The 44,208-nt window shown below is 63.6% G+C and carries 33 protein-coding genes and 2 pseudogenes; 13 read left to right on the top strand and 22 right to left on the bottom strand.

The annotated features are described in order from the left end of the window. A pseudogene (locus ACR3FF_RS14685) lies at nucleotides 1-368 on the top strand (transposase); the annotation flags it as partial. Nucleotides 369-760: 392 nt separating this feature from the next. Continuing rightward, the gene (locus ACR3FF_RS14680) at nucleotides 761-2,704 is read left to right on the top strand and encodes an archaea-specific SMC-related protein (protein ID WP_458188837.1); all 1,944 of its coding nucleotides are present in this window, start codon (nucleotides 761-763) and stop codon (nucleotides 2,702-2,704) included. Nucleotides 2,705-3,070: 366 nt separating this feature from the next. Here the strand turns inward: ACR3FF_RS14680 and rdfA are convergent, their stop codons facing one another. The 5 genes from rdfA to ACR3FF_RS14655 all read right to left on the bottom strand — a co-directional run bounded on the left by rdfA (nucleotide 3,071) and on the right by ACR3FF_RS14655 (nucleotide 9,920). Further along, on the bottom strand, nucleotides 3,071-3,700 hold the full coding sequence (gene rdfA, locus ACR3FF_RS14675) for a rod-determining factor RdfA (protein ID WP_458188836.1): 630 nt from the start codon (nucleotides 3,698-3,700) through the stop codon (nucleotides 3,071-3,073). Nucleotides 3,701-3,872: 172 nt separating this feature from the next. Beyond that, on the bottom strand, nucleotides 3,873-6,179 hold the full coding sequence (locus ACR3FF_RS14670; protein ID WP_458188834.1) for an aminotransferase class III-fold pyridoxal phosphate-dependent enzyme: 2,307 nt from the start codon (nucleotides 6,177-6,179) through the stop codon (nucleotides 3,873-3,875). A gap of 41 nt (nucleotides 6,180-6,220) precedes the next feature. Then, on the bottom strand, nucleotides 6,221-7,378 hold the full coding sequence (locus ACR3FF_RS14665; protein WP_458188833.1) for an NAD(P)/FAD-dependent oxidoreductase: 1,158 nt from the start codon (nucleotides 7,376-7,378) through the stop codon (nucleotides 6,221-6,223). A gap of 124 nt (nucleotides 7,379-7,502) precedes the next feature. Beyond that, nucleotides 7,503-9,401 (bottom strand): zinc-binding dehydrogenase, encoded by a 1,899-nt coding sequence (locus ACR3FF_RS14660; RefSeq protein ID WP_458188832.1) that lies wholly within the window; start codon nucleotides 9,399-9,401, stop codon nucleotides 7,503-7,505. Between the two features lie 186 nt (nucleotides 9,402-9,587). After that, nucleotides 9,588-9,920, bottom strand: coding sequence for a cupin domain-containing protein (locus ACR3FF_RS14655; RefSeq protein ID WP_458188831.1), 333 nt, complete (start codon nucleotides 9,918-9,920; stop codon nucleotides 9,588-9,590). A gap of 151 nt (nucleotides 9,921-10,071) precedes the next feature. Between ACR3FF_RS14655 and ACR3FF_RS14650 the strand changes: the two genes are divergently transcribed. Further along, nucleotides 10,072-10,872 carry an enoyl-CoA hydratase/isomerase family protein gene (locus ACR3FF_RS14650; protein WP_458188830.1) on the top strand — a complete coding sequence of 267 codons (801 nt, stop codon included), beginning with the start codon at nucleotides 10,072-10,074 and terminating at the stop codon, nucleotides 10,870-10,872. Between the two features lie 275 nt (nucleotides 10,873-11,147). Here ACR3FF_RS14650 and ACR3FF_RS14645 read toward each other — a convergent pair whose 3' ends face one another. From ACR3FF_RS14645 to ACR3FF_RS14635, 3 genes and pseudogenes are all read right to left on the bottom strand, one after another. Then, entirely contained in the window at nucleotides 11,148-12,323 is a 1,176-nt protein-coding gene (locus ACR3FF_RS14645; RefSeq protein WP_458188829.1) for an NAD(P)/FAD-dependent oxidoreductase, read from the bottom strand. Between the two features lie 1,297 nt (nucleotides 12,324-13,620). Further along, a pseudogene (locus tag ACR3FF_RS14640) lies at nucleotides 13,621-14,242 on the bottom strand (FAD-binding protein). 180 nt (nucleotides 14,243-14,422) lie between these two features. Then, nucleotides 14,423-15,601, bottom strand: coding sequence for an NAD(P)/FAD-dependent oxidoreductase (locus ACR3FF_RS14635; RefSeq protein ID WP_458188828.1), 1,179 nt, complete (start codon nucleotides 15,599-15,601; stop codon nucleotides 14,423-14,425). A 22-nt stretch (nucleotides 15,602-15,623) separates the two neighbouring features. Between ACR3FF_RS14635 and ACR3FF_RS14630 the strand changes: the two genes are divergently transcribed. After that, the gene (locus ACR3FF_RS14630) at nucleotides 15,624-15,785 is read left to right on the top strand and encodes a hypothetical protein (protein ID WP_458188827.1); all 162 of its coding nucleotides are present in this window, start codon (nucleotides 15,624-15,626) and stop codon (nucleotides 15,783-15,785) included. 96 nt (nucleotides 15,786-15,881) lie between these two features. Here ACR3FF_RS14630 and ACR3FF_RS14625 read toward each other — a convergent pair whose 3' ends face one another. The 3 genes from ACR3FF_RS14625 to ACR3FF_RS14615 form a co-directional block, all read right to left on the bottom strand. Continuing rightward, entirely contained in the window at nucleotides 15,882-18,005 is a 2,124-nt protein-coding gene (locus ACR3FF_RS14625) for an acetate--CoA ligase family protein (protein WP_458188826.1), read from the bottom strand. A gap of 89 nt (nucleotides 18,006-18,094) precedes the next feature. After that, a complete protein-coding gene (locus tag ACR3FF_RS14620; protein ID WP_458188825.1) occupies nucleotides 18,095-19,270 on the bottom strand; it encodes an NAD(P)/FAD-dependent oxidoreductase in 1,176 nt (391 codons plus the stop codon). 62 nt (nucleotides 19,271-19,332) lie between these two features. Further along, on the bottom strand, nucleotides 19,333-20,466 hold the full coding sequence (locus tag ACR3FF_RS14615) for an arginase family protein (protein ID WP_458188824.1): 1,134 nt from the start codon (nucleotides 20,464-20,466) through the stop codon (nucleotides 19,333-19,335). Between the two features lie 112 nt (nucleotides 20,467-20,578). Here ACR3FF_RS14615 and ACR3FF_RS14610 point away from each other — a divergent pair, with 112 nt between their 5' ends. The 3 genes from ACR3FF_RS14610 to ACR3FF_RS14600 all read left to right on the top strand — a co-directional run bounded on the left by ACR3FF_RS14610 (nucleotide 20,579) and on the right by ACR3FF_RS14600 (nucleotide 24,449). Beyond that, on the top strand, nucleotides 20,579-21,937 hold the full coding sequence (locus ACR3FF_RS14610) for an aspartate aminotransferase family protein (protein WP_458188822.1): 1,359 nt from the start codon (nucleotides 20,579-20,581) through the stop codon (nucleotides 21,935-21,937). Between the two features lie 119 nt (nucleotides 21,938-22,056). Beyond that, nucleotides 22,057-23,409, top strand: coding sequence for an aspartate aminotransferase family protein (locus ACR3FF_RS14605; RefSeq protein WP_458188821.1), 1,353 nt, complete (start codon nucleotides 22,057-22,059; stop codon nucleotides 23,407-23,409). A 50-nt stretch (nucleotides 23,410-23,459) separates the two neighbouring features. Beyond that, entirely contained in the window at nucleotides 23,460-24,449 is a 990-nt protein-coding gene (locus ACR3FF_RS14600; protein ID WP_458188820.1) for an ornithine cyclodeaminase family protein, read from the top strand. Between the two features lie 47 nt (nucleotides 24,450-24,496). Here ACR3FF_RS14600 and ACR3FF_RS14595 read toward each other — a convergent pair whose 3' ends face one another. The 3 genes from ACR3FF_RS14595 to ACR3FF_RS14585 all read right to left on the bottom strand — a co-directional run bounded on the left by ACR3FF_RS14595 (nucleotide 24,497) and on the right by ACR3FF_RS14585 (nucleotide 28,211). Continuing rightward, nucleotides 24,497-25,825 carry an aminotransferase family protein gene (locus tag ACR3FF_RS14595; RefSeq protein ID WP_458188819.1) on the bottom strand — a complete coding sequence of 443 codons (1,329 nt, stop codon included), beginning with the start codon at nucleotides 25,823-25,825 and terminating at the stop codon, nucleotides 24,497-24,499. A gap of 174 nt (nucleotides 25,826-25,999) precedes the next feature. After that, nucleotides 26,000-26,692: an AMP-binding enzyme gene (locus ACR3FF_RS14590; protein ID WP_458188818.1), complete on the bottom strand. Its 693-nt coding sequence runs from the start codon at nucleotides 26,690-26,692 to the stop codon at nucleotides 26,000-26,002. 370 nt (nucleotides 26,693-27,062) lie between these two features. Continuing rightward, on the bottom strand, nucleotides 27,063-28,211 hold the full coding sequence (locus ACR3FF_RS14585; RefSeq protein WP_458188817.1) for an NAD(P)/FAD-dependent oxidoreductase: 1,149 nt from the start codon (nucleotides 28,209-28,211) through the stop codon (nucleotides 27,063-27,065). Nucleotides 28,212-28,485: 274 nt separating this feature from the next. On the opposite strand from ACR3FF_RS14585, the gene ACR3FF_RS14580 reads away from it, so the two are divergent. Then, entirely contained in the window at nucleotides 28,486-29,958 is a 1,473-nt protein-coding gene (locus ACR3FF_RS14580) for a CoA-acylating methylmalonate-semialdehyde dehydrogenase (RefSeq protein WP_458188816.1), read from the top strand. A 69-nt stretch (nucleotides 29,959-30,027) separates the two neighbouring features. Here ACR3FF_RS14580 and ACR3FF_RS14575 read toward each other — a convergent pair whose 3' ends face one another. From ACR3FF_RS14575 to ACR3FF_RS14565, 3 genes are all read right to left on the bottom strand, one after another. Further along, nucleotides 30,028-30,609, bottom strand: a complete 582-nt coding sequence (locus ACR3FF_RS14575) for a pyridoxamine 5'-phosphate oxidase family protein (protein ID WP_458188815.1) — start codon at nucleotides 30,607-30,609, stop codon at nucleotides 30,028-30,030. Nucleotides 30,610-30,713: 104 nt separating this feature from the next. Then, entirely contained in the window at nucleotides 30,714-31,847 is a 1,134-nt protein-coding gene (locus ACR3FF_RS14570) for an ABC transporter ATP-binding protein (protein ID WP_458188814.1), read from the bottom strand. 14 nt (nucleotides 31,848-31,861) lie between these two features. Continuing rightward, a complete protein-coding gene (locus tag ACR3FF_RS14565) occupies nucleotides 31,862-33,124 on the bottom strand; it encodes an ABC transporter substrate-binding protein (RefSeq protein ID WP_458188813.1) in 1,263 nt (420 codons plus the stop codon). A gap of 152 nt (nucleotides 33,125-33,276) precedes the next feature. Here ACR3FF_RS14565 and ACR3FF_RS14560 point away from each other — a divergent pair, with 152 nt between their 5' ends. Together ACR3FF_RS14560 and ACR3FF_RS14555 are read left to right on the top strand one after the other, a co-directional pair. Next, the gene (locus ACR3FF_RS14560) at nucleotides 33,277-34,290 is read left to right on the top strand and encodes an ABC transporter permease (protein ID WP_458188812.1); all 1,014 of its coding nucleotides are present in this window, start codon (nucleotides 33,277-33,279) and stop codon (nucleotides 34,288-34,290) included. Continuing rightward, entirely contained in the window at nucleotides 34,287-35,162 is an 876-nt protein-coding gene (locus tag ACR3FF_RS14555; RefSeq protein ID WP_458188811.1) for an ABC transporter permease, read from the top strand. Before ACR3FF_RS14560 ends, ACR3FF_RS14555 begins: the two co-directional genes overlap by 4 nt. A gap of 91 nt (nucleotides 35,163-35,253) precedes the next feature. Here the strand turns inward: ACR3FF_RS14555 and ACR3FF_RS14550 are convergent, their stop codons facing one another. After that, nucleotides 35,254-36,621, bottom strand: a complete 1,368-nt coding sequence (locus ACR3FF_RS14550) for a flavin monoamine oxidase family protein (RefSeq protein ID WP_458188810.1) — start codon at nucleotides 36,619-36,621, stop codon at nucleotides 35,254-35,256. A gap of 199 nt (nucleotides 36,622-36,820) precedes the next feature. On the opposite strand from ACR3FF_RS14550, the gene ACR3FF_RS14545 reads away from it, so the two are divergent. Beyond that, nucleotides 36,821-37,606, top strand: a complete 786-nt coding sequence (locus tag ACR3FF_RS14545; RefSeq protein WP_458188809.1) for an IclR family transcriptional regulator — start codon at nucleotides 36,821-36,823, stop codon at nucleotides 37,604-37,606. A 3-nt stretch (nucleotides 37,607-37,609) separates the two neighbouring features. Here the strand turns inward: ACR3FF_RS14545 and ACR3FF_RS14540 are convergent, their stop codons facing one another. Then, entirely contained in the window at nucleotides 37,610-38,266 is a 657-nt protein-coding gene (locus ACR3FF_RS14540) for a hypothetical protein (protein ID WP_458188808.1), read from the bottom strand. Nucleotides 38,267-38,400: 134 nt separating this feature from the next. On the opposite strand from ACR3FF_RS14540, the gene ACR3FF_RS14535 reads away from it, so the two are divergent. Next, complete coding sequence (locus ACR3FF_RS14535) at nucleotides 38,401-39,039, top strand: type 1 glutamine amidotransferase (RefSeq protein ID WP_458188807.1); 639 nt, start codon at nucleotides 38,401-38,403, stop codon at nucleotides 39,037-39,039. 40 nt (nucleotides 39,040-39,079) lie between these two features. Here the strand turns inward: ACR3FF_RS14535 and ACR3FF_RS14530 are convergent, their stop codons facing one another. Next, nucleotides 39,080-40,381: a glutamine synthetase family protein gene (locus ACR3FF_RS14530; protein ID WP_458188805.1), complete on the bottom strand. Its 1,302-nt coding sequence runs from the start codon at nucleotides 40,379-40,381 to the stop codon at nucleotides 39,080-39,082. A gap of 48 nt (nucleotides 40,382-40,429) precedes the next feature. After that, nucleotides 40,430-41,164: an NAD(P)/FAD-dependent oxidoreductase gene (locus ACR3FF_RS14525; RefSeq protein ID WP_458188804.1), complete on the bottom strand. Its 735-nt coding sequence runs from the start codon at nucleotides 41,162-41,164 to the stop codon at nucleotides 40,430-40,432. 257 nt (nucleotides 41,165-41,421) lie between these two features. On the opposite strand from ACR3FF_RS14525, the gene ACR3FF_RS14520 reads away from it, so the two are divergent. Then, complete coding sequence (locus tag ACR3FF_RS14520; RefSeq protein WP_458188803.1) at nucleotides 41,422-43,287, top strand: aldehyde ferredoxin oxidoreductase family protein; 1,866 nt, start codon at nucleotides 41,422-41,424, stop codon at nucleotides 43,285-43,287. 691 nt (nucleotides 43,288-43,978) lie between these two features. Here the strand turns inward: ACR3FF_RS14520 and ACR3FF_RS14515 are convergent. Continuing rightward, on the bottom strand, nucleotides 43,979-44,208 hold a 230-nt coding region (locus ACR3FF_RS14515), incomplete at its 5' end, for a transposase (RefSeq protein ID WP_458188802.1).

The raw sequence follows: 44,208 nt of genomic DNA, 5'->3' as shown, positions 1-44,208 counted from the left end.
TCCTCGGGATCGAACCTGTTCGGGAGGCGTCGGCCTGGGAAGGCGACGCCTCCCAGATCGAGAGTCACTCGAAAGCCGACCTCGTCCGGCGGTTGCTGGCGCAGGCTGAACAACACGTCGAGATCCACAAACTGTTCGCCGACCGTGAGTTCGACTCCCTGGAAGTCCGGGACGTGATCGACCGCCACGACATCACTTATCTCATTCCGAAGCAGGTCTTCGCCGCCGATCTCGAGCAGATCGAGAAGCTAGAAGCCCACCCGCTCGCCGACGTTGCCGTCGAGCGAGCGGTGACACTCTCCGTGGACGGTCGCTCACACGAGCTCAGTTTCATGTACGTCCCGTCGACGGAAGACGACGGGACGTAGCCGTCTTCACGACAAATCGCGACGTAACGCCCGACTGACCGGTGAAAGACGCCCAGACCGCGGGACTCGGGAGTGACAACTCCCTCCCGAGTCCCGCTTTGGTACTCCATCTCTTCGGATACCACGACTATCCAATCAATCCATGCACCGATTCTGTCGAATCAACACTCGCCTCAGCCACGAAACACTGGTTTGCACCTCTATCTCGCTTGTATTTTCGGCATCCTCCGAACCTGTGGGAAGTTGCGACTCCGAGTCAGACTCTCCGCTTCTCTCTGGCGCTCATCTGTCTGTTTACGCCTTAGAAACGGTCACGTACCGCGAGTGACAAGCGATGGTAGCCGGATAGCACATTTGAAAGGCTTATGTGTCTCTCACTCGGGTTCGCTTATATGGAATTAGAACAGTCAGGGGGCGGAAACGGTACTGTCGCTGTGGCGAACATCGGTGGAATCTCAGAGACTACCGTCACGTTCTCGCCCGGCGTGACGCTGCTCGTCGGCCGGAACGCGACGAACAGAACTTCGTTCCTCCAGGCCATGATGGCCGCCCTCGGTAGCGAGAACGTCGCCATGAAAGGCGATGCCGACGAGGCGACGGTCGAGTTCACGCTCGGCGATACGACGTATACTCGGCAGTTGAGCCGGCGCGCCGGTAGCATAACCACAAGTGGCGACCCGTACCTTGAGGACCCTGTACTGGCGGACCTGTTTGCGTTTCTCCTCGAGTCCAATGAAGCGCGTCGCGGGGTCGCGACGAACGCCGACCTCCGGGAGCTCATAATGCGTCCGGTGGATACCGAGGACATCGAAACCGAAATCGACCGACTCGTTAAGAAGCGTGAGTCACTCAAGCGGGAACTCGACAAGATCACGGAACTGAAAGGCGATCTACCCGAGCTCGAAGCGGAGCGAACGCAACTCCAGAATCAGATCGACGAGAAGAGAGCGGAACTCGAGGCGAAGGAAGCAGAGCTCGAAGCGGCGGACGTCGGCGTCAAGGAAACTCGGGAAGAGAAATCCGAGCTTGAGAGCAAACTCGAAGTACTCCGCTCGAAGCGATCTCAGCTCGACGACGTTCGCTACGACCTCGATACGGAACGCGAAAGCCTCGAAGCGCTTCGGCAGGAACGGCAGGAACTCGACGCGGAGTACAACGGCCTACCGGAGGCACCTATCGGCGAGATTAACGAGCTCGAGTCGGAGATCGATCGGCTCCGTCAACAAAAACAGCGGTTCGACTCCGAAGTGAACGAACTTCAGAACGTCATCGGGTTCAACGAGGAGATGCTCGCCGACGCTGGCTCGGAGGCGTTCGCGGACCTCACTACAGATGCTGACAAGTCGGTGACGGACCAGCTGCTCGACGACGAAGTGATCTGCTGGACCTGTGGGAGCGAGGTGGCAGAGGAGCAGATCGATGCAACGCTCGACCAACTTCATGAGCTCAGCAAGTCGAAAGTCAGCGAGATCAACGCTCTCGAGAGCCAAATCGACGAGCTGAAGACGGAGAAGCAGGAGTTCGAACAGGCGCAACGCGACCGAAACCGCATCGAACGACAGCTAGACGAACTCGAGGGCGATATCGAACAGACGGAAACGAAAATCGAGACGTTACAGGAGCGTCGCGACGAGTTGACTGACGAGATCGAGAGGGCCGAGGCCGATAATATCGAGGAGCTGGAGGACGAAGATTTCAGTGCCGTGCTCGACCTACACAAGGAGGCGAACCAGCTCGAATACGAACTCGGCAGACTCGAGACTGACCACGATCAGGCCGAGGCCGACATCGCCAGACTCGAGGATCGGATCGCAGAGCAGGACGACGTCAGAGAGCGACTTGAGGAAGTCACCGCCGAAATCAAATTTCTGCGGATGAAGATCGAGCGAATCGAGGACGGCGCCGTCGAACAGTTCAACGAGCACATGGAGACCGTTCTGGAGCTACTCGATTACGCCAACCTCGACCGGATCTGGATCGAGAAGAAAGAGCGAGAGGTTCGAGAAGGGCGGCGCAAGGTGACAAAGAGCGTCTTCGAACTCCACGTCATCCGTACCTCTGACTCCGGTACGGCGTACGAGGACACCGTCGACCACCTCTCTGAGAGTGAACGTGAGGTGACGGGGGTGGTGTTCGCTCTCGCTGGGTATCTCGCTCACGAGGTGTACGAACAACTTCCGTTCATGCTACTGGATTCGCTGGAAGCCATCGACGCCGAACGCATCGCGACGCTCGTCGACTACCTCACCAACTACACCGGGTACCTCCTCGTCGCGTTGCTCCCCGAGGACGCGGCGGAGTTGCCGGAGTCGTACGATCGCATCACTGAAGTCTAACGGACATACTCCGTTTCAGTCCCTGATTTTCATCGCCTCGCTCCCAATTTGCTGGCGTTCAGGCACCTCAATGCCCATCCCCTACGCCCATCGGTGTTCGGCCGAGGCGTGCGTCGAACTCTCCCCTTCCTCCGGTAGTAGTAGTAATATAGTGCCTCTAGACCCCGTCTCAAACACATCGACGGGGTGTTTCTCAGTTGATGAGCCAGTTCGACGAGATGCAGGCCCGACCGTGTTACCGACGGTATCCATCGGCACGGCCGAAACGACGGAGTTCGGTCGACACGGCCCGCTGGCGGCCACAGCTCACCGATGGACACGCGCTGATCCACGACTTAATCACTCGTTCAGAATCGGCACGAAGTGCTAGGTGCCTGTGTCGCCACAGCTACAGCCGCCGCGCTCGAGCAATTCGTCGACGCCGTACTGTCTACCACAGTTCTCACAGAGCACATTGACCTCGACAAAGGTGCGGTACTCACTAGGCTCGATGTCATTGCTTCGTTGCAGCTGGTCGAGCTTGCTGTCTGTCACCCTCAGGATGCGGCCGCGTAGACGCTGGATGTTCCCCTGTTCCACCTCGGTCCGGTCGCGATCGTCGGAAGCGTACGATGCGTCACGGTACTCTTTGAGATAGGTTCGGATCGCCTGGTAGGTCACGAAATCAGTCCGGAGCCGTTCGACATCAAGCCCTTCGCGTTGGAGGCGGCGTTGGGTTCGAGTGCGGTCGGCCTGCGTCACGTCGTCGTCGGTCAAGAGTCGGTACGTGTTCTCGATTTCACCGTCGAGCGGCTGGACGCCAGTCTCGGCCATCGCTGCCCTTAGGAGTTCTCGATTGAAGTAGTCGGCGAGGTCGCGTAGACTCGTTCGCTCTTCGCCCGCGGCTGTCCACCGGCGCAGCATCTGATCCCCGACTCTGTCGAAGCCGTACTCGTCGAGCAGTCGCACGACTTTGATCCGGCGGCCGGACGTGTTCGCTGGCTCGAAATCGCTCATATCTCAGCGAACGGGCCCATAGTAATAGGTGTACAGGGTAGACGATACGCTGGACGGAAGACGACTGGTTGAATGCGTGTCACGTAAATTATCGCGGCGAACGCGGGGATCAAACATATCTCCATTGAAGTATTTCGCGACGACACTCGGTGGGGCCCGGAACGCTTTCCTGTCAGTATCGGGCCAGGACGGTCTCGACTGCCCCGACTAGCCGGTCGGCTTGGTCTCGGTCGAACACGAGCGGTGGCCGAATCTTGAGCGTGTCGTCCGCCGGGCCAGTCGTGCCGACTAGGACCCGCTCACGTCGCAGAGCATCGACGACCGCCCCGGCCTCACCGCGCAGTGTTGGCGATTCGTGCAGATCGACGCCGAGCATCAATCCGCGGCTTCGGACGTTGCCACCGTGAGCCGCGAGCACGCGTCGAATTTCCTGGTCGAGGTACTCGCCGACGGTCGTCGTCTGATCGAGAAGATTCTGCTCCTCGATGACGTCGAGGACCGCGAGTGCGGCCACGCTCGAGACGGGGTTCCCACCGAACGTGCTGAACACGCCCGAACTACTCATCGAAGTTTCTGCGACATCTGATCGCGTCACGACGGCTGCAACCGGATGGCCGTTGCCCATCGGCTTCCCGAGCGTGACCACGTCGGGGACCACGCCGGCCGTTTCGAATCCCCAGAGATGTGAACCACAGCGACCAAACCCGGCTTGCACCTCGTCGGCGACGACTAGGCCGCCAGCCTCCCGGACGACCTCCGCGGCGTCCTGAAGGGAATCACCCTGCGGCGGGAGGATGCCGTCGCTGGTGAACAGCGAGTCGAACACGAACGCGGCGATACCACTACCCCGGGCGTCGAGCGTGGCCACAGCGTCGGTCATCGCGGCGGCCGGGTCTGCAGCGGTCAACCGGGTCCCACCAGATGTCGTGACCGGTGGGTCGATTGTCACGACATGATCGGGGGTGAAACTATCGTCCCACACTTCCGGTGAGAGTGCAGTCGTGGCGTCGGTAATGCCGTGGTACGCCCGATCGGTGACGACAGCACCGTCACGCCCAGTCGACGCCTGCGCGAGCCGCCAAGCGAGGTCCGTCGCTTCGCTGCCCGAGTTGACCGGAATGACGGTATCGAGGCCGTCCGGGAGCGTCGCCACGAGTCGTTCGCCGAGTTCCACGACAGACTCGTGCAGGTAGCGGGTGTTGGTCGCCAGTTTCCGAGCCTGTCCGCCGATGGCCGCTGCGACCTCGGGGTTGCCGTGGCCGACGACTTGGACGTTGTTGTACGCGTCCAGATAGGGGTTCCCGTTCGGGTCGAACAGCCACGCGCCCTCACCGTCGACGAAGTGGACGGGCTCGTCGTACGACGACGGTGATGGTCCGAGGACGCGCTGTCGTCGCGACAGGAGTTCCTCGCGGTCCATCGGCTCGTACGGGACGTTACCAGACTGTGCGGCCATCCGAAGCTGGCGGGCGACCGCGTCGAACCCGCGTTCGTCGAGTTCGCGAAGCGTCTCCCAGCTCTCATCTGCCCCTCCGGTGATGTACGCTGCGTTCTCGGGGTGGTCCTCGGCGCGCCAGGCGGCGATGACACCCCGGGCGACGAGCCGCGCGGCCACGAGGTCACATAGCAGTCGGGCCTCCGCTTCGTCGAGTCGACGGACGCTCACGTAGCCTTCGACCATACGCTGGGCGGCCGCTACTGGGTCCGATCGGCCGATCATCACCCGTGCGGCGGGGATAGCTAGGTCACAGACGAGCGCCGTGTGGGTGAGATCACCGAAGTCGACAATGCCGCTGACACGGTCGTCCGAACCGAACAATACGTTTGCCAGTGTGAGGTCGTTGTGGACGACCTGCGCACGCAGCGAGTCGAACTCCGGGGCGACGCGGGCCGCGAACCGGTCGAGGGCACGATCTGCGAGGGCACGGCGCTCAGGGTTCGCGACTGACGTGAGCCGCTCGCGCAGGTCGAGCGTGTTCCGGAGGTCCCACAGGATGTCGTACCGTGCCTCGGAGTGGAAGAACCCCTGGAGCGCCTCACCCGTGCGTGCGATGGTCGCGCCGTACGCGCGCAGCGCGTCGGCGTCGAAGTCGGCCGCTTCGGCCCGCCGCCCGGTGATGAACGTGAACAGCCGGACGAGATGGGTCCGTTCCGCGTCGCTCTCGACGGTCGTCCACGGCTCGTCGTCGGTCGTCAGTACGAGTTCCATCACCGGGAGGTCAGGCGCGGTCCGCCGAACGTGCCGGAGCGCCCGCGTTTGCAGGTCCAGTGCCGCCGGCTCCTCCGCAGGGTTCGAGATCTTGAGGACATACGACGGACCGTCGGGCACGTCGACACGGATGTTCTGGTCGCGCTCGCCGCCGAGTTTCGACAGCGATCCCCTCACGTCGTACGCGCGGTTGAGCAGTGCTGCGACCGACTCGTCGTCGAACGAGGGTTTCGGCGCGGTCAGCAGGCCGTCGTCGGTAGGATCGCTCACGCCGTCTCACCCGGTTGTGTGGTCGGAGACATGCGCAGCGGTCAGACCCCGGTCTCCTTGGCGGACGCCGAAATGTACGGGAACTCCCACGACGCGTCCGGGTCGAACCGGTCGAGGCGAAACGCGTCCGTCGGGAACGGTGGCTCGTCACCGGTCACCTGCGCCCGGATGGCGCGGCCTATGGCGGGCCCGGCCATGATGCCGAACCCGTGCAGCCCAGTGGCGACGACGAGGCCCTTGGGGCCGTCGGCCGGGCAGTCGATGATCGGTAGATGGTCCGGTGTCGCGGAGTCACCCGTTGGGCACGTGTCGTCGGTGCCGAATCGGGCGTCCCGAAGCGACGGGAGCAGGTCTGGAACCGTCGCTGCGACGAGCCGGCGGAACCCTTCTGTCGTCGTCGACCGCACCGACCCAGGCGTCGTGACGTAGTACGCACCGCCACCGACGTGGAGTTCGCCGTTGCGCTCCGGCCGCCAGTAGAGTCGAGAGTGTTGGTCCCAGGCGATGGGGTAGTCGGTGACGGCCGCGTCCGTTTCGAGGTTCGCCGTCTGGTAGCGAAACGGCCGGACCGGCATCTCGACGCCCGCGATGTCGGGGGTGCGCCAACCCGCGGCGACGACGACCGTTTCGGCGGTGACGGTCTTCTCCTCGGTGTCGACGCCGGTGACACTTCCGCCCTCCGTGCGGACGTCCGTCACCTTGATATCCTTCTGGATGTCGACGCCGGCGTCGGCCGCCTCGTCGGCCAGCGTCGTCGCGTACGTGTACGGATCGACCCAGCCCGCGTCCGCGATCTCCATCGCGCCGGTGTGGTCGTTCAGGTCGTATACGTCGGGATACGCTTCGTCGAGCGAGTCTGCGTCGTGGGCGGTGACGTCGAATCCACGGTCGCGGAACCCAGCGGCCTCCTCGCCGAGCTCCTCGATGCCCGGGTCGGTCCTGAGCTGCACGAACGGTGTCTCGTAGAAAGAGAACTGACCGGTGCCGTCGTACTCGCGGAAGAACTCCAGCGAGTAGTGGGCGGCCCCTGGCTGACCTGCCCAGTCGGCGGCGACGGTCACCAGCCCGGAAGCGTGGCCCGTCGCGCCGCCGGCGATCTGGCCGGCTTCGAACAGTATCACGTCGTGGTCGGGAGCGAGTCGCTCGGCAGCACTGACACCTGCGACTCCGCCACCGACGATGGCTACCTCACAGTCCATGCACGCGGGTGTTGTTCCAGGCTATTGATTCTTGTGGTGTGCGAGCATGTGCCGTGGTGCTGCTGGTTCGATCACGTATATCCGCCATCGAGCAGAGTGGAAAATAGATAGGGGAGCGCGTGGCTCAGTCGTCGCCCCAGGCGTCGAATAGCGCCTCCTTGCTCTCGAGGTCTGCGTCGGGGAGTGCATGGTTGATGACGTACGAACCTTCCTCGTGGGCGTTGTCCCACATGTCTTGGTGAGCCTGCGGCGTCTCCGACCAGGGCGTGAGGTGAGCCTCGGGGACCTCAAACACGCCGAGTTCGATCTCCTCGTTCATCTGTAGCACCTCGTAGGTGTTCTTCATGTGCGTGCCGAACACCTCGGTAGTCGGCATGTAGATGCGGCGCTGGCGCATCCACACCTGCGGCGCGTAAAACGAGTAGCGCCGTCCCGACATCTCCTCCGATAAGACGACCTTCCCCTGGAAGGAAGCACACAGCATCGTCGAGAGGCCGAGCGTGTTCTGTCCGGCGCGCTCGAACACGACTTCGGGGTTACCTCGCGGGTTATTGGGCGTCGCCAGCAACTCGCCGATAGCCATCCCGACCGGCTTGAACATCTTCCCCATGTACTCCCCGACAGTCGCCGCTAACGCGTCCGGCTCGGAGGGGTTCGGGAGGTGCGGCAGCGACTCCACGAACTCGAAGTCGTCGCTCTCCTCTTCGAGCGTCTCGACGCTCACCGCGCCCTCGACGTCGTACTGGTCTTCGACGTGGTCGGCCTGGGCGGCCGTCTCCGCGACGACGGCGACGCGGGCGTTGCGGTCGAGCGCTACCTCGATAGCCGCTGCACCGACGGAGTCGTCGGTCCCGTCGACGTCGTCGGGCGTCCCGTACCAGACGAGCGCCGGGTCGCCGGCGCGGAGTCCTGCGCGGTCGTACATCTCGTCGGGAGTCGTCTCGCCGGACTTGCCCATGAACGCCATCTCGTAGCCGGTCGATGCGCCGAAGAACGTCAGCCGGCCCCCCTGGTCGAGCAGCTGGTACGACCGCGAGAACGCGTGCGCGCCTGCGTGCGAGACGACGTAGTCGGCGAGGTCGCCGTCGTTCTTCTCACGGTACTCCGCTAACAGCGGCTCGCCGGCTGCCTCCCAGTCGGCCCACTTGTCGGGGTCGTTCGGGACCATCCGCATCGCGTCCGCCAGCGCTGGTTGCTTCCGGTCGATGTACGCGTCTGCCCCGTTCTCGAGGGCGCGTTCACCCCGGTCGTCGCTGGAGACAAGCCCCGTGATGTTCATGTTCCGGCTCTCGGCCATCTGGACGGCGTCGCGCCCGGTCCCCGTAGACGCCCCTTCGACGAACAGGTTCGTCCCGGGATCGACGTCGAGCGTGGTGAAGAGCGAGCGATAGATGGTGCCCATCGTCAGGATGTAACTACCCGCCGCGCCCAGAGAGAGGTTCGACGGCGGTTCGAACAGCTGCGTTCCCTGCGCGATCATAAACTGCTGGTGGGAACCGTCGGGCGTCTGGTACCCCTGGATAGTGAAGTCCGCGAACATCGGATCCCGGCCCGCCTTCGGTGAGAGCGCGTCGAACTGGCCGGCGTACACGTGGACCATATCGCCGACCTCAATTCGGCCCTGTTCGTCGAGCCCATCGCCGACGTCTGCGACGAGCGCGAGCCCGCCCGATCCCGTGACGTGCCAGTCACAGTCGTGCTGTTGGAATGTGGACACCGGGATGCCGGTGATCGCCCACGAGTCGTTGTAGTTCACCTCCGACGTGAGCATGTAGAGGAGCGCCTCGTTAGGACCGGGTTCCTCGACGGGGATGACGACCTCCTTCTCTGCGCCGTCGTTCAGCGGCTCGCCGTGGTCCGGGTTCCCCTTCCCGTCGCCGGTGATAGCCCACGCCAGCTGGTAGTCGGGGATGGGCGTCTCGCCGGGACGGAACGCCGCATCGTGGGGCAGAATGTCACCGTCTTCCAGTAGTTGGTACTTCTGTTCGGTGGTCACGTCGATGGGTGGATCCTCGTCGGTCATGGTGGTCTCTGGACGTGGCGACGAACGCGGCTGTGACAGACAGGTGGCTCTGCGAGTCACCGCCCCGCGTCCGAAACCACGGATACTAGCCACGAGTCGGTGAACGATAATAAAACTACGTACGCCGCCCACAAACGTCGATAGCCTGTGGACGGGGCGCCGTGAACGACCACGCCGTCGCCTTCGCTACGCGGACTTCAGTGAGCCGTAGGCGGGGGCGAAGAACACCAGCGTCGTCAGCTCCGACTCGATGTCGAAGAACTCGTGATCGACCTCGCGCTCTACGTATACCAGGTCTCCCGGTTCGAGGTCGTGGACGGTCTCGCCGACCCGAATCTTCGCCCGGCCGGAGAGTACGTAGTACGCCTCGTCCGCGGCGTGTGGCTCCTGTGGGTCGGTCACGCCGGCTGCCAGCCGGTAGACCCCGACGCTCATCGACCCTTCGCTCAGCGGTTCGGCGAACAGTTCGTCCACGCCGTCGAGGCGTGCGGCCACGGCATCGATGCTGACCGGCTCCATGCCGGTTCTATCTTAGCCGGCCATATAGCTCTTGCCGAGGTCGTAGCCCGATTACGGTACGGCGACGTGCCGGGGCGCCGGTACGCCGGGGTAGGCTATCGAATTTCGGACCACCGGCACCTATAAGAGCGTCGTTCGGGAATACGAGACCGTGTCGGACTACAAATTCGTCGATGTGGAGACGGACGACCGCGTCCAGACCATCACGCTCGACAACGAGGACGCACTGAACGCACTGAACAACACGCTCCGCTCGGAGCTAGAGGACGCACTGTTGACGGCCGAGGCGGAAGACGAGGTCCGCGCGGTCGTGCTCACGGGGAAGGGGCGGGCGTTCTCCTCGGGGTACGACTTCGGCGCCGAGGGGATCGACACGATGGACGACATGATCAAGTTCACCTACCCGCACCTCGATACGATCTACAACCTGAACCTGCCCGTCATCGCGGCCGTCGACGGCTATGCGCTCGCGGGGGGGTGCAACCTCGCGCTCGTCTGCGACCTCACTATCGCGACCGAGCGGTCCGAATTCGGCTACCCGGACGTCCACATGGGCGAGCTCCCGCCGCGGCTCGTACTGCCGTTCGTGACCGACTCGCTCAAACACGCCCGCGAACTGCTGTACACGGGAAAGCACATCGACGCCCACACCGCCAAGGAGATGGGCCTCATCAACGAGGTCGTCGAGGACGCCGAGGCGCTGGAGGAGGCTGTCGCGACGGAGATCGACCACATCAAGAAGACGCCGAGTTCCGTTCTGAAGCTTATCAAGGACTCGCTCAACGACATCCAAGAGACGCAGGGCTACCGTTCGACCTCCGCGGCGAAGATCGACGAGTACCTGTTCGCCGTCACCTCGGAGACGGAGACGGCCCACGAGTTCCACGACATCGTCGAGGAAGAGGGCGTGAACGCGGCTATCGAGTGGATGAACACCGCCGAGAAGGACTGAAGTGGGGGGCCACCACCTCGAGGCGCATTCTCGGAAGGAAACCCGCGAGCGACTGCCACGGTTCGATACGAACGCGACTCTGGTGAGGTACAGAGAAGCCCGGATCTCGACTTAGCGACCGATCTGTTTCGGTGACTCCTCGATGAACGCCGTATCGAAGTCCCGGAGGTTGCTCGTCGAAGCGGTCGAGAGCGTACTTCCACATCGGGAACGGAGCGTCCTCACCCTTGACGTCCCGGAATCGCTCCGTAACCCTTGGCATCACGGACGGTCGATCACCGGCCGGCCCCCTCCATCTCGAACGTCCCCCGCAGCTCGAAGTCTGCGGAGCCGTTAGGGAAGCGATCGACGGCGAACTGGTCGATCGAGAACGGGGCCTTCTCTCCCGTGACGTAGGATCGAACTGTCGCCGCCGCCACGGGGGAGTTCACCATTCCGAGGCCGTTGAACCCCGTCGCGACCAGAATCTCGTCCGGGAGAGCCGAGGAAGACCCGAGAAGCGGAAGCGTGTCGGGCGTCGCCGCGTCGACGCCCGACCACCCATCAACGAACTTCGCTCGCTCAAATCCGTCGAGGAAGGTGGGGACGGTCGTTACCACGTGCTGGCGGAACTTGTCGTCGATGCCCGACCCTGTCGCGATGACCTCAGGGGTGTCCTCGAAGTACTCGCCGCCGCCGACGAGGAAGTCGCCGTTGAGCTCTCCCCGGAAGTAGAGGTGTTCTCTTGCGACGCGGCCGAGCGGGAACGTATCGTCGAGGGGCTCGTCGAACCGCAACATCGCACACTGCAGACGAAAGGGGCGGACGGGGAGCTCGACGTAGTCGGCGAGGAACTCTCGCGTCCGCCAGCCCGTGGCCATTACGACGTAGCCGGCAGATAGCGTTCGCTCGGAGAGTTCGACCGTTGCCACGCCGTCCTCGGCGTGGTAGTCACGCACCGGAGTGTTCGCGAACACGTCGACGCCCCGTTCCTCGGCGGCTTTCTGGAGGGAAACGGTGTACTCGTAGGGGTCGACCCAGCCGGTGTCCGCGTACTCGACGACGCCTGCGAATCGCGATGCGTCGAACCACGGGTACTCTCGCTCCACCTCCGCCGACTCGAGGAACGAGACCGGGAACCCCTCCGCAGAGAGGTCGGCGGCCCGTTCGCGCGCGACTGCTTCGCTGTCTGGCTGGATGAACTCGATCCGGGGACGCTGGTGATAGGAGAAGTTGTGGGTGCCGTCGAACTCCCGAAACCACTCGTTGGCGTACCGCACGATATCCGGGTGGTCGCCGTAGAACAGCGTCGGTGCGACGAGCCCGGCCGCGAGCCCGGACGCCTCGCCCGCGATCTGACCGCGTTCGACGATGGCCACGTCACAGTCGGTCCCGAGATGGTACGCTGACGCACAGCCTGCCACGCCGCCGCCGACGATAACGACGTCGTAGTCAGTGTCGGAATCAGTCATCACTGTATGGATGGAACCTCGGTGGTATAAAGACAGACTGTGGGTAGCGATGGCAGTGGTAATTTAACGAAACGGTCAGAAGGCTTCGTAGGCATCAACTTCAAACGGATCCAAACTTTCTGGACCTAGCCGAAGTGCTTTTTGAGATTGATTTTTCGAGCGAAAGCAGACGGACCGCTACCTCGCCGAGTTGCTCCGCCCGGGGGATGACCACCTCGATTAGATCCGCCTCAGGGACGCGTGGTTTGTCGACAGCGGAAGTGACTGCTTCGTCCACTGTCCCCGTCAATGTACGCCGGCGGGGGAGAAATTCACTATGTGTGAAATAGGTCGATTAGGACGCCATCTCAGTGATGTCTCGCTTCCTACAGAAATCGTAACGTGGGGCTTGACAAAGATAGTACTGTAATAGGCGTGCTAGCGAGCATCGTGTGTGTGGATATCACGATGTGTGAGATAATGAGCGAAACAAACAGTCTCGACGCACACAGCCATTACATTACTCGACGGTGTTAGACGGTTCGATGTGGTCGGACTCGGCACCGATGCCAGATGAATTTCACACATGGTGAAGCTCCACGTCAACTCGGTCACGTGCCCTTCTCTCTCCCCTCCGAGCCACTCGATTCTGGAGTCGGTTCGACCTCGAATCCGAGTTGTCCCTGTGACACTACCGCTCGTCTCTCCCGAGATGGAGCCCGGACTGGGCCAGAGAACAACGGAACGGTCCCGAGACGGCGGTCGTGGACGGGCGTCACTCGATCCGAGTGGTAATCGTCTCGACGGACGGTCAAACCGGCAGGCTTCGACCCATCGAGCGAGAAATCGATGCGACGACCAAACGCGAATCGAGACGCATTCGATGGTCCGGTGAGTGTGGAGGACTCACCGCTTTCCATGTCGAGTACTGTCCCGAAAATAGGCCGAACATCTGAAGTGGCCGCCCACACAAGCCCAACTATCTCGAAACGCGGTGTGGATGTTCTTCAGCGTGAAATCCGGCGACTAGTCCGTGAACCGGGAGAGGCGGGACGGCTCGACCGCGACTTTTCACGATACGACCGCATTCTCGCTATAATAGAACTGTTTGCTTGATAACGCAGCGAGCGTCACTCGAGATTGCTCGATGGGCCAGCGACGAGACGGAGTTTCGGCCCTCTCGGGTGCACTCCGCTTCGATCGGTCTCCGAAAAGCGTCCTGGCAGTCGAAGACTGCTGTCGACCGGTCTTTCCACGCCCGTGCGATTCGACGTCGACGTCGATCTCCCGTCCCTCGGAGCACGCGTCCGGGTCACGTCTAGAACCGCGCTATCAACTCCGGCACAACGTCGAAGAGGTCGTCGACGATGCCGTAGTCGGCGATGTCGAAGATGGGCGCGTTCGGATCGGTGTTGATCGCCACGATCGTCTCCGCCCCTTTCATGCCGGCGACGTGCTGGACGGTCCCGGAGATGCCGATCGCGATGTAGACGTCGGGGGTGACCACCGCCGCCCACTGGAATTCCAGACCCTCCGCGAGCGTCACGCCGGTCGCGGCGTTCGTCTCGTCGTCCGACTGAACGCCAGTCAGCACGAGGTCGGGGTTCTCCCCAGTGGACACGGCCGCAAGTAAGTCTGCTTTCGTCTCGACGTCGAGGTACTGGGCCTCCGGCGAGGGCTTCGTCCCAGACGCGGACTGCGCGGTGGGCACCCTTCGCCAGCGCCATCCGAATCGTCTCCTCTGCAGGCCCCGGGCCGACCGTCACCGTCACGACTTCGACATCGTCCTCGGCTTCGCTCACCTGTACGGCTTCCTCAACCGCGTAATCGTCCCACTCGTTCAGGTCGTACTCCAGGTACTGTTCCGGAATCGAGAGTCCGTCGATCTCGAACTCGTCGGTAACGTCGGCAATCTCACTAACCGCTACGAGGATCTGCATACTCACCCTTAGTGGTTGCAAATCCCTGTCAAATGTTTTTACTGCCCGCAATCGGGGGCCACGGGCTGTCGTCAGCGCGCTCGCTCCCAAACGCGGAAGTGTCCCCCGAGGAGACGTCGTGACTGGCACACTCCACCGTCGGTCGACACTGCGCCCGACGCAAGGAGCGGTGCGACGTGATCAGGTACCGATGTCGTCCGGAGACTCGTTGATGAAGGTCGCGCTCCAGTCGAGGGGGTCGTCGTCGAAGCGGTCGAGGGCGTACTTCGACATCGGGAACGGGGCGTCTTCCCCCGTCACGAGCGAGCGCACGGCCGCGCCCGTGACAGGCGAGCCCATGATGCCGAACCCGTGCATCCCCGTCGAGATGACGAGGCCGTCGGGACACTCGTCGGGCGCGTCGTGGATGGGGCGCTCGTCAGGGGTGGCGGTGTCGCCGACGTGGCAGGTGTCCTCGCTGGAGATCTGTGCATCCCCGACCTCGCTCATCTGTTCGGGAATCGTCAGGGCGACGTGGCGTCTGAAGCTCTCGGTGGTCGTCGTGCGGACCGACCCGGGTTCATCGACGAAGTAGGTGCCGCCGCCGACGTGGAGGTCGCCGTTGTGTTCCGGCCGCCAGTAGAGCTGGCTGCGGCTGTCCCAGGCGACGGGGGAGTAGTCGGGGAATTCGCGTTCGACCTCGAGGTTGACCCACTGGTAGCGGAACGGTCGAATCGGGAGGTCGACGAACTCCGAGACGAATTCCTTCGTGTGCCAGCCCATCGCCACGACGACTGTCTCGGCGGCGACCGGGCCGGCGTCGGTCTCCACGCCCGTGACGGCACCGTCTTCCGTCGTGACTCCCGTGACCTCGACGCCGGTCTCGAAGTTGGCGCCGACGTCCTCGGCGTCCTCCTTGTACGTGATCGTTAGCGTGTACGGGTCGACCCAGCCGCCTTGTTCGATTTCGACCGCGCCGACGAAAGGGTCGAGTTTGAAGACGCCCGGGTAGCGTTCTTCGATCTCCTCGGTCGTCTCGTAATAGGTTGTGTCGAAGTGCTCCGCCATCCGGTCGGCCTCTGATCGGGCGCGTTCCTCGGTATCAGGTGGGACGAGACGGACGTTGGTCCGCTTCGTGTACTCGAAGTTACCCGTCCCGTCGTAGTCGTCGAAGAAGTCGGCAGCGTATCGGGCAGCCTCGAGGTGGTCGACGTAGTCGTGAGCGACAGAGATCAGGCCGGACGCCTTCGCGGTGGTCGCGGCCGCGATCTGATCTCGCTCGAAGACGACGACGTCGTGGTCGTCGGCGAGATATTTCGCCGCCACGCACCCGTTGATACCTGCTCCGATGATCGCAACGTCGTAGCTATCGTTCCCCATAGCATCTATGTCAGGGTGTCACGTGATACTAATTCTTCGGGTCGCACGGGTTCGGGGAGCGGCGGACACGGTCCCCACCGGCGCACCGAACGAGCTATTCTTGCCGAGGCGCGCGTTCCCGACCTCCCGGAACCGGCGCGACGAGTTGCTGGGGACGGGTAGTGCCGTCACGTCGGAGGCGTGAACGCGGCCCTCGAACGGACGAACTCTGCAGAGGAGGGCTGGACGGGTGATCGACGTCTTCGATGGCGAACGGTCGGCCAGCGACGGCAGCGGCGGCTCACTCCACCGCGAGTTCGATGCTCGCGTCCAGCACCGAGAGGCCGTCGGCGGTGGCGACGATCGGGTTGACGTCCAAGCCGGTGATCGGCGGGTTCTCCGCTACGAGATCGGAGACCGCTAGTAGCACCTCGACGAGTTCGTCCCGGTCGACCGGCGGGAGATCGCGGGGGCGATCAAGGAGTGTCTGGGCCTCGATGTCGTCGAGCATCGACCGCGCGTCGTACTCAGTCAGCGGAAGCGCCCGGAAGGCCACGTCGTCGATGGCCTCGACGAGCGTGCCGCCGATGCCACAGGTGACAACCGGTCCGATCTCCGGGTCGTCGACCGTCCCGACGAGCAGTTCGACGCCGTCGTCGACCATCGGTGAGACGAGCACGCCCTCGATGCGTGCCTCGGCGTCGTAAGCGGCGGCGTTGTCGGTCAGTCGTTCGAAGGCGTCCCGAACGTCTTCGTCGCTCGCGACGCCGAGTTCGACGCCGTCCGCCTCCGTCTTGTGGACGATGTCGGGCGACGCGATCTTCATCGCGACGGGGCCGTCGAAGGAATCGGCGGCGGCGACGGCCTCGTCGGCTGTCCCCGCGAGCTCGAATGCCGCGACCGGGGCACCGTACGCCTCGAGCAGCCGTTTCGTCTCGAACTCCGAGAGGGTCGTCCGACCGGCAGTGACCGCGTCGTCGACGGCGGCCGCGCTTGGATCGTCGGCGTCGAGTGTGAAGTCGGACTTCTCGTTCGCGTGGGCGAGATGGTCGCCGTACGCCGCGAGCGCTCGGAGCGCCTCGACAGCGGTGTCCACGTCCGCGTACACGGGGATGCCGTTCTCGGCGAGGTAGTCGAGCGATTTCGCCTCCCCCAGTTCATCCCACATGCTGTTGAACACGACGGACGTGTCCAGCTCGTCGACGAGGTCGGTGAGCTTCCGCGCGATGCCGATGTCGCGGTCCGGTTCCCGGCCGTCCCAGCACTCCTCATAGCCGAGCGCGGCACCCGCTATCAGGAGCGCGTCGATGTTTGGGTCCTCCATGAGGTGTCGGGCCGTGTCATACCACATCGTCTCGTGGTCGGACGCGCCCATCACGTCGACCGGGTTGGTGAGATTCGGTGACAGCTCGTATAGCTCGCCGAGCGTCTCCTGTGTCGTCGCGGCTAGCTCTGGCGTCTCCAGACCCGCCCGCTCCAGGGCGTCAGCCGTCACGGTGGCGTGTCCGCCGCCGTCGGTGAGGACGGCGACGTTCGGCCCGTCGGGGATGGGACAGGTCGTCAGCGCCTCGGCGACGGGGACCAGCAGGTCGACCTCGTCGACGGTTTGGATCCCGGCCTGCCGGTAGGCCGACTCGAGGACATCCACGTCGCCCGCCAGCGACGCAGTGTGTGACTTCGCAGACGCCTTCCCCTCGGCGGTTCGGCCCGACTTGTAGAGGACGATGGGTTTCTCGCGGGAGACGCGCCGGGCCTCCTGCAGAAACGCCCGTCCGTCGTTCATCCCCTCGACATAGCCGACGACGCCGTTCGTGTTCTCCTCGCGACCGAGGAACTCGAGATACTCGTAGAACTCCAGGTCCGTCTCGTTGCCGATACCGATATTGTAACTGAAGCCGACGGTGCCGCTGTACTCGGCGTCGACCGAGAGCGCCACGCCCATGTTTCCCGATTGGGTCAACAGCCCCAGATGACCGGGGGTAGTGCGGACGCCGCCGAGGAGGTACACATTCTGGTGGACGAAGTCCGCCCCTTGGATGTTCGGGCCGATGAGTCGGACGCCTGACTCCTCGGCGGCGGCCGCCAGTTCCGCCTCTAGCTCCTCCTCGCCGATCTCGCCGAACCCCGCCGTGTTGATGACGGCCCCAGCGACGCCCGCTTCGCCGCACTCGCGGATCGTCTGAGGGACGTACGCCGCGGGAATCGCGATGAACGCCAAGTCCACCCGGCCGGGGATGTCCAGGACAGAGGGATACGTTTTCAGTCCGAGAACCTTGTCCGCATTTGGGTTCACGGGGTAGAGCTCGCCCTCGTATCCCCACCGTTGCAGGTCGTGCAGCGAGACGTGGCCGCGCTTCTCAGGGCTTGTCGACGCCCCGACGACAGCGATGGCTTCCGGGTCGAACAGCCTGTCCAGTTTCTCCATTACCGTATCCGAACGGGAGCGGTGTAAAATAGATTGTGGTGAATGTTCACAGGGGGCAGACAAGTCCTATACGCGCGGCTGCGGCGCAGCTATGGTGCTTGCCAGCCCGTCACGTACTCGCAGTCAAACTCCGACGAGCGGTCATCGAACCGGTCGAGCGCGTGGGGTGCGACCGGAAACGGGGAATCTTCGCCGGTGACGAGCGACCGAACCGCTATGGCGACGAACGGCGAGCACATGACACCGCCGACGGGACCAGTGATAGCGACGGCGAGTCCGTCTGGGCCGTCGGTCGGCGCGTCGATGATGGGATGGTCGTCGGGCGTCGCGGCGTCGCCGGTCGGACAGCATTCACCGGCCTTGATTCGGGCGTCCGCGACGTCCTGCACCCGGTTACCGATCGTGGTTGCGACCGCTCGCTGGAAGCTCTTGGTGACGGTCGAGCGTACGTCGCCGAGGTCGTCGACGAAGTAGGAACCCCCGCCGACGTGGAGGTCGCCGTTGTGCTCCGACCGCCAGTACATTCGGGACTTGCGGTCCCACGCCATCGGGAACGTCTCGTCGAACTCGCGGTCCACTTCGAGATTCACCGCCTGCCAACGGAACGGTCGCACCGGCACTTCGACGACACCGGCCAGCAACTGACGCGTCCGCCAGCCAGTCGCGCAGACGACCCGGTCAGCCCGGACCGACTCGTCGTCGACGCAAACACCCGTCACCGCGCCATCGGCGGTCTCGACCGCCGACACGCATGCGTCCGTCTCGTAGCGCGCACCCGCGTCCTCGGCGGCCCCCTTCAGCTCCATCGTGTACGTCCACGGGTCCGTCCACCCGCAGTCGGCGAACTCGACGCCACCGACGAACTCGTCGAGCACGAGCGCGCCGGGGTAGCGGTCGTTCAGCTCTTCGGCCGTCCGGTACGTCACATCGAACCCGTGGCCGGCCATCGTCGCAGCGTTCTCGCGCCAGAACGATTCCCGGTCGGCGGGGACGAGCTGGATACCAGGGCGCTCGGTGAGCTTGAACTGTCCGGTGCCGTCGAATTCGTGGAAGAACTCCATCGCGTGGCCCGCGGCCTCGGGGTACGCCGGGATGTCCGGAATCGGAGTGATGAGCCCCGAGGCCTTCGGCGTCGTTTCACCGGCTGCCGAGCCCGCCTCGAGGACGAGCACGTCGTGGTCCGGGGCCAGTTCCCGCGCGGTCGCACAGCCGATGACTCCACCCCCGACGATAATAACGTCGTACGGGTCGTCAAAGCTACTCATGTCTCGGCTGTGACCTGGACCCGAGGGTACATAAAACTGGCACGGAACGACGGCGGGGACCGTCAGGTGCTCTCGGACAGCACCCACCAGTGGTCCGCATGAGCGGCGGCGGCCTCGTCGATAGCACGTCGAGCCGAGTCTAGATCCTCGTCCATCCACGCCATCGGGTCGTCGATACCCGTTTCTATGTCCAGCACTCCTTCGAGCGCGCCGAGAGTTGCGTACGCGAGGTGCGTGAGCTGGTAGCCTCCTTCCTGGACGAGTAGCAGGTGTCCGTCGGCAGCCGTCGCGGCCAACTCGCGAACCCGTCGACCCAGATCCGCGAACCCGTCTTTGGTGACGACATTTCGACCGAGAGGGTCGACGATACCTGGGTCCTGGCCCGCGCTCACCACGAGCAGGTCGGGGTCGAACGACGTCACCACGGGGTCGACGATGCGCTCGAACGCGTAGGCGTACCCCTGGTCGCCCGTTCCTGGTGGCAGCGGGACATTCACGTTGTACCCCTTCCCGTCACCGACTCCGCGTTCCGTGACGTCACCCGTCTGCGGGTGCGCGTCTTCGTCCCACGACCAGTGGTCGTTGTGGAGGCCGACCACCAGCACGTCCTCGCGGTCGTAGAAGCACTCCTGAGTGCCGTTACCGTGGTGGACGTCCCAGTCGAGTATCGCCACACGGTCGACGTCGGCCGTCGCGAGTGCGTGCTCGGCCGCGACGGCGGCGTTGTTGAAAAAGCAGAACCCGTCGACTTGCGCGGGTTGAGCGTGGTGGCCGCTTGGCCTGACGAGTGCGTACGGGACGTCGGTCAGCCCGTAATCGAGAGTGTGCTCGACGGCCGCGACGGCGCCGCCGGCGGCGTGGCGGGCGGCGTCGTAACTCGCCTCGTTCGCGCCGGTGTCGGCGGTCAGTTGGCCACCGCCCGCCTCGCAGAACGCCGCGAACTCGTCGACGTACGCCGGGTCGTGGACGCGCTCAATTTGCTCACGGCTCGCTTGTGGTGCCTCCCTCCATGTAACGTGGTCTGGAATGGTGTGCTCGATGATATGATAGATGTTACGGAGGCGCTCTGGTCGGTCAGGATGCGGTTCTTTCACCGCGAGGCGGCCTGTCCACTCGGCCTCGAACTCGCCCGGTGGCGCGTCGTGGTCGAGACAGCGGTCCGACCAGAAAACCGAGAGTGTGTCGGGGTCGGTCATAGTTAGCTCCAGACGGGAGTTGGTGAAACGATGGCATAACTGTGCCGACGGTCGCGGGGTGTTCTCCTCTACCACGGGGTATATTACCAATGGGTCCAAAAGTGAAGCTGTAATGGAGCTCTGGGACGACATAGCGGCGGAGTATCACGAGCGCACACCGACGAGCCGGGAACTGTTCCACGATACCCACGAACACGTCCCGGCGGGTGTCGCCAGCACGTATCGCGCGTGGGACCCGTACCCCCTGTACATCGAGAAGGCAGTGAGTGCACACCTACACGACGTCGACGGTAACGCGTACATCGACTTCGACATGAACAACGGGGCCGGGATGAGCGGGCACGCCCACCCGGCCGTGACGGAGGCGGTCAGCGAGCAGATGCAGGAGGGGACATTGTTCACCCACCCACATCGCCTGCTCGGCGAGGCCGCCCAGGAATTGAAGAAACGGTGGGACGCGGTCGACCGTGTCCGGTTCACTAACTCGGGCACCGAGAGCACGATGTACGCCATGCGACTCGCCCGGGCGTACACGGGGAACGACAAGATTCTCAAAATCGAGGGAGCGTACCACGGCTGTCACGACTACGCGATGGTCACGAAGGCGGCGCCACGGCGCATGCTCGGGCCGGCCGACCGACCCGCCCGAATCGTCGAAAGCGAGGGGGTCCCCCAGTCGGTCGCCGAGACTGTCGAGGTCGCACCGTGGAACGACCTCGACGCGGTCGAAGCGATCATGCGTAAGCACTGCAACGAGATCGGCGGGCTCATCGTCGAACCCATCGTGATGAACGTCGCGATGACCCAGCCGTACGGCGAGTTCCTCCAGGGGCTGCGGGAACTGTGCGACGAGTACGGCGTCGCCTACATCTTCGACGAGGTGAAGACGGGGGTGAAAGTCGCCCCCGGTGGCGCCGCAGAGCACTACGGCGTCGAGCCGGATATCGTGACGATGGCGAAGTCCATCGGCGGTAACTTCCCCGTCGGCGCCATCGGCGGCAAGAAGGAGGTGATGCAGCTCATCGAGGACGGCACCGCCCATTTCGGCACGTACAACGGCAACCCACTCGTGCTCACGGCGCTCGTCACCCAGCTACGGGAGGTGCTGACCGAAGACGCGTACGACCACGTCGACCGCCTAGGCGAGCGGATGGCGTCGGGGTACGAAGACATCATGGAAGACGAGGGCATCGTCGGCCACGTTGAGCACGTCAACTCGCTGGGCAGCATCCTGTTTACCGACAAGGTGCTCGAGAACTATCGTGACTACCTCCAGCACGTCGACGAGGAGTTCCACGAGAACTACTGGTTCGCCATGCTCAACCAGGGCGTCATGCCACACCCGCACAGCGCCTCTCAGCAGTGGACCATCAGTGTCCAGCACACCGAAGACCACATCGACGAGACGCTGGAGGCGTTCAAGAACATTGCCCCACGGCTCGCCGATGAACAAGAACGCTACCGCCACTGACCGCCGCCGCATCCGTCCGACGTTGGGTGTCCTGTGACGCGACGCGGGGGCATCCGCCGCGGCCTGTGTCGTGTGCCCCCGACCCACACATTTAACTCGTCTATATCCGTTGTCCGGATATGAGCTACTGGGACAGCCTCATCTCGGAGTACCGTGAGCGGACCCCCACCAGCGAGAAACTGCACCGCGAAACCAGCGAGCACATCCCGGCCGGTGTGGCGAGCACCTCGCGGACGTTCGACCCGTACCCGTTCTACATCGACCACAGCGACGGCGTCTACCTCGAAGACGTCGACGGCAACCGCTACCTCGATTACGATATGAACAACGGCGCGGGGATGTGCGGCCACACGCACCCGAAGATCCGGAAGGCGCTCCACGATCAGATTGACGAAGGGACCCTCTACACGATGCCGCACGAACTGCTGGCGGAGGCCGCAGGCGAACTGAAAAAACGCTGGGACGCCCTCGAGAAAGTACGGTTCACCAACAGCGGTACCGAGGCGACCATGCACGCGATGCGGATGGCGCGGGCCTACAGTGGCCGGGACAAGATCCTCAAGATCGAAGGGACGTACCACGGCTGTCACGACTACGTGCTGGTGAGCGGGACACCGCCGGTCCCGAAGGCGGGCCACCCCAAGCGCCCCCGGAAGGTCAAGGACGGACATGGTATCCCGGATGCCATCCTCGAGACGATCGAGGTGGCGCCGTTCAACGACCTCGAGGCGGCCGAGGATATCATGCGCGAGCACGGCAACGAGATCGGCGGGCTGATGGTCGAGCCGGTGATGCTGAACAAGTCCGTGACGCCGCCGCGGGACGACTACCTCGCCGGGCTGCGGGAGCTATGTGATGAGTACGGCGTCGTCCTCATCTTCGACGAGGTGAAGACGGGCGTGAAGCTCGCACCCGGCGGTGCGACAGAGCTCTACGGCGTCCAGCCGGACCTGGTGACGATGGCGAAGTCCATCGGCGGGGAGACGTCCGTCGGCGCGTTCGGTGGGAAAGACGCCATCATGGAACAGATCTCGGGCAACTACGCGTGGCACTTCGGGACGTACAACGGCAACCCGCTGGTGCTTCGGGCGCTCGTGACGACGCTGCGGGACGTGCTGACCGAGGACGCGTACGACCACGTCAACCGGCTTGGCGAGCGCCTGAAAGCCGGCTACGAGGACGTGATGGCCGACGAGGGAATCGTCGGACGTGTCGAGAACGTCAACTCCCAGGGCATCATCCAGTTCACGGAGGATGACATCCACAATTATCGGGATTTCGTGGCGAACGTCGACGACGACTTCCACACCCTGTTCTGGATGGGGATGGTCAACCATGGTATCGTCCCACACCCGTACGGGGCCCGCCAGCAGTGGACTATCAGCGTCCAGCACACCGAGGACCACATCGACGAGACCATCGAGGCGTTCAAACACGTCGCGCCGCGCCTCGCCGAGGAGCAGGCCGACTAACGCGGCGTCGAGTCGGGGAAGGCTATTTTACGGCGTGGGGCGGGGTTGCTATGCAGACGGTCGTACTCACCAGTACAGATATTGAAGCGTGCGCGTCGATGGACGACGTCATCGGCGCGGTGGAAGCGGCGTTCGGAGCGTACGCCCGCGGCGACGCGCAGATGCCGGCGAAGTCTTACATCGACCTCCCGCAGTACAACGGTGACTTCCGGTCGATGCCCACCTACATGGACGCGGGCGAGTGGGACGCCGCGGGCATCAAGTGGGTCAACGTCCACCCCGACAATCCCGACGCAAACGAATTACCGACGGTGATGGGCACGATGGTGTACTCGGACCGCGAGACGGCGTTCACGCTGGCCATTATGGACGGTACCACGCTCACGATGAAACGGACCGGCGTGGCCGCCGCCGTCGCCATGGACCACCTCGCCGTCGCGGACGCGACCAGCCTGGGTATAGTCGGCGCAGGCGTCCAGTCGTACACGCAACTGGAGGCGATTTCCGAGGTGCGCGACATCGAGACGGTCGTCGCCGACCGGGAGGAGGCGGCCGTCACGGCGGTCGTCGACGAGTTCGACGACCGGTTTGACGTCTGCGCCGGGGGTCTGGACGCAGCCGCCTCCTGCGACGTGCTCTCGACGGTGACGCCGGTAGAGACCCCGATCATCACGCCAGAGATGCTCGGCGATCACACGCAGATCAACGCTATCGGAGCCGATGCGGCCGGTAAACACGAACTCGCCGACGATATCTTCCTCGGCGCGACGCTCGTCATCGACGACCACGCCCAGACGACCCACTCGGGCGAGATAAACGCCCCTTACAGCGAGGGAATGCTGACGGACGCCGACATCCACGCCGACCTCGGCCGCATCGTGGTCGGCGAGAAGACGGGCCGCACCGGCGACGATGGCATCACCGCGTTCGACTCGACGGAGCTCGCCATCCAGGACGTCGCGGCCGCCCACGTCGCCTACGAAACTGTCCGCGAGCAGGACTGCGGACTGGTCATCGGGATGGTCGACACGAGCTCCTGACCGCAGCGCCGACAGGCCAGCAGTCGAGCGGGACCGAGGGGGCGGTGTTAGTCGAAGACGGCTTCGATGGCCTCGTCGAGCACCGAGACGCCGTCTTCGAGGTCGGCCTCGTCGGTGCACAGCGGGGGCGAGACGATGTTCTGGATGTCCGGCCGACCGCTACCGAACAGGACGCCCTCGTCCATCGCGTGGCTGCGCGTCTTCGGGACGGGGTTCTCGCCGTCGTCGGCCCAAGGGTTCACGAACGGTTTCCCAGTCTCGGGGTCGTGGAACTCGACGCCCCAGTGGAAGCCGCGGCCGTGGACGTCGCCGACGACCTCGTGTTTCTCTTCGAGCGCGCGCAGCTCCGATTCGAGGACGGGTGCCAGCTCCTGGACGTTCTCGATGAGCCCGTTCTCGTACTCGTCCATCGCCGCCAACCCGGCCGCACAGGCGATGGGATGGCCGGCGAACGTCTGGCCGACCTCGATGCCCTCCTCGCGGAAGTGGTCACCGAGCGGGCCGTTGGCGATGACGCCGGCCAGGGGGACATACGCGCTCGTGACGCCCTTCGCGAAGGTGATTATGTCCGGACGGACGTCCTCGGTCCCGATGCCGAACCAGTCGCCACAGCGGCCGAATCCGGCGATGACCTCATCGGAGATGAGGAGGATGTCGTACTCGTCGCAGATCTCGCGGACCCGCTCGAAGTAGCCCGGTGGCGCGGTGTAGGCCCCGCTGGTCCCACCGACCGGTTCGGTCAGTAGCGCCGCGATGCTGTCTGGATCCTCGTTGCGGATGACCCACTCGAGGTGGGTCGCCGCCTTCTCCGCGAGTTCCTCGGGGCTATCGGCGTCGAAGCACTCGGGAAGTGGCGGGAGGAACCGCGCCGTTCCCGACGTTGCGGCGTGTTTCTCGACGGTCGCGCGGGTCGACGGGTCGCCGGTGAGACTCGCGGCGCCGTACGTGCCACCGTGGTACGACCGCCAGCGCGTCAGCACCTTCGGCGCGTCCGTGTACGCACGGGCGAGTTGGATGGCAGCCTCGTTCGCTTCGCTACCCGAGATAGAGAAAAATACGCTCGCGTCGTCGACAGGACTGACCTCGGCGAGTCGCGCCGAGAGTTTCGCGCGGGCGTCGTTCCGCTTCGACGAGGAGACGTACGCGACGCGGTCGAGCTGGTCGCGGATGGCCGCGTTGATCGTCTCGTTACCGTGGCCGGCGTTCACGCAGTACAGCTGCGAGAGGAAGTCGAGGTACTCGTTTCCCTCGTCGTCGGTTACCCAGGCGCCGTCCCCGGACGTGATGTTCAGTGTCTCGCCCTCGGGCGAGTGCCAGTGCGGGATGGTCTTGTCGGTGGCCACCGATCGCTCCGACTCCATGTTCGGTGATGACATACCACCACGTTACGGTGGGAGGGGTATAAATTTGCACCTCGCAGCAGCCCTCGTCGGATCCAGTCCCCATCGCGAATCAGTACGGGGAACGCGACGGCAGCCATCGATACGCTCCCCCTCAGTGGATTTGAGGCGACCGTTTGGGCTCCAGTCTGGAGTATCGACCGGCTGGAGTTACTCCGACTCAACCTCGATGTTACCCGTGGCTGCCTTGATGCAGTCGACGGCACTCGAGTCCTCCATGGTCGAGACGTCTCCGAGGTCCTCGTCCAGCAGGATGTCGCGGATGGTGCGACGCATGATTTTGCCCGATCGGGTCTTCGGTAGCTGGTGGACGAACTCGAGGTTGCCGATGACGGCGATTTTCCCAACCTCCGCGTGCATCTGGTCGATGAGTTCGGTCCGCAGGTCGTCGGAGGGGTTGTACTCGTCTGCGAGCGTGATGAAGACTGCGGCGACCTCCGTTTTCTCCGGGTGGGGTTTGCCGATCACCGCTGCCTCAACGACGGCGGCGTGGCTGACGAGCGCGTCTTCGATGTCGGTGGGTCCAATGCGGTGGCCTGCGATCGTGAGAACCTCGTCGGCGCGCCCACTGAACCAGATATAGCCTTCCTCGTCCATCGAGGCCGCGTCGCCCACGTAGTATTTCCCTTCGATCTCCTGCCAGTACTCGCTCAGATACCGGTCGTGGCTCTCCCACAGTGTCTGTGTGAGGTCGGGGAACGACTGTTCGAGCACGAGTGCGCCTTCCTTGCCCACGTCGATGGATTTCCCCTCGTCGTCGACGACGTCAGCTGTCTCGTAGACGAGTGCGGCCCGGTTCCCGTTGCCGCTCTCGACGTGATGGTCGACGCAGTTGTAGCTCATGTTGAGGCTACCACCATCGAACCAGCTCAAGTGGCCAGGTCCGTCCTGCTGGAGGACGGACTACCAGGGCTCGAACCAATGGAGTTCGGCTGCGGCACGGCTCCAGAGCTGTTCGGGGTCTTCCCGTCCCTCACGAACAGTTTCTTCACTTGTGGAGCCACGACGTTCGATCGCTCTGCAAGGTTCGCCATGTTACTCCTTCATAAGTGGAGCTGAAAACGTTTATTCCATCTGTGGGACAATTCCGCCGGTCGCGTCCGATTCGACCGACTGTAGCGGCAAGGCTCACGCGCTCACCAGCGAGGCAGGTCCGGTGACACCGTCTGGCGAGCAGTAATCGGTTCCGAACCACCGTTCCGTGTGGGCGGCCCTAGGTCCACTCGACGGCGTTCCCGATGCGGAACTCCTCTTTGCCGGCGTGCCGACCGGGTCGGAACGGCTCGGGATCGACGATGGGGTCGCGCTCGAACACGAGGTCGGTCACCAATCGCGCGCCGAACGGGCTGTTCGAGATGCCCTCACCGTTGAACCCCGCACAGACGTACAGCCCCTCGTGGGTCGTCTCACCGATGTGCGGTTGGAGGTCGGGCGTCGCGGAGACGCGCCCGGCCCAGTCGTCGTGGAGCGTCGCCGCTTCGAGCGCCGGGAACACGTAGGGGGCGTACTCGCCGACCTCGCGAAGGAAGGGGACGAACGCGCGGGTATCGAACCCCTCGAGGTCGCCGATAGGCGTGGAGACGCCGCCGCCGAAGAGGATGCGCCCCTCCGGAGTCGGACGGCCGTAGACGTTGTAATCGCGCGCCTCCCAGGACGGGATCTCGATGTCGTTTGCGGGCTCGAGGATGACGATCTGGCTCGTCCGCGGCCTGAGCGCGATGTCGACGCCGGCTGTTGCGAGCAGTCGTTTCGACCACGCGCCCGCGGCGACGACCACGACTGGCGCCTCGCGGCGTCCTACCGTCGTCTCGACGCCGACGTCGTCCGTACCAGCGCCAGGGACGAGCGACTCAACGCCCTCGTGGTGGAGCGTGACGCCTGCATCGGCGGCCGCCTGGTGGACGGTCAGCGTCAGCTGTTTCGGGTCCGTGTAACGGGAGTGTGGGAACCGGACAGCCGCGTAGACGTCCTCGACGGCGAACTCCGGGCGGCGGTCGGCCAGCTCCTCCGGCGTCAGCAGCTCGGTCTCGACGGTCAGCGACTCATGGTCGCGTCGGAGGTGCTCGGCGCCCTCCTCGCTGTACGCCAGCGAGTACGACTCCCGTGGGTGGAAAGTTAACTCGTCGTATTCGGCGTTGAGCTCTATGTAGACGTCGCGACAGAAGGCCGACGCCTCCGCGCCGAATCGCTCCTGGCCCCAGATCGTGAGGCTGCCCGCCGCGCGGCCGCTCGCTTTGCTCGCTGGTTCGTCACGTTCGAGGACGACCACGTCGTCCAGCCCGGCGCGGGCGAGCTGGAGACCACAGTGTGCACCGACGATACCTCCGCCGACGACGATAGCGTCGTGGGAACTACTCGTCATGCCTACGTGGTTCAGTAGCAGTCGCTTAGGTGTTTTGCCGCGCGTCCCTGCGAGCAGGTGCGGGATTTAAGACACGAGCGGGGCGAGTCGGAACTAAGCTACGCCAGCTAGCGACGGTTAGGACGTGATAGTCGCCGCTGCCTGCCGAAATCCCGTCCTCCGTGTGCACGAGGGAAGTAGGGTAGAGTGAGAACCATAGCCGCATGTTGCCGTGGGCACAGCGTGCAGCACTGCGGCAGAACGCTTTTAGCGATTCAGCGAGAGCTTCGACTCCATGAACACGTCCGACCTTCGGTACGGTGAGGTACAGAACTATCTCGACGGTGACTGGGTCGCTGCCAGCGGCGACGGACAGGCGGTCGAGAACCCGGCGACGAACGAGCGCATCGCCCACGTCGGGTTCAGCACTGCGGCCGACGTCGACGACGCCGTCGCAGCCGGGCAGACGGCCTTCCAGTTGTGGCGCGAGACGCCCGTCGAGGAGCGTATCCAGCCGCTCTTCCGTCTGAAGCAACTGCTCGAGGAGCACCAAGAGGAGTTGGCGGAGTTGCTTGTCCAGGAGCACGGCAAGACGCTCGGCGAAGCGCGGGGCGAACTTCGGCGCGGAATCGAGAACGTGGAGGTGGCGTGCGGTGCCCCCAGCCTGATGCAGGGCGGGACTGTCGAGCGCGCAGCGCCGGGCATTGACGAGATGGGCATCCGCCAGCCACTGGGCGTGTTCGCCGCCGTCACGCCGTTCAATTTCCCCGGGATGATTCCACTGTGGTTTCTGCCGTACGCTGTCGCCACCGGCAACGCGTTCATCCTGAAGCCGAGCGAGCAGGACCCGCTCACGGCGCGGAAACTGTTCGAACTCATCGACGAGGCTGGTTTTCCGGACGGCGTCGTCCAACTTGTCAACGGGAGTGTCGAGACCGTCGACGCCCTCGTCGAGCACGAGGACGTTCAGGGCATCTCGTTCGTCGGAAGTACGCCCGTCGCGAAAGCCATCTACGAGAAAGCTGCCGCGCACGGCAAGCGCGTGCAGGCGCAGGGCGGTGCGAAGAATCACGTCATCGTCACGGAGACCGCCGACCTCGAGTTCGCGGCCGAGAAGGCCGTCGGCTCCGCGCTGGCTTGCTCGGGGGAACGATGTCTCGCGAACGACGTCGTCGTCGTCGAAAAATCCGTCTACGAAGAGTTCGTCGACCTCGTGATGGAGGAGGCCGAGCGCCAGGTCGTCGGCTACGGCCTGAACGAGGAGACGACCATCGGCCCACTCATCTCGCCCGACCATGAGCAGCGCGTCCGCGACTACGTCGCCACCGGCGTCGAGGAGGGTGCCGGTCTCGTATACGACGGCCGCGACGTGACCGTCGACGGCTACGAGAACGGCAACTTCCTCGGACCCTGCATCTTCCGCGACGTGACGCGCGACATGGTCATCGCCCGCGAGGAGATTTTCGGACCTGTGCTGGGGCTCATGCACGCGAGTGACCTGGACGAGGCCATCGAGGTGATGAACGCCAGCAAGTTCGGGAACGCGGCGAGCCTGTTCACCGGCCGTGGCGCCGACGCGAAGCAGTTCCGGCAGGACGCCGAGGCTGGCAACCTCGCGGTCAACGCTGGGACTGCGGCACCGATGGCGTTCTTCCACTTCGGCGGCCGGAAGGATTCGTTCTTCGGCGACCTCCACGCGCAGGCCGACGACGTCGTCCGGTTCTACACCGACGAAACCGTCTACATCGAGCGCTGGCCGGACGCCTGACGCGAAGTGCCGGTGCCGAGCGACTCGGTGGTCGCTCGTGGGCGTTGTTTCGGCGTACGTGAAACCCGGTCAGTCGTCTTCCTCGTCCTGGATGGCTCGATAGTCGTACGCCGTCTCGTCGTCCGGTGGCGTCTCGTTCCGTTTCGCACTCCAGCCGTCGACGTCGATCCGGTACACCGAGGTGCGCTCGATGGAGTCGTCGGCGATGGGTTCGTAGTCGTCGCCCGGGCGAAGTTGCGGGGCGAACTTCGCCATGAGCAACTCGAGCGCCCGGCGCTTGTCGGCAGTGTCCTCAACGAGCGAAATTTCACCGAACACGACGACACTGGCGTACTCGACGTCGAAGTCCACTGGCTTCGCGGCGGGGATGAGCCGTCCCATCCGACTCACCGTGAGACACGCTTCGACGTTGCCGTCGCGTTCGACGACGCTTCGCGTCCGACCCGTCGCCGCCCCGTGGAGGAACACGGCCTGTTCGTTGGAGTCGTAGACAAACAGCTGATTCACGACGTAGGGTGCTCCCTCGTCGACGAGGCCGACCACCCCCATCGGCTCTTCCTCGAGGAACGCCTCGATCCACTCTTCGTCTTCTACGGCACGTCCTATCAGCCGGACGTCGTCGGACCGGTCGGTAGGGGTCTCCTCGCTCATGACACCAACGTGTGAGGTGGTCGGAAAAACGTATCGGTTTGGGAGGGTTGATGAGTGGCTATGGGACGAAGTGCATCGACGAATCGTGGCGGTGGAATCACCCGTTATTCCGTGAGTGGAACGGTGTCTTCGGCCGGCCAACCGATGGTGACCTCCTGACCGATGGAGAGGTACCGGCTTTGGTCCGTCATCTGCACGTCGACCGTCAGTTGCTGACCGTTCTCCAGGGAGACGACGAACTTCCCGACGTTCCCCTTGTAGATGCTGTCGACGATTTCGGCGTCGTACACGTTGTCAAACGCGCCGTCCTCGATGCCGAGGCGGATCTTCTCCGGGCGGAGTGCGAACGCGATATCGCCGTTGGCGGCCGCCTCCCTCCGGACGTCGAACGTTAGGCCGTTGTTCTCGACGACGGCGCCACCGTCTTCCTCGACGTAGCGGCCGCGAACGAGGTTCGTCTCCCCGATGAAGTCAGCGACGAACTCCGTTTTCGGCTCCTCGTAAATTTCGGTGCTCTCGCCGACCTGTTCGATCCGGCCCTCGTTCATCACGACGATACGGTCGCTCATCGTGAGCGCCTCCTCCTGGTCGTGCGTGACGTAGATGAACGTCGTGTCGAGCTCCTCCTGGAGGTTCTTGAGCTCGATCTGCATGTTCTGTCGAAGCTGCAGGTCCAGCGCACCGAGCGGCTCGTCGAGCAGGAGAACGGTCGGCTCGGTGATGAGCGCGCGCGCCAGCGCGACCCGCTGTTGCTGGCCACCGGATAGCTCCGACGGTTTGCGATCCTCCATTCCCCGTAGCTCGACCAGTTCGAGCATATCCGAGACCCGCTGTTCTATCTCCAGCGACGTCTCACGGCGCACCAGCCGTTTGAGATGCGTGCCGAAAGAGCGGGAGCTCGACGACACCCCGCCTTCCCGGCCCTTCATCTGCAGGCCGAAGGCGACGTTCTCCCCGACGGTCATGTGCGGGAACAGCGCGTACGACTGGAACACCATGTCCATGTCGCGCTCGAACGGTGGCCGGTCGTTCACTAACTCGTCGTTGATGTAGACGTTCCCCTCACTAGGCGTCTCGAGACCGGCAACACACCGAAGCGTCGTCGTCTTTCCGCAGCCCGACGGTCCGAGCAACGTGATGAACTGTCCCGGCTCGATGTCGAGACTCACGTCGTCGACTGCACGGAGATTCCCGAAGTCTTTGGTCACGTTCTCCAACCGGACGTCGAATTCAGACATGGGTGGTGACGGAGTCACGCGTTTTTGATCTCCGTCCACGCTTCGGAGTAGAGCTTGGTCGCGTCGCCGACGTTCCGGATGTACTCCATCCGGTTCAGCTGGTCGCTGGTCGGTGTGAACCCCTCGAGTTTCTCGAAGGCCCACTTGTCGGTGCGGTACTTCTTTTCGTTCTCAAGGATGGTCGGGTAGATAAGCCAGCTCGTGATGTCCGCGTGGACCTTCACGTTGTTGATGTAGTTGAGGAACGCGTGTGCGGCGTTCGGATGGGGCGCCTTCTTGTCGAGGACGGCGGCGTCCGTCCAGATGACGTTCCCCTCTTTTGGAATGACGAACTCCACCGGCGCCTCGTTGTTGTCGTTCATCAGGTCGCGGTATGCGCCGAACACCTGGCCGTTCCAGCCGTGGGTTGGACTCGCCTCCCCGTTGGTGAGGAGCGACTGGACGTTCGAGGAGTCGTATGCCTTCACCAGCCCGTCTTTCTTCTGCTGGATGAGCAGATCCCTCGCCTCGTCGATCTTCTGCTCATCAGTCGTGTTGATGGAGTAGCCGAGTTTGAGGAGCGCGGCGCCGATGCTCTCGCGCATGTTGTTGAGCATCGTGACGTCGCCCTTGTGCTCCTTGTTGAACATCTCGTCCCAGGTCGGCTCCAGCGAGCGACCCGTGACCTTCTTGTTGTTCCCCATCGCCGACCAGCCCCAGTTGTACGGCATCGAGTACGTGCCGGAGGCACCGTTCGGTTCGTAGTTCACCTCCTCGAAGCTGTCTTTGAGGTTGCCGTAGTTGGGGATCTTGTTTTTGTCCAGGAACCCGAGCATGTTCTGTGTGGCCATGATGTTGACCATGAAGTCGCTCGGGAAGATTAGATCGACCTGGCCCGGCCCCAGCGTCTTCAGCTTGTTGAACATCGCCTCGTTCGAGCTGAAGATCGAGACGTTGACCTTGACGTCGTATAGCTTCTCGAAGTTAGGGACGATGTACGTCGGCCAGTAGGCGTTCCACTGGAGGATCGTCAGTTTGTTCTCGACCTGATCGGCGTAGTCGACCATCTCCAGGTCGTACTCGTCCCTGATCTTTTGCTTCGAGTCGGCGATCGGTGTCCCTGTGGGCGTACCGGTACTCGTCGACGTTGGCGTCGAGTCTGTGCCACTACCGCCACCGCCGCCCCCGGCACAGCCGGCGAGACCTGCCGCGAGCGCCGACCCAGACAGGCCGAGTACGGTCCGCCTCCGAAGGTGTTTCCGCCGGTCCGACGCCTGCCCCTTGCCATTGTCAACCATAGTCGTGGCAACTATTATTTATCGCGGTTACTTAAATCTTCGGGTGATAGATACTCGCAGCAGCCACGACTGTGCCGGCTCAGTAGAAGGTGTGTCAAGGTGCATGATATCTTGACCCAAACTCTTAACCAATCGCACGAGATGATGCTCGTATGGCCCAGAAGACAGAACAGGAAACAGCGACGAGTCCAGAGGGCGTCCGGTCCCGGATTCTGCAGAGCGACTACATCGGATTAGTGGTCAATCTCACGCCGGGAGCCTTCTGGCTCATCGCGTTCTTCCTGACGCCGCTGTTGATCATGATGTACTACAGCTTCGGTGAACGAGGAGCGTTCGGTGAGGTGCTGCTCGCTCCGCAGTATCTCGGCCTCCAGCAGTACGCGACATTCTTCATCCCCGACGACGCGACGGTCGGTCAGGCGCTGTGGTGGACGGTCGGCTGGATGCTGGAGGGCCTCATCCCGTTCAGTATCGAGTTGACGAGCGGGGCCCCGACGGTGTACGTCCAGGTACTGGTGAAGAGCGTCAATTTCGGGCTCATCACCACCGCGTTCGCACTCGCGGTTGGCTATCCGACAGCGTATTTCATCGTCCGCGTCATCCCGGACCGCTTTCAGCAACTCGGGCTCATCCTCCTGCTGCTCCCGTACTGGGCATCGTACCTCGTACGCGTGTACGCGCTCAAGCTACTCACGTTCGAAAACGGTCCCATCTTCCAGGTGCTCAATGCCCTTCCGGGCGTCCAGGGTGTCAACCTCGTGTTCACCGATACCGCGGTGATGCTGGGGATGATCTACATCTACGTGCCGTTCGCGGTGCTGCCCATCTACGCGAACCTCGACGACGTCGACTTCACGCTGCGGGAGGCCGCCCTCGTGCTGGGTGCGACCCGTATCACGGCGTTCCGGAGGGTCATCCTGCCGCTGACGCTACCGGGCATCTTCGCGGCGAGTATCCTCGTATTCATCCCAGCGACGGGGACGTTCGTCATCCCGGAGATCCTCGGCGGTGGCGACGCCGCGTTCATCGGGAAGTTCATCGCCGAACAGTTCGGCGGCGCCGGCAACTGGCCACTCGGGTCGGCCGCCGGCTTCATCTTCACCGGCGTGGTGCTCGTCGTCATCGGGCTGTACCAGCGATTCATCGGCGGGGGTGAACTCGCATGAGCGCCGGTACCACCGGATCGGGCCTGCTGTCGATGGTGTCAGACTCCTGGTACACGGCGAAACGCTTCCTCGAGAACAACGGAAACCGTCTCCTGAGCGCCGAAGCGCTTCTGCTGTACCTGTTCCTGTATCTCCCGATCATCGTCGTCGTCGTCACGTCGTTCAACGACGCGCGCATCGCCATCGCGTGGCGCGGGTTCACGACGCAGTGGTACGAGGCCATACTCAGCGGTCAGTCGACACGGGTCGTCAATCCCGACGTCGCGTGGGTGGCGTTCAAGAACTCGATGTACATCGGCATCGTGTCGATGGTCGTCGCGACGGTGTTCGGGACGATGCTCGCGTTCGTCCTTCAACGGTACGACTTCGTGGGCAAGACGCCGTTCACCGGCCTCGTCTACATGCCCATCATCATGCCGAGCATCATCATGGGTATCTCGGCGCTGCTGTTCTTCCGCATCGTCGGCCTCACGACGGGCGTGGGAACCACGATGATCGCCCACATCGCATTCAACATCTCGTACGTGGCGGTCATCGTCTACGCCCGGCTGGCGAGTTTCGACGAGATGCTAGAGGAAGCGGGCAAGACGCTCGGCGCGAACCGTCTCGAGACGTTCCGCTACATCACGCTTCCGAACATCATGCCCGCCATCATCGCGTCGGCGCTGCTGGCGTTCGTCCTCTCGTTCGACGACTTCGTCATCACGTTCTTCGTCATCGGTACGAAGAACACGCTGCCGGTGTACTTCTTCGGGATGGTCCGGCAGGGCATCGCGCCGGGCGTGAACGTCATCGCGACGCTCATCGTGGTCGCCGCCAGCGTCGTCATCTTCGGGGCGTGGTACATCGCCGGCGAGGACGTCTTCGTCTGAGTTGAGTGCTTCTCTTACCTACGATTTTACGCCGTAACCGTGGTCGTCTTACTAGTTGACGCCGACAAGGTCGGGGTGCCGGAACGCCGCGTCACTCCGACCGCGAGGCAATCTCCTCGGCGACCCGGTCCCCGGACCGGATGGCGCCGTCCATGTGGCCGTACCATTTCGTCGCAGTCTCGGCGCCAGCCCAGTGGACGCGGCCGACCGGCTCCCTGAGTGCGTCCCAACACGCCACCATCGTTCCCGGCGTGGGGTAGCCGTGGTAACCACCCCACGAAAGTGGTTCACTCGACCACGACCGGTCGATGAACGCAACTGGCTCGTGGAACCGGTCGTCGTCGAAGAGTGCGGCGAGCTGGTCGGTGACTGTAGAACGGAGGTCGGCGGTCGAGCGGTCGGCCCAGATGCGGGCGTCCTCGCCGCAGACGAAGCCGACGAGTCGGCCGGTGTCACCGCCCGGAGTTCCGTCGTCGAAGTAGTAGTTGGCCGGCCCGACGTCGTCTTCGAGGAGGCCTGAGAACCCGGCGTCACGCCAGAACGGCTCCGTGTAGCGGAGATGGACCTTCAGGACGTTGGCGTTCGGCATCCGCTGGGTCAGTTCGTCGCGGGCCGCCGGCAATCCCGGGTCGTACTCGATGCGGCCGGCCAACGCCGGCGGAAGCGCGACGACGGTGTACTTCCCCTCGTACGACCGATTGGGAGTCGACACAGTGACGCCGGCGTCGTTCTCTTCGATACGATAGACCGGCTGCCCGTACGCCACGCGACCGTCCAGGTCCGCTGCGAGTGCCGACGAGAGCCCCTGGACGTTCACGACGATCTCGCCGTGGGAGTCGCCCTCGGAGCTCCGGCCGTTGAGCATCGAGAACCCGCCCGCGGTCTTCGCGTAGTAGAGGAAGAACAGAAAGGAGAGGTCAGCGGGTTCAGCCGTGTAGATACCGGGAATCATCACTTCGAAGGCGGTTTGCGCATCCGCGGTGTTGAACCAGTCGTCCATCCAGGAGGCGAGCGTCGTACGGTCCCACTCGGCAGCCTTCGGGGCCTCCTGGGGCTGCTCGCTGGGCACCTGCGCTGTACAGCGGTCGATCTCCTCGAAGGCGGCGAACAGTTCGGCCTCCGCCTCGCCGGAGAGGGCCCGCAGCGTTTCATCGTACGTCTCGCCGACGTACCGCTCACCGTTGGTTCGACGGACGATCTTCCCGTCGTAGTACTGGGGGCGCGTCTCGAGGTCGAACTCGTCGAGGAGTGCGCGAACGCGGTCCTGGTCGGCGCCGACCCACTGGCCGCCGTACTCGACGTAGTCGCCGTACTCCGTTTCGGTCGACTTCGTCTTGCCGCCGACCCGGTTCCGCGCCTCCAGCACCACAGGGTCGAGTCCCTCGAATCGGACTGCGCGTGCCGCCGCGAGACCGGCGATACCGCCACCAACGACCACGACATCGGCGTCTACTGTCATCGACACCACCAACGGAATCACCCTTCAAAAAGTTGACTCCGGACGAGAGACCCGACGGCTCTCGGTCACAGCGTCGGATAGACGGCCGACGCGTACGAGTCCCTCTCTCGTTCGATACGTCGTTCCGGCAGATACGCAGAAGCACGTTAGTTTCACGAGACGCGAAACACCTATATGTCAGCCAGTGTTGTGCGTTCGCATGGCGAACGACGCGCCGCGGCTGGTCCGGTCGACGATGACCTCACTGAAGATACTCGAGTTCGTCAGGAACGAGGAGGAACCGCGGTTGACGGATGTGGCAGAGGGACTCGGTATCGGGCACAGCACGGCTCACAACCACTTAGCGACCCTGGAGGAACACGAGTGGCTCGTCCGCGTGAACGGCGCGTACAGACTCGGATTGAAGTTCTTGGAGTTCGGGCGTCACGCTCGCCGCAAGGTTCCGCACTTCGGGGCTGTGCGGCGGCTGACGAATGAACTGTCGGCCCAGACGAGCTTCGAGGTGGAGTTCCTCGTCGAGGAATACGGTCGCATCGTCTCCATCTTCGACGTCATCCCGTCGAACGCGGTGTACGGTAACGTCGACGACGAGTGGCAGGGCGTCGGCATCTCCTACAACATGACGAATACGGCGTCAGGGAAGGCGATCCTCGCGAGCCTGCCACCCGAGCGCGTGGAAGCCATCCTCGAGAAATGGGGTTTCGACCAGAAAACACCCTACTCCGTGACCGACCGTGAGACGTTGTTCGACCAGCTGGAGACCGCCCGTGAGCGTGGGTACGCGAAAGCCCACCAGGAAGTCCACGAGGGGTTCGAGAACATCGCCGTCGTCGTCAACTGGCCCGACGACTCCGTGTTCGGTGCCATCAGCATCGGTTGGCCCTCCTACATTTTTGAAGACGGCATCGACCAAGACGTCATCGACCAGTTACTCGACGCGAAGGGAGAGCTGGACACCGAAATCACAGCCTGGGCGGGGAACTGAGAGTTAGGTCGAGGTGGGGAGCCGTGCCAACGCCGCCTCGAAATCGATCTCACGGAAACGCTGAGAGACGTACGCGTCTTCGACCATACCGACGCTGTCCGGCGAGGACCCCAGAGCGTCTAGCGTCGTCGCGTACCACGTCCACGCCGGGTCGCGGGGCGCCTGCACGGTGAAGTTCGCGTCCGCGACCCGGCCGTCGGGTGCGTAGGCAAAGCAAGCCAAGTCGCGACGCAGAGCGCTGTTGCGCGTCGCGTCCTGGATGTCGGGCTGGCCGGTCGGCTCGTCGGGGACGAGCAGCACCGTCACCGCACGGTCGTTGATCGCGCGCAACACGGCCTCGGGATCGGGCGGCACGGAGACGTTCTTGTGGTCCGGCCAAATGTCGAACTCCAGGTAGTCCGCAGGGTCGGGTGTCGCCTGGAACGTATAGTAGTCGGGATACTCGTAGAACTCCTCACGCGTCTTTCGGAACCAATTGTAGAACGCGGTGACGCACGCGAGTAGGAAGTTACCCGCGCCCAGCCCGTCCGCCGGGTCGTCCATCACGACCCCGAGCCGGTCGTCGACCGCTACCGATGGCATGACGTCATAGCCGTCGACGGCTACCCCGTCCACCCGGTATTCGAACGCCTCGCTCGATAGCTCGTTCGTCGTGTGCATGGTGGAATCGTCACGTGCTGTTCGCGCAGTGACCCACATAATCGTTTTCCCGGTCGCGGAGTGCACGAGTCGGCATGGCCGTAGACGTAGGACAGTGCATGGATTTATTTTCCTGCCTCGCACTACGTTTGGACATGATACTGGTACTCGACAACGAAATCAAGCCCGACTACCGCATCCTCGGGCCGCAAATCGCTCGGTTCCTACCGGATGCGGAGTACCACGTCATCGTCGACGAGCCGGACCATCCGCCGGTCGACGAGTTCGACGGGGTCGTCCTGAGTGGGAGCACCGACAGCGTCTACGACGATCACGGCGAGTGGTTCGACACCGAACTCGAGTTGATCGATCGGTGTCTCGAAGCGGAAATACCGCTGTTGGGCGTCTGTTACGGCCACCAGATCGTCAACTACGCGCTCGGCGGCGAGGTCGAGCGAGACCACCGGCGTGCGACGTTCGTGGAACTGGTCGAGTACGATCGGTCCGAGGCGGGCGTGCTGACCGGCGTCGAACCGGTGGTGCCGGTACTACACGGCGACCTCGTGACCGACCTCGGGGATGGGATGGAGTCGGTCGCGCATACCGACTACGACCCGAACTTCTGTAGCCAGCATCGCGACGCGCCGGTCTGGACGGTGCAGTTCCATCCCGAGTACACCGCCGAGATCAGCGAGGAAGTCAGCGACTGGGACCCCGGAGACCACACATTTGACGAAGTGACCGCCCCCCGCGTGTTCGACAACTTCGCGCGCCACTGTGGCGTCGTCGATTGAGACTCGAATGGGTACGTGGCTCGCCGGTCTGCACTCACAGCTACAGCGACTCAAGGTACCGCTGTTCCCACTCCGTGACCTCGTCGTTGAACTTCTCGAGTTCGCGACGCTTGACGGCCGTGAACGCCCGGACGAACTCCTCGCCAAGCGCCTCGACGAACACCTCGTCCGTCTCGAGCGCCTGCAGCGCGACGCCGGGCGACAACGGCAACGACGGGCGGTCGATGTCGTCGGTCGCGTCGGCGGGAGTGCCGGGGTCAAGCTCCTCGCGAACGCCGTGGAGGCCGGCTGCGAGCGTTCCCGCGAGCACGAGGTACGGATTCGCGTCCGCACCCGGGATACGGTTCTCGATGCGGACCGGTGAGGCCGCCGGCACCCGGATCGCGGCCGTCCGGTTGTTGTATCCCCACGACCGCTCGTACGGCGAGAAACTGTTCGGAGTGAACCGCTTGTACCCGTTGAGCGTCGGGCAACAAAGCGCGGTGAGCGCGTCGGCGTGTTCGAGCAAACCCCCGACGAACGCCTCGCCGGTCGCCGAGAGTTCGTCACCATCGGCGAACAGGTTCTCGTCGCCGTCGAACGCGCTGAGGTGGACGTGGTAACCGCTGGCCGACGCCTCCGTGAACGGCTTTGCCATGAACGTCGCCGATTGCCCCTCGATGTGGGCCGCCTCGTGAACGACCCGCTTGAACGTGAACGTGCGGTCGGCACCGGCGACCGGACCCGCGTGGTCGAACAGCACCTCGAACTGACCGGCGCCGTACTCGTGTTGGAGGCTCTTCACCGGAACGCCTAGTTCGTCGTTCCATGCCTTCAGACGATCGTAGAACGGCTGTACCCGGGTCTGGTAGTGCGTCATGTACTCGTGGGGGTGGTCGGTGACGGGTGCGTAGCCGTCCTCCGTCTCCTCGAGGAGGTGGAACTCCAGTTCGTTGCCGACGCCGAAGGTGGCGTCGAGTTCCTCACGAGCGTCTGCGACGACTCGCTGGAGGAGACCACGCGTGTACACCGGCGGCGACTCGCCCTCGAACTCGAAATCACAGAGCACGCGCGCGGCGTTCTCCTGCCAGGGCACCCGCTGGACCGTCTCGAGATCCGGGACAACGACCCCGTCGGCGAAGTTGATCTCCTCACCGTAGCCCGTCCCCTCGGGAACGTCCGTCATCGACGACACCGCGAGGATGAGCATGTTCATCGAGAACCCCTCCATCCAGTGGTTTCGGGCGTACTCGGCGTCAACGATCTTCGATCGAGACACCCCGTCGATGTCGGGGAACTCGACGACCAAGTGCTCGATCTCGGGGCTATCCAGAACATCTTCCCACTCCTCGGAAGCGGTCATGGGATGCGATGGGACGGGGACCTTCTTAAAGATTGACGCCAACTCCGCTCACGAAGACGCTTGAAACAGCGTGCTGAAGGGAAAATCGGTGTCGCGAGTATCGAATCGGTCCAGCCGGAACGGCGCCAGCGAGAACGGTGCGTCCTCGCCGGTGACGCGAGCGCGGATGGCCGTGCCGATGCTATCCGTGGCCATCACGCCGGCGCCGTGGAAGCCGGCCGCGACGACGACCGTATCTGCGCGGGCCTCACCGAACGTCGTTTCGACGCCGATGACGGCACCGTCTTCAACGATGACCGATTCAACGGTCGTGTCCGGGCGGAACTCCGCTCCGCGGTCGGTCGCCTCCTTGTGGAGTGTCGCCAAGAACTCGTCGACGTCGCAGTAGCCGCAGTCCTCCCAGACGAGCGCGTGGCTGTACGGCGCGTCAGCGTCGAATACGTTGTCGTACTCGGCGGCATCGACGAGCGAGACGTCGTCCGGTTCGGCGTACGTCTCCGACTCGTCGACGTCCTCGGGGCGAACCCCGCGAACGTACGGCCGGTCGGTCCAGGTGAACGTGCCCGTCCCGTCCAACTCGCGGAAGAACTCTGTCGCGTGCGCGCTCCACTCCGGGAGGTCCGGATAGTCAACGGGAGCGGTGATCACGCCCGACGCACGGCTCGACGTTCCCTCACCGATTCCGGCCCGATCGACGATCAAGACGTCGTGGTCGGGTGCCAGTCGGTAGGCCGCCGACAGCCCGGCACAGCCGGACCCGACGATAATGACATCGTAGCTCACAACTGGGCCTTGGAGCAGATAGCAAATAATTACCGCCTGGTGCAGTGCGCGGCACCGAAGCGAAAATTCGCCCCGCGGTGGCTCTATCGAACGTCTCGGAGCACACGACCGCTCGTCGGCTCGATAGAAATAAATCACGCTGAAGCCGTCGAGTCGGCCGACGACGTCGACTGCGGCCTCGCGGCCGGCCGGTACGACCGACGCGGGGGAGCCATCGCTGCATCAAACCTTTATACAGGCGGTCTGTACGTTTGGTAATGGCAGCCAAGACCGACGGCGCAGCCGAGGGGTCGATGCCGTCCGAGATGCGACACCTGCTGCGCGTGAACCTCACGGACCGAACAGTCGAAACCGAGGAAATCCCACAGTCGTACCGCGACAAGTTCATCTCCGGGAAGGGGCTTGGCGCGGCGATGCTACTAGACGAACTTGAACCCGGAGCGGACCCGCTGAGCCCGGAGAACAAGATGGTGTTCGTGTTCGGCCCGCTCACGGGCCACGCGCCGGGCACCTCCCGATACGGCGTGGTGACGAAGTCCCCGCTCACGGGCGCGTTTGTCGATTCGTACTCCGGGGGCCACTTCCCGTCGTACGTGCGGTTCGCGATGCCGACGTACCTCGGCATCGTGTTCGAGGGGAAGGCCGACGAGCCCGTCATGCTTCGGATTACCGACGACGATGCGGTCGTCGAAGCCGCCGACCACCTGTGGGGCAGCCACGACACTCGCGAGACCGCCCAGGAGTTCCCCGACCGGAACACCAAGGTGGCGGCTATCGGACCGGCGGGCGAGAATCAGGTGCGGTTCGCCACCATATCCAGCGACGAGGCGTCTCACCACGCCGGTCGGGGCGGCGTGGGCGCCGTGATGGGGAGCAAGAACCTGAAGGCGGTCGTCGCCACAGGGACCCAGCCTGACGATTCAGAGCTACAGGACCTCCGCATCCAGCACACCCAGCGGCTCAGTACCAGCGATGAGGTGGAGTGGGCGCGTACCGGTGGTACCCAGCTCATCGTCGATTGGACGCAGACAATCGGCGCACTCCCGTCACACAATTGGACGAGGGGACAGATTCCCGACGTGGACGACCTGAACATCGACGCGTTCGAACCCGGTCACCAGCGCCCCGATTCCTGTTACAACTGCCCGGTCGCGTGTGGCCACGTGACGGATTTCTCGGGGACGGATGTCGACGGCGCGTTCCCGGACGCCAGCGTGGCGTGGGGGCCTGAGTACGAGACGGTCGGCATGATGGGTGCGAACACCGACATCACAGACGTGACGGGCGTAACCGAGCTCGCGGACCGTGCCGATCAGCTTGGGATGGACACGATCTCGCTGGGGAACGTCGTTTCCTGGTTGATGGAGGTGTCGGAGGCGGGGCTCGTCGACCACGACATCGAGTTCGGCGACGCGGAGACCGCCGCTGAAGTCGTCAGGGACATCGCTCACCGCGAGGGTGTCGGCGACGCACTTGCAGACGGCGCCGCGAGGGCAGCCGAGCAACTGTGTGATGGCCACCCCGAGGCCCGTGAAGCTGCCGTCGAAGTGAAAGGAATGGAGTTGCCGGCGTACGACCCGCGCGCGTCGTTCAGTATGGCGCTAGCGTATGCGACAGCCGACCGTGGTGGCTGCCATCAGCGCGCGTTCCCCATCGCCTCCGACGCGATGGGCGGTGACCGCGAGCCGTACGACACAGAGGGCCACGCCAAGGTCGTCGTTGAGGAGCAAAACGAGGGCGCGCTCTCGTACAGCATGGTCGCCTGCGACTTCACCGCCTACGACTACGAGCGTGTCGCCGAGTGGCTCACCGAGTTCGGCTTCGACGTGACGGTCGACGGTCTCGAAATCGTCGGCGAGCGGGCCTGGACGCTCACCCGGCTGTTCAACCTCCGCGAGGGGTTCGGTCGCGAGGACGACAGCCTTCCGGAACGGCTGAAGCGGCCACTGGAATCCGGAGGACCTGCTGACGGAAACCACCTCACGGAAGAGGAGTTCGACGAGATGCTCGACGAGTACTACGAACTGCGAGGCTGGACCCGAGAAGGCGTCCCGCGGATGGAGACGCTGGAGCGACTCGACATCGACTCGTTCGCACCTCCGCAGGTTCGGAACCAGGGCTGACACCCCGGCCTCTCGTTTTTCCGGCTGGTTTCGCCGTGTCTGAAATGGTGGGAGGGTAACATCCTCGTCGAGTGTAAGAGAAGTGGTACCACGTTCCAAGATATCATCCATCTCATTCTACTTAGAGACGAGATGGGACCTGTACAGCGGAGAACAGTCGTCGCTGACATGGTAACAGGCGAAGGTATCGTCGGATGGAGAAGTATCCCTAGAAAGCTCTTCAGTTTCAGTAATTGTGAAACCTAAGAGCGAGCGCGATCGGTAGAATGTGATCGACGAGCTATAAATAACATTGGTACTGTTGTTATTTCTGCGAGAATAGCTCTCGCTGGGCGTTCATGGTGGGTGTCAACTATACTCACAGACTCTGTTACTAGTTATCTCGCGACATTTTTCACGGCAATAACAACTGAATTCACTATCTGTGAAAAAGATTCGCGAGGGAGCGGGTTCTCACCGCGGCGAATACACGGCTCTAAACTGCTACGTCCGACCGTGAGTAGTAGCCAAGACGTCGGCTCTATCCTGGTTCACTAGCGGTGTCTTGAAGCAAAGAGTGCGATCTATACGACGCGGGGTCTTGGTGGGCACTGTCTAGATAGGGAAAACCAAGGGACAGCGGTACGGTTGTCAGGGTGCTACCCACTGTCTAGAAGTGATTAATTCCTGAGATGGTGTCATAGAAGAGTTCTCACACCGTGATCACGGTACTTCCCGGATTGTCTCCACGTTCGTAGTTGGTGATGGCGACGACGAGGCGAAGACACAGCGCGAGGAACACTTGTGCACGTGCGTGGACGCCGCCTCGGGCGTGTGTTCGCCCGAGGCCGCAGTCCTTCACTGATTCGTTGGTTCGTTCGACTCCACTCCGCCGGTTGTACGTCTCGTCTAGCGTCGATTGCTTCAGCTGGACGTCCTCGC

The organism is Haladaptatus ordinarius (assembly GCF_054177595.1).
The sequence above is the reverse complement of the archived record's forward strand: the minus strand, read 5'-3'. Positions and strand labels throughout refer to the sequence as shown.

Coding starts and splice junctions, on each gene's coding strand:
- ACR3FF_RS14680 (WP_458188837.1), top strand. CDS start 761: ATGGAATTAGAACAGTCAGGGGGCGGAAACGGTACTGTCGCTGTGGCG.
- rdfA (WP_458188836.1), bottom strand. CDS start 3,700: ATGAGCGATTTCGAGCCAGCGAACACGTCCGGCCGCCGGATCAAAGTC.
- ACR3FF_RS14665 (WP_458188833.1), bottom strand. CDS start 7,378: ATGGACTGTGAGGTAGCCATCGTCGGTGGCGGAGTCGCAGGTGTCAGT.
- ACR3FF_RS14660 (WP_458188832.1), bottom strand. CDS start 9,401: ATGACCGACGAGGATCCACCCATCGACGTGACCACCGAACAGAAGTAC.
- ACR3FF_RS14655 (WP_458188831.1), bottom strand. CDS start 9,920: ATGGAGCCGGTCAGCATCGATGCCGTGGCCGCACGCCTCGACGGCGTG.
- ACR3FF_RS14645 (WP_458188829.1), bottom strand. CDS start 12,323: ATGACTGATTCCGACACTGACTACGACGTCGTTATCGTCGGCGGCGGC.
- ACR3FF_RS14635 (WP_458188828.1), bottom strand. CDS start 15,601: ATGGGGAACGATAGCTACGACGTTGCGATCATCGGAGCAGGTATCAAC.
- ACR3FF_RS14625 (WP_458188826.1), bottom strand. CDS start 18,005: ATGGAGAAACTGGACAGGCTGTTCGACCCGGAAGCCATCGCTGTCGTC.
- ACR3FF_RS14620 (WP_458188825.1), bottom strand. CDS start 19,270: ATGAGTAGCTTTGACGACCCGTACGACGTTATTATCGTCGGGGGTGGA.
- ACR3FF_RS14615 (WP_458188824.1), bottom strand. CDS start 20,466: ATGACCGACCCCGACACACTCTCGGTTTTCTGGTCGGACCGCTGTCTC.
- ACR3FF_RS14610 (WP_458188822.1), top strand. CDS start 20,579: ATGGAGCTCTGGGACGACATAGCGGCGGAGTATCACGAGCGCACACCG.
- ACR3FF_RS14605 (WP_458188821.1), top strand. CDS start 22,057: ATGAGCTACTGGGACAGCCTCATCTCGGAGTACCGTGAGCGGACCCCC.
- ACR3FF_RS14600 (WP_458188820.1), top strand. CDS start 23,460: ATGCAGACGGTCGTACTCACCAGTACAGATATTGAAGCGTGCGCGTCG.
- ACR3FF_RS14595 (WP_458188819.1), bottom strand. CDS start 25,825: ATGTCATCACCGAACATGGAGTCGGAGCGATCGGTGGCCACCGACAAG.
- ACR3FF_RS14590 (WP_458188818.1), bottom strand. CDS start 26,692: ATGAGCTACAACTGCGTCGACCATCACGTCGAGAGCGGCAACGGGAAC.
- ACR3FF_RS14585 (WP_458188817.1), bottom strand. CDS start 28,211: ATGACGAGTAGTTCCCACGACGCTATCGTCGTCGGCGGAGGTATCGTC.
- ACR3FF_RS14580 (WP_458188816.1), top strand. CDS start 28,486: ATGAACACGTCCGACCTTCGGTACGGTGAGGTACAGAACTATCTCGAC.
- ACR3FF_RS14575 (WP_458188815.1), bottom strand. CDS start 30,609: ATGAGCGAGGAGACCCCTACCGACCGGTCCGACGACGTCCGGCTGATA.
- ACR3FF_RS14570 (WP_458188814.1), bottom strand. CDS start 31,847: ATGTCTGAATTCGACGTCCGGTTGGAGAACGTGACCAAAGACTTCGGG.
- ACR3FF_RS14565 (WP_458188813.1), bottom strand. CDS start 33,124: ATGGTTGACAATGGCAAGGGGCAGGCGTCGGACCGGCGGAAACACCTT.
- ACR3FF_RS14560 (WP_458188812.1), top strand. CDS start 33,277: ATGGCCCAGAAGACAGAACAGGAAACAGCGACGAGTCCAGAGGGCGTC.
- ACR3FF_RS14555 (WP_458188811.1), top strand. CDS start 34,287: ATGAGCGCCGGTACCACCGGATCGGGCCTGCTGTCGATGGTGTCAGAC.
- ACR3FF_RS14550 (WP_458188810.1), bottom strand. CDS start 36,621: ATGACAGTAGACGCCGATGTCGTGGTCGTTGGTGGCGGTATCGCCGGT.
- ACR3FF_RS14545 (WP_458188809.1), top strand. CDS start 36,821: ATGGCGAACGACGCGCCGCGGCTGGTCCGGTCGACGATGACCTCACTG.
- ACR3FF_RS14540 (WP_458188808.1), bottom strand. CDS start 38,266: ATGCACACGACGAACGAGCTATCGAGCGAGGCGTTCGAATACCGGGTG.
- ACR3FF_RS14535 (WP_458188807.1), top strand. CDS start 38,401: ATGATACTGGTACTCGACAACGAAATCAAGCCCGACTACCGCATCCTC.
- ACR3FF_RS14530 (WP_458188805.1), bottom strand. CDS start 40,381: ATGACCGCTTCCGAGGAGTGGGAAGATGTTCTGGATAGCCCCGAGATC.
- ACR3FF_RS14520 (WP_458188803.1), top strand. CDS start 41,422: ATGGCAGCCAAGACCGACGGCGCAGCCGAGGGGTCGATGCCGTCCGAG.